The following is a 57,671-nucleotide window of genomic DNA, read 5'->3' on the forward strand; positions in this document are numbered from 1 at the left end:
GGCCATCACCATGCCCACACTCGGCCAACCGCAGACAGAGATCAACTAATGCCCGAACGATCCATGATCAACCACTAGCGAAAGACCGAGGCTAGCTTCATCGCGCGGTTGCGCATCACGTGGCGGAGATGTGTCGCGCATCAGTTGTCGGATCACACGCCGGCAGCGCGTGTCCGACTCCGCTTGATGCGTTACACGGTGGCTTCACTTGATGGGTGACACTCCGCCGAGTGCTGGTGGAGTTGAGCGTGACGGAGCAGCGTTACCGGGCAGTACTGGAAGTCGAAGCTGGCTTGTCGGTGACGGAGGTCACCGAACGGTTCGGCGTCTCGCGTCAGGCGGTGCATCGCTGGTTGGGCTGGTATCGCGATCACGGCTTGGATGGTCTGGCCGACGGATCGCACCGACCGCATGCGCACCCCGCCCAGACTCCTGATGAGGTGGAGGCGCTGATTTGCGAACTGCGACTCCACCATCCCCGCTGGGGCCAGCGGCGGTTGCACTACGAGCTGGGCCGCCGCGGTTGCCCGGGCCCGGTGCCATCGTTGAGCACCATCTACCGGGTACTGGTGCGACACGGCCTGATCGACCCGACACCTCGTCGGCGCCGGCGAGAGGACTACCGGCGGTGGGAACGCGGCAGGCCGATGGAGTTGTGGCAGCTCGACATTGTCGGCGGTATCCAGCTCGCTGACGGCGGCGAGGCAAAGGTCGTCACCGGCGTGGACGACCACTCCCGATTCTGCGTTATCGCCCAGGTGGTCCGTCGCGCCACCGGCCGGGCCGTCTGTCACGCCTTCGCCGGGGCCCTGCAACGGTTCGGGATTCCGGACGAGGTGCTGACCGACAACGGCAAGCAGTTCACTGCCCGCTTCGGCCGCGGTGGCGGCGAGGTGATGTTCGACCGGATCTGCCGAGAGAATGGCATCACCCACCGGCTGACCAAGCCCCGCTCACCCACCACCACTGGCAAGGTCGAGCGATTCCACCAGACCCTTGCAACGGGAACTCCTCGACGATGTCGAGGTCTGGGCCAACCCGCAAGCAGCCCAGGCCGCCATCGACGCCTTCCGGCACGAATACAACACCGAACGGCCCCACCAGTCCCTCGCGATGGCGTTCCCGGCGGACCGGTTCGCCGCCCAGCCGACCGAGGAGCAGCTGCCGCTGCGACTACCTCCGTTGCTGTCCAGCACCATTCCCGCACCCCGCCGACCGCTGCCGACCCCAGCACCGACGCCTCCGCCATCCGTGGGGCACACCGTCGCTCCAGCAGTGCCAGTGGCTGTCGGCGACAGCGTCCGCCTAGCCGTGGAGGTCGCCCGCGTGATTCCCGCCTCGGGCAACCTCGCCGTCTGCGGGCAGCAGTTCTGGCTCGGCCCCGCCCATGCCGGGCGCACCATCACGCTCTGGGCCGACACCACCGTCATCCACCTGCTGCTGAACGGCGCCCGCCTCAAGTCCGTCCCGTCCCGGCTCACCCTCGACCACCTGCGGCAGCTACTCGCCGAGGACGGCCAGCCTGCCGGGCCCTCACCCATCGCCGCCGGCCCGGCCGAGTCTGGCGGCCCGATCGAGGTTGACCGGATCGTTACCGCCAACGGGCTCATCGCCCTTGCCGGCAGGCAACACCCGATCGGCTACCACCTCGCCGGGCGGCGGATCACCGCCCGCCTCGATTACGGCGTCCTGCAGATTCTCGACACCGGCCGGACCCTGCTGCGCAGCCTGCCCAACCCACTCACCAAGGCCGACCTGGCCCGCCTCCGCGATGCCCGTCCCGCCGGACCACCACCAGCCCCGGCCCGCGACGCTCAACGCGTCGAGCGGCGGGTCAGCAGCCGCGGCAGCCTCGTCATCGCCGGTCAACGCATTCACCCCGGCATCGCCCACGCCGGTCGCATCGTCACTGTCGAAGCCACCGACGCCACCTTCCGCGTCTACGACGGCGACCAGCTCCTCATCGAGGTCGCCTGCACCACCACCAAGCCCATCGCCCGGTTCAAAGCCCGTAAGCCGGAACCACCACGGCAGACGACGATCGGCAAGCGAGGCGGACAATGACCCTCTACCGTCTCGGCGACCGATGCCATACTCCTCGAATGCCAGACGGAGCCACAGCGACTCGACTGGTCACAGCGGCGGCACGCCAGCATCTGCAGCCGCTTGGACTGCATCGGCGAGGCGCATCACGCGTCTGGATCGATGACCGAGGCTGGTGGCTGATCGTCGTTGAGTTCCAGCCTTCCCGCTCGGAAGGCACCTATCTCAACGTTGGCGCGATGTGGCTGTGGCACGAGCGCGACCACTGGTCATTCGACGACGGCAGCCGCATCTACTGGCGCAACGACGCCGCCTTCGTCACACAGCCGCCGGTCGGCGAGGTCGGCTGGACGAGCTTTCTCGACTTCGTCAACGCCGAACAGTTCACCCGCGACATCACCACGGTCGCCGGTGTCGCCGCACAACGGGTCGACCAGCTGCGCAGCCAGTTCCCCGACCCCGCAGCCGCCGCTCGCCAGCTGGCCTCCCGCACGACCAGGCACGGCGAGTCGCCCTGGTGGCACGCCTACCACACCGGGGGCGCAGCAGCGCTAGCTGGCGACCCCGACACCGCACGACAAGCGTTCCACCGCATCACCGTCGGCAACCTAGACCCGGACTGGGCCCACGACCTCGCCCAGCGCGCAAAACAGCTAGCCGACCTCGCCGACGACCCACCTGCTTTCCAGCAGCGCGTCATCGAAGTCATCCACGCAACCCGCCAGCGACTCAAACTACCGCCGGCCACGCCCCATCCCATGCCCACACCGCCGGCGGCCTAGCCATCGAAGCGAGAACATCAGCGGTGGAGCAAGCTCGCGGACTACCCTGACCACGAAGATCGTCTAGCCGGACGTGTCACCCGTCATTCGACACCGATCCGTAACGCATCAAGTGGAGCCCGACATCGCCAGCAGCCGGTTGTCGTGTCTCAGGACCTGGGTGACAGATCGGTATCAGGACCTGGGTAACACTCCGCCACTTGTGGCATTGGCCCGACGCCTGGCCAAGGTCGACGAGCTGATCAGAACTGGCGGCGACGGCTTGTAGGAACTGACGGCCTCTACCGTCGCCCCCACGGGCGAGGCCGTTCGACCCCTGGCCGCAGCAGCACATCCACATCCCCCAGCGCTGTCGGGTGGTACGACTGGTCAGAGCTGACAGAAGCGGCAGAAACGGGGCGAACCGATGACGAGTGGCGCAGCCCGGCTGATGCGGAGACCGGAGGAGCAGCGGACGACGTTCCTGGACCTGTTCCTCGACCTGGTGTTTGTCTTCGCGCTCTTCCGACTCTCGCTAGGGCTGCGACTGCATCTGGACTGGATCGACGCCTTCCAGACGCTGCTGCTGCTGCTCGCCATGTGGTGGGTGTGGGCCGCGACGGCGGGGGTGGTCTACAGGTTCGAGCCGCGACGGCCGGCGATACAGGTGCTGGTCATCGGGTGCATGTTCGGCAGCTTGGTGCTGTCGGCCGCAGTGCCTGAGGCGTTCGGCGGGCATGGCTTGGTCTTCGCCGGCGCGTACGTCGCCGTCCAGGTCGGTCGCAGCCTGTTTCTCGTGATCGTTACCCGTGGCGACAAGCGGCAGCGTCCCGAGATGCGGGTGCTGCTCTGGTTCGGCGTGTCGGCGGTGCCGTGGATCGCGGGCGCAATTGTGCAGGGTTGGCCGCGTGGGGTGCTGTGGGCGCTAGCGGTGGCCGTGGACTACACGGCGGCCAGTCTCGGCTGGCCCGCGCCGAGGCTGGGCCGCGGCAATGCGGCGGAGTTTGGGATCACGGGCGAGTTCCTGGCCGAGCGCTATCGGCAGTTCTTCATCATCGCGCTCGGCGAGTTGATTCTGGTGACGGGGCTGGGGCTCAGCGAGCACACCTTCGAGGCTGACCGCAGCGCGGCGGTCGTGGTGGCGTTCACGACCACGGTGCTGCTGTGGCGGATCTACATCCACCTCGCTGGGGAGGTGTTGGGCGGGGCCGTCGCCGCGGCCAATGATCCGCTCCGCGTTACCGTGTTGGCGACAAACGCTCACCTGGTCATGGTCGCCGGCATCGTCCCGATCTCTGTCGGCGTCGAGCTCATCATCGAGCACCCATCCGGGCACACACAGCCGGCGTGGATCGCCGTGATCCTCGGCGGACCCGCACTGTTCCTCGCCGGACGGGCCATCTTCGAGTACGCGGTGTTCGGCCGGGTGTCCCGAAACCGCGTGGCCGGGGTCCTCATGCTCGCCGCCATCTCGCCGGCAACGATCTTCCTGCCGCCGGTGCTCGTCGCCGGCGCCGCTGCTCTCGTCCTGGCCGGCATCGCCGTATCCGACACAGCCCGTGCCCGAGGACGTCCACCCGAGCCGCCCTCACCACCCGGCTAGCCGGAAGTGTCACCCACGTCCCGAGACTGTTCTGTCACGGACGTCCTGAGACTCGACATCGCCGGCAGCCGGTCCGGCGGGCTCCCCCTCACCTGCGGTGCGTTGAACGTCTCACGCACGGTGGAGAATGGTGGTGTGACGACGGATGCGGGAAGGGACGCCGAGTGGTGGACGACCTCGGATGTCGCCGCCTACCTCGGAGTCCAGGTCTCGACGGTCACGAACTACCGAAAGCGTGGGCACGTGCCCGAACCTGACATGACTGTTGGCCGTACACACATGTGGCGGCCGGCCCGGATCAGATCATGGCAGCAGGGTCGTCCTCGGCCTGGCGTCGGTGGTCGACGGGCAGACCAGTCCGAGTTCAAGTCCGACTAGCTGCAAGTCCCTACGCCGCGAGGGTTCGAACTTCTTCCAGGTACGACGAGACTTCCGGCTGATCCGGATAGCGCTGGGCCAGGAGGCTAGTCAGCTCACGAGAGGACATCAGCAGGGACGGCAGCGACTTCCGGTCACCTTGCAGGGCTTGGCGGCCGTGCGCGATCGCTGACTCCACGTCGCCTGTGCGAGCAGCGGTCACGCCGAGCGTTACCCGAGCTTCCGCTATCCGCATTGGCTTACGTTCCTGCCCGTTCGGGTCGGTCGATGACTTCAGGACCTCTCGGGCGTACATCTCGGCAAGCCGATCCTCGCCCGCGATGCGGTAGCAATCCATGGCGTAGAAGTCGAACTTGGCGGGGTCGACCACGAATCGGTGATCGGTGTCCTCCGGGTAAGGCAGGGATTCCAACAATCGGTGTCCACGGTCGAGAGAAGTCTCTACCTGGCGCCGGTCGCCGAGTCGCGCCCAAGCCTTCGCCTGCTGGGCGGCGAGCTGCACCGCCGCTCCATCGTTCGCTGCGGTCGCCTCAACAGCCTCGGCAGCTGCGATGACGCCTCGATAGTCTCCCTGCGTCAACGCGTACCAAGCGCGCATCGTATCTGAATGCGCAAGTGGCTGCCGCTGCTGACGGTCTGCCTGGGTACGTTCATGCTCCTGATCGACGTCACGATCGTGATCGTCGCCCTGCCCGACATGGTCGACGACCTGGACGCGTCCTTCCGGGCGTTGCAGTGGGTCATCGACGCCTACGCCCTCGCGCTGGGCGCACTGGTGCTCGGCGCCGGCTCGATCGCCGACCGGGTAGGGCACCGCCGGGCCTACGTCGTCGGGCTCGCGCTCTTCGCGGTCTCGTCGCTGCTGTGCGGTCTCGCGCCGAACCCGGGCGTGCTGATCGCCGCGCGCGCCGTACAGGGCGTCGGCGCGGCGGCCATGTTCGCGACCACGTTCGCCCTGCTCAACAGCGCCTACGCCGGCCGTGACCGGGGCAGCGCGTACGGCATCTGGGGCGCGGTGGCGGGCGCCTCCGCCGCCGTGGGCCCGATCCTCGACGGGCTGCTCACCGAGGGCGCGTCGTGGCGCTGGATCTTCCTCGTCAACCTGCCGGTCAGTGCCGTGGCGATCCTGCTGTGCGCCACGACGCTCACCGTCGCCCACGCGACCGTCCGGGGCCGGATCGACGTCGCCGGTATGGTGAGCTTCACCGCCGCCGCGGCGTGCGCGACCTACGCACTCATCCGGGCGAACGAGGACGGCTGGTCGGCAGCCGCCGTCTGGTGGCTGCTGGTGGTGGCCGCGCTCCTGCTGGCCGGGTTCGTGGCGATCGAGGCGCGCACCCGGCACGCCATGTTCGACCTCGCCCTCCTGCGCAACCGCTCGTTCGTCGCGGTCCTGCTCGCCGGGCTGCTGCTGACGTTCGCGGCCTTCACCACCCTCACCTACACCTCGATCTGGCTGCAGTCCGTGCTGGGACTGAGTCCAATTGCGGCGGGGCTCACCGGCCTGCCGATGTCCGTCACCGCGTTCGCTGTCTCGGCGGCGCTGGGCCGGGTGCTGCACGGCCGCAGACCAGACCTGGTGATCGGCGCCGGTCTGCTGTTCGTCGGCCTCGGCAGCCTGCTCACCGCGGCGCTCATGCACGGTTCGGCCAATTGGCCGGCGCTGCTGCCGGGGGTTGCCCTGATCGGCGTCGGCGTCGGCCTCGCGACGCCCATCCTCGGCTCGGTCTCCATGTCCCTGGTGCCCGCCGAGCGCGGCGGCATGGCCGCCGGAGCCGTCAACACCACCCGCCAGCTGGGCTTCGCGTTCGGCGTCGCCGCGCTGGGCAGCGTCTTCACCGCCCAGGCGCAGACCATCCTGGCCGGACGTGGCATTGCGGACCCGGCACACGTCGCGCACGCCATCGCCGGCGGGCAGACACCCGGTCTGCTGCGCGCCACGCCGGCAGCCGGGCGGCACCTGCTGGACAGCGCGGCGCATGCCGCCGGGGTGGCGGGTGTCCAGGCGACCTTCGCCGCGGCCGGAGCCGTCGGCGTCCTCGCCAGCCTGCTCGTCATCGTCCTCATGCGACCCGGCCGGCCGCGAACCGCCGCCTCGACCGCGCGTCCGCCCGTCGCGGAGGGCGCGGGACGCTGACGGCGCCCCCGAACGCGCACCTGCCGGGCCGAGCGGCGAGGCGTGGGCAGGCATGGTCGCGGCCGTAACGGGAATCCGAGGGCCGCCAGCAGCACGCACGGAGGAGGCGCAATGACGGACCCCGGGTCGAATCGTGCCCGCCTGCCGGGATCGCCGCTGCCGGACGTGGCGTCCGCGGACGGCGGCTTCGCCGTCGTGGAGATGTTCACCTCCCAGGGCTGTTCGAGCTGTCCTCCCGCCGAGGAGGTGCTGACCGAGATCGAGCGTGACGCGCGCGCCCAGGGGCAGCCGGTCTTCGCGCTCGGGTTCCACGTCGACTACTGGGATGATCTGGGCTGGCCCGACCGGTTCGCCGACGCGGCGTACACCGCGCGGCAGGAGGCGTACGCGCGGGCCTTCGGCTCCGGACGCCTGTACACCCCCCAGATGGTCGTCAACGGCACCGTCGAGTTCGTCGGCTCCGACCGTCGACGGGCGGCGACCGCGATCGCGTCCGCCCTGACGTCGGCAACCACCACACCGTTCACACTGTCGGTCCAGGACTACGCCGGAGGTGCGGGCGCCGGGCAGCGGGTCGTCCTGGGCTTCGAGACCAAGCGGCCTTCGGAGCGTGCGGTGCTGAACGTGGCGATCGTCGAACGCGGCCTGGAGAGCGAGGTCGCCCGGGGCGAGAACGCCGGGCGGACGCTGCGGCAGGACAACGTGGTGCGCGCCTTCACCTCGCTGGGTCTGGACGCCGAGCGCGGGCAGGTGGAGCTGGAGGCGCCGCCAGATCTCGATCCTCGGCAGGCCACTCTGGTGGGTTACGTGCAGAACAAAGGTGACCGGGCGATCGTCGCCGCCGCCGCGCTCGACCTGTCCGCCGTCGCGGGATGAGAGTGGGCTGATGGCGGTGCGTGAGCGGGCCTGGCGTCACCATGGCGCTCTGGCCGAGGCGGCCTCGCCAAGCTAAGGTCCGAGAGCATGTCAGGACGGTGGAGGCGGGCACTCGGAATTCTGGCGGTCGGGCTGTTCCTGCTCGGGTGCTACGGCTGCGTCACCCGGAGTTTGCCGGTCTGGCAGATCGTTGCCCTGGGCACCATCGCGGCATTCGGCGCGGTGAAGTGGACGGCGCTGACGGTGACGAAGGCGGTTCGGGACCGCGGTCCCGCCCAGGCGACCGCTGCGGCGTACCTGGACGCGCTCGTCGCGGCCGAGTTCACGGTCGCGTACGAGTTGCTCGCCGAGCAGCGTCGGCAGGCCAGCGACCTGACGACCTTTTCCGAGCTGCACTCCGGTGGCCAGCGACTCACCGGCTATTCGGTCGAGGGGACAACGATAGTCGGCCCTGGACAACCTCGTGCCGAGGTACTGACGCAGGCCCGCTTCGTCGATGGCGAGGTCGCGCCGCTAAAGCTGCTGCTGATCCGGCAGGCCGACGACCACTGGCGGGTCGCCGAATGGCACGCCGGCGAGCGGTGGTAGTTCAAATCGCGACATCAGCACGCAACCCGTGGGACACATTGACGGGAGTCATACCCCTCGATTACCGTGCCGACTGAGAGAGCGCTCTCTCGCCGCATCTTCTCCTCAATTCAGACAACGTGTCGGAGCCGGCAGGCCGGCATCCCGACACGCGATGGAGGCACCGTGAAACCTCCCGTCCCCCACCGCCGTTGGGTCCTGGCCGCCACCACCGCTCTGGCCCTGGTCGTCGGCGGCCTCACGATTTCCCTCACCCGTCCCGCCGAGGCCGCCCCCGTCGGCGCCGGCAGCTACACCACCACCCCGGTCGGCCCGCTCCCCACCGGCTGCGGCCCGATGTCGAGCAACCCCCGACAGTTCGCCACCGCCAACGCGCCAGCCGGTGCGGTACCCACCAACGACTGGTGGTCCTCACTGCTCTGGAAGCGCACCGACTGCGCCTTCAGCGAGCCCCTGCACGCCCACCCGCTCTCCTACGACACGTTCACCGACGGCCTCGGCTTCTCCGCCAACTCCACGCCCGCCATCAGCGGCACCTCGACCGGGGTCGGCGAGTACCACTACCCGTACGTCCAGGACATCCGGGTCGGCGTCGCCGGGCTCGGAGCGCCCGTGGTCAAGGTCGACGGCTGGACCGACTGGACGGTCAGCCCACACTGGAGCGACGGAGCCCGGACCATGCGCGCCACCATCGGCCACGGTCTGCCCTTCGCGTACTTCCAGACCACCGGTGGGGACGCGGTGATCAGCGCGACGGGCACCGCGGACGTCTGGTCCAACAGCGGCGCCACGGTCGGCTTCCGGGTCAACGGCCACGACTACGTCGGGTACGCCCCCAGCGGCGCCACCTGGACCGTCAGCGGCGGCCGGATCTCCTCCACCCTGGCCGGCCGGGGCTACTTCTCCGTCGCCCTCCTGCCGCCGTCGACGTCGGCGGCCGAGCGGGCCGATCTGGCCTCCACCTACGGCCGGTACGCGCACGCCCACGTCACCGGCACCCAGGTCTCGTACGCCTACAACCCGGCCACCAGCGGGCTGACCACCACGTACGCGTTAACCACGACCGCCCGGGAGGGGACCGCCACGCAGACCGTGGTCAGCCTCTACCCGCACCAGTGGAAGTCGCTGACCGGCTCCACCCCGATCACCCCGACCTACCCGTCGGCGCGTGGCCGGATGAAGGTGCTCACCGGCGTCAACCAGTTCCGTACCTCCAAGAAGTTCCAGGGGGTCCTGCCGGAACTGCCGGCCGTCGGCGACGGCAGCGGCGCCGACCTGACGACGCTCACCAACCACCTGGCCGCCGCCCGCGCGAACCCGATGGACCAGCGCGGCGGTGACACGTACTGGACCGGCAAGGGGCTCGGCCGGGCCGCCCGGCTCGCCGAGGTGGCCGACCTGGTCAACGACACCGCGACGCGGGACAGCGCGCTGAACGCGATCCGCAGCACGCTCACCGACTGGTTCACCGCGTCGAGCGGCAAGACCGGAAGGGTCTTCTACTACGACGGCAACTGGGGCACGTTGATCGGCTACCCAGCCTCGTACGGCTCGGACCAGGAACTCAACGACCACCACTTCCACTACGGCTACTACATCGCCGCCGCGGCGACGCTGGCGAAGTTCGACCCGGCGTGGGCCGCCGCGAGCCGCTACGGCGGCATGGTGGACCTGCTGATCCGGGACGCCAACAACTACCGCCGCGACGACACCCGCTTCCCCTACCTGCGCGACTTCGACATTTACGCCGGCCACGACTGGGCGTCCGGGCACGGCTCGTTCGGCTCCGGCAACAACCAGGAATCGTCGTCGGAGGGGATGAACTTCGCCAACGCCCTGATCCAGTGGGGGCAGGTGACCGGCGACACCGCCGTCCGCGACGCCGGCATCTTCCTCTACACCACCCAGGCCGCGGCCATCCAGGAGTACTGGTTCGACGGCAGCGACCAGAACTTCCCCGCCGCCTTCGGGCACTCGACGGTCGGCATGGTCTGGGGCGACGGCGGCGCGTACGCCACCTGGTTCAGCGCCGAGCCGGAGATGATCCAGGGCATCAACCTGCTGCCGGTCACCTCTACCTCGGCAACAACCCGGCGTACGTACGGACCAACTATGCCGAACTGGTGCGCAACAACGGTGGGCAGCCGACGGTGTGGCAGGACATCCTCTGGCAGTTCCAGGCCCTCGGTGACGGCGACGCGGCGCTGGCGAACCTCCGCGCGAACCCCAACTACACGGTCGAGGAGGGCGAGAGTCGGGCACACACCTTCCACTGGATCCGCAACCTCGCGGCGCTGGGCACCGTCGACACGACGGTGACCGCCGACCATCCACTGTCGGCGGTGTTCTCGGGCAACGGGGCGCGCACCTACGTGGCGTCGAACCCGACCGCGACGGCGATCACGGTGACGTTCTCCAACGGCACGACGGTCGCCGTGCCGGCCGGACGGACGGCCACCACCGGGGCGTACACCTGGAGCGGCGGCAACGCGGCGGGCGGCGTACCCCCGGGGACCCCGCCGCCCACCACACCCCCTCCGACGGATCCGCCCCCGAACCCGGGCTCTGCGACCCGGTACCTGCTGCCCGGTGGCGGGCTCGGCGCGGCCGGCGGCGCGGCCACGACCACGGTCGCGGCGGCCAATGGGAACCACGACGGTACGCCGACCAACCCGCAGGTCTTCACGGCGACCGGCCTCAACCTCGCCTACTCCGGCGGGCAGACCACCTTCGACCTGTTCCTGGACGCCGGCACGGCGGTCGGCAACGGCGTGCAGGTGCGGATCTCGTACGACCTGACGGGCAACGGCAGCTGGGAGCGGGTGGAGACGTCGCGTTACTTCGCCACCGATCCTGTCCCCGGCTACGAGCACTACACCCAGAACGCCGGCCTGGCCTCGGCCACCGGCACGTTGGGCACGCTCAGCAACGGCACGGTCCGGGTCGAGGTGTGGTCGGCGATCGGCAACAACCCGAGCACGGTGGGCATCGGCAACCAGTCGGTGCTCCGGCTTCCGTACTCCTGATCCCACCCGTCCGCGCCGCCGCCGGTTCGGTATGGCCGGCGGCGGCGCGGCGCACGGTCATCGGGGAGTCGGGCCGACCTCCACCCGGTGGCTCTCGTTGTCGGAGAGGAACGACGCCAGCTCCCGCCCCTGCTCGACGACGGCGGTGCGGTCGGCTCGGGAGAGGCGACGCAGCGGAATGACCGTCACGGCGCCGGCCTCGACGTTCCAGGTCGCGGCGACCCGACCGTCGACCAGCACCACGCGCTCGCCGGCGACCGACAGACCACGGTGCGCATCGTCGATGATCCGGCTCCGGTCCTGGTAACCGAGTATCGCGTTGTCAAAGGCCGGCAGGAACCGCACCGGGGCGGGTGTGTCGGGGTCGGGGCGCGGCGCGTCGGGAAGGTCCAGCAGCTCGCGGCCACGATCGTCGCGGAACGTGATCAACTCGCCGCGCATCGCGGCCACCGCGGCCGGCAGTCCGGCGAGGCCGCACCAGGCGCGCAGGTCGGCCGTGGCCGCGGGACCGTACGCGGCCAGGTAGCGGCGTACCAGCGCCTGGCCGACCGGATCGGTGTCCTCCAGGGCCGGCGGGTCGATCTCCCGACCGAGCCAGGAGGAGAGCAGGACGTTGCGCACTCCGGCCCTCGTGCGCCACAGTCCGCGCGGCGGCAGTTGCACCATCGGGACGAGGGCGGCGATCACCATCTCGCCCAGTGCCCGCATCCCCGGGGTCGGCCAGCGCTCGGCGAGCGCCCGCGCCAGCTCGGTCATCGAGCGCGGCTCGTCGTCGGCCATCAGGCCCGGCCGGCCGCGGCGAGTTCGTCGAGGTCCACCCCGTCCAGCTCGCGGCGGTAGGTCCCGAGCACCCGTTGGCGCAGCATCGCATCGTGTCGGGCGCGCCAGGTCAGTGCGTCGTCCGCGGTGAGGAGGTGGACGGTGCGGCGCATGAGGTGTGTCCGCACCAGGCTTCGCTGGATCAGCAGGTCCGAGAGCACCGCCGGGTCGAACGCGCGCAGCCTCGACCAGAGCCCGACGTACGGTTCCTGCGGTTCCTGCGCCTGCAGACCGCCGAGGTGGGCGACGGCGTCGGGGACCGGTACGTCCGCGCGGTCGAGCAGCAACTGCCGGGCGAGCGTCGCGCGGTTGAGCGCGCGGTTGTCGAGCACCGTCATCGGGCAACAGTCGCAGGTGAAGCGGCCAGGGTCTGGCCGCTTCTCATGGCAGTATCGGGACCCATGCTGAAGACCTCGGCGCGGCTGCTGTCGTTGCTCTCGCTGCTCCAGGCACGGCGGGACTGGCCGGGGGCGCTGCTGGCCGAACGGCTAGACATCAGTCCGCGCACCGTGCGCCGCGACGTCGACCGCCTGCGTGAGCTCGGCTATCCCATCCTGGCCACCAAGGGTCCCGACGGGGGCTACCGGCTCGACGCGGGCGCGGAACTGCCGCCTCTGCTGTTCGATGACGAGCAGGCCGTCGCCCTCGCCGTGGCACTCCAGATCGCCACCACCTCCGGCGCCGGCATCGAGGAAGCCGCGGCGCGCGCGCTGCAGACCGTCCGGCAGGTCATGCCCGCACGGCTGCGCCGTCGCATCGACACCATCCAGGTCACCGCCGTCGAGCGGCCCGCGACCCGATCGAGCCCACAGGCCGACAGCGGCGTGCTCATGGCGCTCAGTGCCGCCGTCCACGCCCGCGAGGTGCTGCGTTTCGACTACGGCCCCGCATTCCCGCCAGCGGCCGACGACGATCAGGCCGACAGTGCGCCGCGCCGGGTCCAGCCCCACCACGTCGTCACCTGGGGAGGGCGCTGGTACCTCGTCGCCTGGGATCTCGACCGGGAGGACTGGCGCACCTTCCGCGCTGACCGGATCACGCCCCGCACCCCCACGGGGCCTCGCTTCACCCCACGGCAACTACCCGGTGGAGACGTGGCGGCCTTCGTGGTCAGCAGGTTCCACGGCCCCGAAGGCTGGCCGTGCCGGGGCGAGGTGATCCTGGACCTCCCCGCCGAGGTCGCAGCCCGTTACACCAGCGACGGACTCGTCGAGGCCCTCGGCCCGGACCGCTGCCGGCTCGTCGTCGGCTCGTGGTCATGGCCGGGCCTGGCCGCCGCCATCGGTCGGTTCGACGCCGACATCGAGGTCGTCGGGCCGACCGAGCTCAGAGAGGCCTTCGCGCGGCTGGCCGACCGCTATGCCGACGCCGCGGCCGGCGCACCCCCCACACCACCTCGACCGGTCCGGACGGGCCGATAACCCGCTTGCGCCCGTCGCGGCTTGTCGACAGGGTCGGGAGCCATGAGCGACATGTGGGTGGACCCCACCGACGATCCACGGACCTACGGCAACCCGAAGGGCGAGAAGGCGACACTGCAGGAGTACCTGCGGAACTACCGGTTGACCCTGGACATGAAGTGCGCCGGTCTCGACGCCGAGCAGCTTGCCCGCCGCTCGGTGCCACCGAGCACCATGAGCCTGCTCGGCCTGATCCGGCACCTTGCCAAGGTGGAGAACCAGTGGTTCCAGCGGGTGCTGCGCGGCAGGACCGACCAGCCGCGCCTGTTCAGCCGGGACGACGACAGGGACGCGGACTTCACCGACGCGGTCGCCGACCCCGCGGTCGTCGAGGAGGCGTTCGCCACATGGAAGGCGGAGATCGCGGCGGCCGATGAGTGGCTCGACGCGCTCGACGAGGACGACCTCGGGCGGGAGGTGCCGATCGGCGACGACACGGTCAGCGTCCGCGACGTCCTCGTTCACATGATCGAGGAGTACGCCCGGCACGTCGGCCACGCCGACCTGCTGCGCGAGTGCGTCGACGGCCGCACCGGCCAGTGAGTCGGGGGAACGACCAGGGCCGCTCGAGTTGGCCGGCATCCGCGTGAGCGGGTGAGCGGCGGGGGGTGCCTCCCCCGCCGCTCACCCGATCACTCGCTGCGTGCCGTCTCCGGGCCGGTGATCCTTTCCAGCAGCGGCAGGGTGGACGCGATGATGCCGAGGCATGCGGCCAGGCCGACGATCACGATCGCGTAGAACCCGAGGCCCGGCGCGGTGAGGGTGTAGTCCAGCTGTGCCTTGAGGAACAGTTGGGCGGCCACGAAACCCATGCCGATCGCGACCACGGCGACGGCCAGCATCGGTACGGCGCTTTCCAGAGCGACCACACGGCGCAGGACCCGCACCGGCGCCCCACTGAGGCGGAGCAGGCTGAACGGGCGCCTGCGTTCACTCAGACCGCCGACCACGCTGACCGCCAGGCTGCAGCCGGCGAGGCCGAGGCTGGCGACGATGATGACGTTGGCCAGCTGCTTCCAACCACGCAGCTGATCGGTGAAGGACGACTCGAACTCACCGGGAACGGTCGGTGCCACCCAGAAATTCGGGAAGGCCAGCGAGAGGGCCGTGCGCGCCCGTTCCAGCGGGGCTGTCGAACCGTCCGTGCCGACGACGATCGACGCCACCGGCAACCGCTCGAGGTCGTCGACGGAAACCGATGCGGCTGGCCACACCCTGGAGGCGGACGCCGACTCGTCGAACGGGATGAAGTTGTGGGCCACCGCCGCCACGGTGGCGCCGTCGGCGCATCGGCCGTACGCCTCGGGGATGTCGGTGCACGCGAGCACGCCGGGATCGGCCATCCGGTCCGGGTTCCGGTGGACCACCGTCGCGCTCCGCACGCCCGGGATCGAGCGCAGCTCGACCAGCAGTGAGTCGGGCACCGAGAGCTCGTCGTCGGAGAAGCCGGTGGAGAGGGTGGCGGCATCCGTCGACTCGATCCGGGCGGGGCCACGGTTGGCGACGATCGTGGTGATCACACCGATGGCCACACTCGTGACGAAGAGCGCGAGCATGATGCCGCTGATGGCCCGGAAACCGGCCTTCGGGTTGTCGGCGAGGCGCCGCGCCGCGATGAGTGCCGCGGGCCGCCGGGCGCGGCTGGCCATGACACGGGCGCCGACCATGGTGAGCCAGGGTCCGGCGAGGACCAGACCGGTCATGATGAGCAGGAGACCAGGCAGGAACGCGGCGGTCTGGCCATCCGACGTCTCGGGCCTGCGGCCGATGAAGTAGGCCAGCTCGGCCACCCCCAGCGCGAGTGGGACCAGCCGGTAGGCGCGGGGTGGACGGGGGGTGACCTGCCGCGTGACGCCGAGCGGGGAGATCCGGACGCGTCGTAGCGACACCCAGGCCGCCAGCGCCGCTCCGGCCGGCACGCCGAGCGCGACCACCAGGATGTCCAGCGGTCTCAGGACCATGTCGTCGGGGAAGAACCGCATGCCGGTGAACGGGATGGCGGCGAGCTGGCCGCGGAACGCGAAGAACAGCGCGAAGCCGAGAGCCGTGCCCGCGAGCGCCGCCACGGCCGCTTCGGTCGCCGCGATCACCGAGATCTGCCGGGGCGTCGCGCCGACCAGCCGCATCGCCGCGAACCGCTGCTCCCGGCGGGCGGCGCTGAGCCGGGTGGCCGTGCCGATGAAGATCAGCACCGGAAACAGCAGCCCACCGGCTATGACACCGACGATGAGGTCCACGACCGTCTCCGGCAGCGCGTGGGTGTCGTCGCCGACGCTCGTGAGCTGGCGGACATTTGGCAGCGTCGTGGCCTCGTTCACGGTGTGGCCGACGATGACGAGGAGGGCGTCCGGTGACGGCAGCGCGGCCGAACCGATCGTGCCGAGGTTTCGCCCGGGGTAGCGATCGGCGAGTTCGGCGGCAGGGGTCGCTGCCAGCAGCGTGCTGAACTCCGGTGAGACGTAGTACTCCCCCGGCCCCGGGGTCTCCGGAATGCCGACCGGCGTCGGCGAGCCCGGGCCCGAGGCGGCGACGTCGATCCGTACGATCTGCTCGCCGCGGAAGTAGTCCTCCCGCGTGGACCACCACAGTGGATCGCCGCCACCGTCCGCCGACGGGCTGGGATACAGCGACGCGTACCGTGTGAGCTGCGCGTTCACGGCGTTGAGGCCCGCGAGGGTGACCAGCAGCAGACCGGCGCCGACCGCCACGGCGGTGGCGATGATGATGAGGCGGGTGAGTGCCTCCCGCCCGCCGGCCACGGCGAGGCGGAGCCCGAAGCGGATCATGATGCGATCCGGTCCGGCGCGTTCACGCGGCCGTCGCGCACGATGACCTCGCGATCGGCGTACGCGGCGACCCGTGGTTCGTGGGTGACCAGGATGACCGTCGTGCCCTGTTCACGAGCGGCGGTGACCAGCAGGTCCATGACCTGCTCGCCGGTGAGCGAGTCGAGCGCACCGGTCGGCTCGTCGGCGAAGAGCACCTCCGGCCCGGCGACCAGACCCCGGGCGAGGGCGACCCGCTGGGCCTGCCCTCCGGAAAGCTCACCCGACCGGCGCTGCTCCAGTCCTTCCAGGCCGAGCCGCTCGAACCAGCCGTACGCCTTGCGCAGCGCCTCGGCTCTGCGTGTGCCGTTCAACAGCAGCGGCAGGGCCACGTTCTCCGCGGTGGTCAACTCGGGGACGAGCTGCCCGAACTGGAACACGAACCCGAAGCGGTCCCGGCGCAGGCTGCTGCGGCGGGCCTCGGTCATGGAGTCGACCCGAGCCCCGTCGAACAGGACCTCGCCGGAATCCGGAACCAGGATGCCGGCCAGGCAGTGCAGCAACGTCGACTTACCCGACCCGCTGGCCCCCATGATCGCGACGATCTCCCCCGAGTCGACGGCGATGCTGGCGCCGCGGAGCGCAGGTGTCTGGCCGAAGGAGAATTCGACGTTCCTCGCTTCGATCGCGATGGTCATTGCCGTACCGCCTTCGTCAGGGCGTCCAACCGGGCGCCGGTCATCTCGATCCACCTGAGGTCCGCTTCCAGGTGGTACAGACCGTGGTCGGCGAGCAGCGCGTCGACGAGACTGCCGGTGCGCTTGATCTCGGTGAGCTCACGCATCCGCTGCAGGTGCGCGCTGCGCTGAGTGTCGAGGTATTCGCCGGCGGGGCGGTCCAGCATCAGCGCGAGCACGACCTTGGCGAAGAGAACGGTCTGCAGGTGCGGTTCCGGTTCGACCGGCTGGGTCAGCCACTGCTCGACCTCGGTCGCGCCCAGGTCGGTGATGATGTAGCGCTTGCGGTCGGGCCCTTCGCCGGGGCCGACCTCGCTGATCACCACCTTGCCGTCGCGCGCCAGGCGGCTGAGCGTCGAGTAGACCTGCCCAAACGGCAGCGGCTTACCGCGGCCGAAGTAGGTGTCGTACTCGCGCTTCAGGTCGTACCCGTGGCTGGGTTCCCGATCGAGCAGGCCGAGGAGGGTGAGTGGAACGCTCATGCCAGCACCATACACCGGGGGTATACACCGCGTATATACCCCCGGGTTCTACGTCCGGGGCCGCCGTGGCCTCATGCCTGTACGACGGTCCCGTGGCGTAGCGCGTCGAGCCTTCCTGTCCTGGCGACCCGAGCGAAGGCATGGGCGCTCGGTTTCGGGGTTCTGCGCAGGTCGTGGTCGTGGTCGACCGCGATCAGTCCGAACTTGGGGCGGTATCCCTCGGCCCATTCGAAGTTGTCGAAGGCGGACCAGTGCAGGTAACCGCGGACGTCGACTCCTTCCGATCGGGCCTGCGCCAGTGCGGCGAGATGCGTTTCGAGGTAGTCGACCCGCTCGTGATCGTCTTCGGTGGCGATGCCGTTCTCGGTGACGTACAGCGGGAGCCCGGCGGCGGCAGCACGGTGCAGCTGTTGGCGCAGTCCGTCCGGATGGACCTCCCAGCCCATCTGGGTCAGTCGGGCGCCGGCCGGCGGTTCGGCGAACAGTGTCGGCACGGCGGGATCGACCCATTGCCGGCGGTAGTACTGGACGCCGAGGAAGTCTCCAGGGTCGGGTCCGATGAGCCCGTCGAGGTACAGGTCGACGATCTCGGTCCGCAGAGCGCGGCAGAACGCGACGCAGCTGTCGTCGTCACGAGCCGGGGTCAGCAGCGGCAGCTGCACGGCGAGGCCCGCCCTGGACCGGGCTCCTCCATCGCGGATGGCCCGTACCGCGGCGTGGTGCGCCTCCAGGAGCACCCTGCCCACCCGTTTCCACAGGATCGGGTTGGTCATCCCCGGCGGGTGGTAGCCCTCCAGATAGCCGTGCAGGGCGATCATCTGTGGTTCGTTGATAGTGCAGACGAAGGGCATCAGGTCGCCCAGCTCCGCGACGACCCGGTTGCAGTATCGGCTGAACAGCTCGACCGCATCAGGAGCGAGCCAACCACCCCTCGCGGCGAACCAGCGCGGCAACGTGAAGTGGTGCAGGGTGACGAATCCGGTCATGCCGGCGCTGGCGAGCGCGGTCAGGACCCGGCGGTAGTGGGTGAGGGCGATGCGGCTGAACTCCCCCGGTGCGGGTTCGATACGGGACCACTCCAGCGACAGGCGGTGGGCGTTGTGGCCCAGCGACTTCAGCAGCGCGAAGTCGCCGGCATACCGGTGCAGGTGATCGATGCCGTCGTGGGACGACTGTTGCGCGGCGGTACCGGGGGCGTGTTCGAAGTCCCACCAGTCGTTGTTGACGTTGCCGCCCTCAACCTGGTGCGCGGCTGTCGCGGCACCCCAGAGGAAGTTCGCCGGAAAGTCGGATCCCAACGGAGCCGGCGCACTGCGACCGTCGGCGACGTCTCGGGTGCTGGTCACGGCTGCTCCTCATCGGTGCGCGGGGTACGGGCCCGGTCGCCACTCGTGGACTGAGCGGCGACCGGGCCCGTCGGATCAGTTACCCGTCTGCGGTGCCAGGAACGTGAACGAGCCGGAGGGAACGCTGTAGACGGCATAGTCTCCGTCGACACGCAGGAACGTGGCCCGGGCCGGAGGCGCGTCGAGCCGTCGTCCTCCCGCCGGCACCCACACCTGTGCGCTGGTGTTGGTGGGGACGTCGACCGTCAGCTTGAATCGTCGATCCGACGTGCTCCACTCGGACCGCGCAACGCCGTGTGGTGTCTGGTAGCTGCCCTTCACCGAGGTCAGGTCCCCGACCACCTTGGGCTGGATGACAAGGCGTCGGTAGGCGGTCGAGTCGTCGGCCTCGCGGATGCCGACCAGACTCCCCTGGAACCACTCCTCGATCTGGGCGAGGATCATGTGGTTCTTGGAGTCACCACGGTTCCACCGTTCGCCGATGGTGGTCATGCCGTTCGGGTTCGCGACCGTGGGTTCCATGAAGAATCCGTAGCTCGGTTGGTCGTTCTCCTGGAGCAGGTCCCACAGGACGTCGTCCCTGCCGCCGTCGGCGAGCGCCCGGACGGTCGGTGCCATCCCGATGGTGCCGCCGCTGAAGTGTGGACCGTCGCCGACCGGGTGGAACGCGTACACGAGCTCGACGAGCGCGTCGAGGACGGCGTGACGTTCGGTGTCCGGGACGAGCCCGGCGTCGAGGGCGAGTGCCTGCGCTGTCTGCGTTGCGCCCGTGGTCCCGGCGTTGCCGTCCGCGGTGTACCGGCGTAGTTGCTGGTTGTAGAAGTGCGCGTTGAACGCCTGCTTGATCTCGTCCGCGAGCGTCCGGTACCGAGCGGCGTCGTCGACGTGGCCGGTCAGCTGCGCCATCGTGGCCAACTTGCTGATCATCGTGTAGTAGCCCCAGGTACCGGTGATTCGGCCGGATGTCTGGTCGGCGGCGACCCAGTCGGCGAGGGCGGCGTCGACGATGTGCGCGTCGGCTCCGGTCCCCACCTTCTGGCGCTGGATGTAGTCGGCGAAGGCGACCATCTGGTTGTAGTACCGCGCCATCGTCGCGGTGTCGCCGTACAGCTCGTACAGCATCGACGGGACGAGGATGATGGCGTTGCCCCAGTTGATCTCGTCGCCGAAGCGTCCGCTGTAGCCCCAGTCGTAGACCGGGGTCTTCAGCGCGACGTTCCCGGCCATCGGTGTGTCAGCCAGAGACTGCCCCTCGACGAGGTGCCGCATGGTGGTCCGTAGGTAGGCGCCGAGTTCGTAGTTGCGGTGGATGGCACCCATCGGCATCGTGTAGTCGGCCGGGTACGACAGCTTCTCGCGGCCGGGGCAGTCGGTGAACACCGACATGATGTTCGCCGCGAAGGAGTACCTGGCCATCTTGTGGACGCGGTTGACGCGCGCGTTCGAGGTGGTGAAGTCGCTGGCCGACGGGGTGGCGGCCTGCAACCGGAGCCCCTTGATGAGGTCCTTCGTCGGGACGTACCCCTCGGGCAGGCCGCTGACCTGGACCCACTGCATGCCGAAGTAGTTGAAGTCGGGATGCCAGGTCTCCCCGCCGCGGAGTCCGGCGGTGGTGTAGGTGTTGAACAGGTCGCGTCCCCGGCTGCCGCCGCCGCCCATGAGCGAGGCCTGGTCCACGGTGCCGTCCGCGGCCAGCGACTCGGCGGGTGACATCCGGATGGTGACGCCGCTCGGCACGGTCCCCTTGAGGCGTAACTGGGGCCAGCCGACGATGTTCTGGCCGAAGTCGAACACCCAGGTTCCCGGTGCCGGGTTGGTCATCGAGACCGGTGTGAACGTTTCGACGACCTTCACCGGTTCGGCGGTGCGGGCGACGAGCCTGGTGGCGAGGTTCGGAGGTGGCGCGATGCCGGCGTCGAGCCAGGCCATGGCGGAGCCGTCACGTCGCTTGGCGGCGGCCGTCAGGTTGGCCCCAGCCGAGTCCCAGCCCACCTGCTCGCGGCGCGCGTCGTGGTCCGCCCCGGAGTACCACGCGTCGGTGACCAGGGCGCCGAGTGCGGTCCGCCATCCGCGGTCGGAGACGACGACGTCGGTCGAGCCGTTGGTGTAGGAGATTTCCAGCCGCGCGATCATGCGGGGGGTCACCGCGGCGCCGGCGCTCGCATCGCTGGCGGCGACGTTGTTGCCCGATCCGGTCACCGCCACGCCGGCGGTGTGCGGCTTGAACAGGCCAGGGGTGAACGAGATCCCGGTTCCGTCCGCGCCAGCGGTGCCGATCGCGGTGATCGTGCGGGATTCGAGGCTGTCGCCACCGTTGCCGGTGTCGATGTTGATCGTGCCGCCAACATGGTAGTTGGCGACGCTGTCCAGCTGCACGGTCGTGGCATCGGGTGCGGCGTCGGCGGCCAGAATGCCGTTGCCCTTGAGCTGGCTCTGCCACCACGAGTACGGCGCCGTCCGGCCGACGGCGGGGTTGGTGACGCTTCGCCGTACGTAGGCGGGGCCGTTGCCGAGCCGAACGCCGAGTGTGTTGGCTCCGGTGCGCAGGTCGCCGCTGACGTCGTACGTGCGGTACTCACTGGAGAGCTGGTAGTTGGAGTTACCGGGTGCCAGAACCTCGTCGCTGAGGGGTCGGCCGTTGAGGGACGGCAGGTGCAGCCCGACGCCGGAGAGGTAGAGGCGGGCGCCGGCCACGCGCTTGTTGCGATCGATGTCGAACTGGCGAGCGAAGATCGGCATCGGCTGGGATTCCGTGCGATCGGGGTACTCGATCCACCGGGCCGATCCCCAGTCGCTCTGCTGGAGCAGGCCCATCTCCCACGTGGATGGCTCGCTCCAGTCCGATGGCTTCCGGTCGGCGTCCCAGACCCGGACCTGCCAGAAGACCCTCTCGCGGGAGGTGAGAGTCCGACCGGCGTACCGGATGCCGGACTGGTGGTCGGACTGCACCCTGCCGGAGTCCCAGGTCAGCCTTCCGCCGGTGAGGTTCCGCGCGCTCGTCGCGGTGCGGATCTGGTAGGCGGTCTGCCTGTCGCCCGGGCAGGCCAACCGTGCGTCGGGTCGGCGGCAGGGATGGGCGGCGGCCCGTTTCGTTTCGGTGATCCGCCAGCCCAGGGATGGGTGGGTGTCGTCGATGCCGAGCGGTTCATCGTGTCGGTCGTTCACCCGAAGGTCGACGACGCTGACGGCGGCCGCCTGGCGGCTGGCGATGGACGGCGTGGCGTTGAGCGTCTGCGACGCGACGAGTGTGACCGCCACTCCCATCACCACGAGCAGGCGTGTCCGTCTCCTGAGTTTCTGCACAGGTCACTCCCTTCCTGGCCGGCGTGCTGAGCCGGCAGGTCCTGGTGTTGACGTAGGTGCTGCTGGTGCGGTGCGGAGCCTGGTCCGCGACCGCAGGGAAGATCGGTCAGGCGCCGGCTTTGTAGTCGGCGTCCATCGCCGCGAGGACCTTGTCGGGGGTGGACTGCCCGCTGAAAACCTCCTGGAGGCCGCTGAGCATGGTCTGCTGCACCTTGGCGTTCGGCCAGAGCTGATCCATGAACGGCACTGTTCGGTTGTCGTTGATGAACGTCGACAGCTCGGTCAGCGAGGGGTCGACGGCGTAACCCGTGTCGGCGAGGGCTGGCAGGCCGCCCTGCTTCTTGACGTAGAGGTTCATGCCCTCGGGGGACATCACGAAGTTGACGAACTTCAGTGCGAGTTCCTTGTTCTTGGCCTTGGCGTTGATCCCGTACCCGGCACCGGCCGCGGCGGGCATCAGGGCCGTGGCCGGCTCATCGGTGGCCGGTAGCGCCTTGAGCGTGAACGTGCCGTTCGGGTTCTTCCCCTTGAGCAGGGCGATGACCCAGTTGCCCTGCACGATGCCGAGCGTCTTCCCGGTGGCGGCGAGCTCCTGGCTGGCCTCGTAGCTGGTGCCGAGCGGGTTCTTCTGGAAACATCCGGCCTGGTTCATCTCCAGGTACTTGGCCAGGGCCGTCTTCCAGAGTGAGCCGGCGAAGGTCGCCTGGCCGGCCTGCATCTTCGTGTCGAAGTCCGGTTCCTTGGCGTAGACGGTCGGTGCGACCAGCCCGTACAGCACCAGCTGGGTCACCCAGTTGTCCTGGATGCCCAGTGCGAAGGCCGGCGTTCCCTTCGTCGCGGCGGCCCGGCAGAAGGCCAGCAGGTCGGTCCATGTGCCCGGTGGGGTCAGTGCGGCCTTGTCCATCGCTTGCTGGTTGTAGACCGCACCGATCCCGTTGAGCCCGAAGATCGCGTTGTAGGTCTTCCCCTCGTACTGGGCCACGCTCTTGACGGCGTCCGGCAGCTTGGCGGCCCACGGCTGGTCGGACAGATCGAGCAGGTACCCCGGTTTGGCCAGCACGTAGGTGGCTCCAGGGTTGCCGTTACCCGGCCAGACGGACATCACGTCGGGTGCGGTGCCTGACGAGAGCTGGGTCCGGATCTGCTGCTGGTACTGGTCGGCGCCGCTGGTGGTGAAGTTGACCTTGACGCCCGGGTTGGCGGCTTCGAACGCCTTGACGACGTCCTCCACGGAGCCCTGGTCGACCGAGGCGAGCGTGAGGGTGGTGGAGCTGGTTTCGGCGTTGGTGCCACCGCTGCAAGCGGCCAGCACGGCGAGGGCTGTCATTGAAGCCAGCAGGGTCGGCAGTCTGCGCGTGTTCATGATGTCTCCCGCTAGGACGGTGCGGTGGTCATGACTGATCGGTGGGCCCAGCACCGGGTGCGAGGGCGCTGACGGTGTAGCGGCCAGACGCCAGCCGCAGGGTTGCCCCGGCGGTCGACGGCTGGACCCCGAGTACCCCCGGCTGGCCCGCAGCGGGTGCGCCGCTCTCGCGCACGCTGCCCGGGTCACGCGTGGGGACCTCCAGTACGGCGGTGCTGCCGGGTGGCACCGTGACGGTCACGGTGATCCGGCCGTCGATGCGGGACCAGCCGCAGGCCACCCGTCCCCGGGCGGTCTCCTGCTCGGCCTTCGCCCAGGTGAGCCGACCGCCCGGTAGCGGCCGTAGCAGCAGCTCGCGGTAGGCCACCGACGTGGGCGTCTGGTCGATGCCGGCGACCCGGCCGAACAGCCAGTCACCGACGCTGCCGAGGCTGTAGTGGTTGAACGAGTTCATCGCGGCGGACTGGAACCCGCCGTGGTCGGTCCAGCCGTCCCAGCGCTCCCAGATGGTGGTGGCGCCGTGCCGGATGGAGTACCCCCAGGACGGGAACTCCTCCTGGTGCAGCAACGCGTACGCCAGGTCGGCCCGGCCATGGTCTGCCAGGACCGGGCAGAGCAACGCGACGCCAACGAACCCGGTCGTGAGTCGGTTGTTCCGCTTCTCGATGTCGGCGGCGAGGTGTTCAACCGCCGCCGGCACCAGAGCCTCGGGGACAAGGCCGAAGCCGAGGGCCAGCAGGTAGGCGGTCTGGGTGCCGCCCTCGACGGTGCCGTCGGCGCCGACGTACGAGTCGATGAACGCCCCTCGGATCGCGGCGTGCAGTTCCCGGTGCTCGTTCGCCTCCCGGTGTCGCCCCAGCACCTCGGCGGCATCCGCCACGATCTGGGCGCTACGCGCGAAGTACGCGGTCGACAACACGTCGCGTGGGGTGGTGGCCTCGACCTGCAGCCAGTCGCCGTAGGAGTTGCCGGTACGGTGCCGCCAGCGCAGGTCGGGATTGTGTCGCCGTACGTAGCGGACCCAGGCGACCATCGCGTCGAACGACCGCCGCAGCACCTCGCGGTCGCCGTACGTGCGCCACAGGTGCCACGGGATGAGCACCCCGGCATCGCCCCACGCCGGCGCCGCCGCGCGGTGCATGGTCATGACCGGGGCGACGTCGCGAAAGGCGCCCTCGGCGTCCTGTCCGTCCACCACGTCGCGCATCCAGCGGGCGAAGAACGCCGCGACGTCCGCGTTGCGGCTCGCGGTCGGGGCGAAGATCTGCGCGTCGGCCAACCAGCCGAGGCGCTCGTCCCGCTGCGGACAGTCGGTGGGGATCGCGACGAAATTCCCCCGCTGCCCCCAGGTGATGTTCGACTGCAGCTGATTCACCATCGGGTCCGAGCACTCGAAATGCCCGGTCCAGGGTGTGTCGCTGTGCACCACCCGGGCCACCACGTCGGTGGGGGCCAGCTGGCCGGGGTGGTTGTCGACCTCGAGGTACCGGAAGCCGTGCAGGGTGAACTGTGGCTCGAAGACCTCGGTGTCGTCGCCGCCGGTGGTGTAGCTGTCGGTGGCCTGGGCGCGGCGCAGGTTGTCCACGTACAGCTCGCCGTCGGCGAGGATCTCCGCGTGCCGCAGTACGATCCGCCGACCCGCGGCGGCGCCGCGGACGGTCAGTCGCACCCGGCCGACGAGGTTCTGCCCGAAGTCGACGAGGAAGCGACCAGGAGCCCGCTGGTGCACGACGATCGCGGGCACGTCGCGGGTGACCCGGACCGGGTGGTCGGGTTCGGCGACGATCGGACCCGGCTCGGTGTCGAGGACCGCGACCGGCTGGAATCCGTCATCGGACGGGCTGGGCGAGTCCCAGCCGGGCACGTGCTGGCGGGCGTCGACGTGTTGCCCCATCAGCAGGTCGGCGGCCCGGATCGCACCGGGCCGTTCGGCCCAGCTCGGATCGGTGGCGACCACCTGCCGGGAGCCGTCGGTGAAATCGACCACGAGCTGCGCGAAGAAGGCCGGGCACTCACCGTAGTGCTGCGCGGCGCGGCGGGCGTCGAACCCGACGTGCCCGCACCACCAGCCGTCGGCGACGACGGCGCCGAGCATGTTGCCGCCCTCGCGCACCAGCTCGGTGACGTCGTAGGTCTGATACTGGAGCCGGCGGTGGTATTCCGTCCAACCCGGTGCCAGCTCGGTGTCGCCCACCCGTGAGCCGTTGAGTCGGACTTCGTAGACGCCGCGCGCGGTGGCGTAAAGCCGGGCCCGCCTCGGTCGACGCCGCACCTCGAACGGCCGGCGGAGGTACAGCGGCGGCGGCTGGAGCTCGCCAGCTGAGCCAGGGTCGCGGTCCTGCGGCGGATCCACATGGGGAACGCGAAGCGGGTCGCGCCCCACCCACACCGCGGTCCAGTCGCGGCGGTGCAGAAGGCCCGTTTCGAACCAGGTCTGCGCCGGCGCGCCCGCGACGCCCGTCTGGTCCCAGACCTCGACCCGCCAGTGGTAGCGCGTGGCCGAGCGCAGGGTTGGGCCGTCCCAGGGCACGAGCAGCGCGTCGTCGGACTCCCGCCGGCCGCTGTCCCACAGCAGGCGACCGGGATCGTCGAGGTCGGCGGGCCGTTCGGCGGCGGTGATCCGGTACGCGCTCTGCGCGGCACCTCGCCGCTCACTGTCCAATTTCCACGACAGCCGGGGACACGACTCCCCCAACCCGAGCGGCTCATGGCGCTGCTCGGTCTGCAACCCGTAGGGGCGCAGCAGCCAACGATCCGAGACGTGTGTCATCCCTTGAGCCCTCCGGCGAAGCCATTGATGATGCTGCGCTGCAGCGCGAAGTACACGGCCAGGATCGGCACGATGCTCATCACCAGCGCGGCGAAGATGAGGTTCCAGTCGGCGGCGTACTGGCCGACGAAGCCGGCTATGGCGACGGGCATGGTCTGCTGGGTACTGCCGCTCAGATACAGCAGCGGCGTGAAGAAGTCGTTCCACACGGACACCGCGTTGAGCACCAGAGCCGTCACTGTGACCGGCTTGAGCATCGGGAACACGACGTACCGGAACGTCTGCAGGGGTGAGCAGCCGTCGATGAAGGCGGCATCCTCGAACTCACGCGGCAGGGCCCGCAGGAAGCCGATGTAGAGGAAGGTCGTGAACGGCACCTGAAGGCCCGAGTAGAAGAGGATCAGCGCCCACGGCGTACCGAGCAGGCCAAGATCGCGCATCGTCTGATACAGCGGCAACGCAGCCAGCTGGAAGGGCAGCATCAGACCCAACATGATCAGCAGGAACATCCCCCGCGACCAGCGTGCGGTGGCGCGCGCCAGGGGGTACGCGGCCAGCGACGAGACGGCCAGGACGATGGCGACGCTCGTCGCGGTCACGAGCACGCTGTTGACCAGCGCACCGCCGAGTCCGCCCTGCTGCCATGCCTGGGTGAAGTTGCCCAGCGTCGGCGAGGTGGTCGGGCGGATCGGTGAGGAGGTGTCCGATGGTGCCCGCAGGGCAAGGTTGATCAGGACGTACACCGGGAAGCCGACCACGACGGCGGCGGCGATCATCGCCAGTTCCACCATGAACGTGCGCCCGCGATAGCGGTTCACGAGGCGGCCCTCTCATTGCGGGACAGCACGAGGTACTGCCCGGTCGAGACAACCGCCACGATGATCGTGAGCACGACCGCGAGCGCGATGCTGTATCCGAACTCCCCCAACGTGAAGGCGTCCTTGTAGATCAGCGTCGACAGCGTGTCGGTGGCGTGTCCCGGCCCGCCGCCGGTCAACGCGTACACCTGGTCGAAAAGCTTGATCCCGCCGATGATCGACAACATCAGGTTGATGGTGATCGCGGGAGCGAGCAGCGGCCGGGTGACCGACCAGAAGCGCCGCACCGGCCCGGCGCCGTCCATGTCCGCCGCCTCATTGATCTCCTTCGGTACGGACTGCAGTCCCGCCAGGAAAATGACCATGGAGTAGCCGGCGAACTGCCACACGATCACGGCCACGATCGACCAGAGGGCCAACTGGGGGTCGCCCAGCCAGTCCTGCCGCCAGGAGTCCAGCCCGACCAGACGCAGGAGACTGTTGACCGCGCCGTCCGGGCCGAGCAGGTTGCGCCAGAGGTAAGCGGTCACGATCGGGGTGATCACGGCCGGGGCGAACAGGAACACCCGCAGCACATGCCGTGACTTGATCATGGTGTTGACCCCGAGTGCCAACAGCAGCCCGATCCCGTTCTGGATGATCGTGATCGACACGGCGATCAGCAGGGTGTGCCAGAGCGCCTGTACCGCGTCGGGATCGCGGGTCATATCCGCGAAGTTGCCCAGGCCGATGAAGGAGAGGTTCGGGTCGAGTCCGTCCCAGTCGGTGAAGGCGTAGTACAGGCCACGGGCGCTCGGCACCAGGACGATGAAGGCGAAGAGCACGATCGCCGGCAGCGTGAACCACCAGGGCGGGGTCATCCGGGCACGTCCAGGGCGGACAGTGGTCCGCTCGGGAGACTGACGGGGCGGGGCAAGGGGCGGTGGCTCGGCTGCTCTCGTCACTGGCGATGTCACTTTCCTGAAACGTTTCAATCTGCCGCCTGGGTCGGGCCTCTTCAACCCGCCCCAGGCCCGCGCCCTGCGACCCGGAGTGCTCCGGAGTCGCACCTGCGCGCCGAACGACGGTCCAGCGATCAGTGTGGGTAACGTTGCCCAAATGTTTCGCCCGACCCTAGGAGTTGACCCGATCGACGTCAATAGGTGACCACGCCTCGCCGGGCATTTCTCCTCTGCGACTACTACCGCGGGCGGTGGCGCCGAAGGCGAAGAGCCCGCCTACACTCGTGGGGAACGTTCCCCACTTGCCGGAGGCAACATGAGGTCGCGGTCGGCGCCGCCCCGACGAGTCACCATCGTTGACGTCGCGCAGCACGCCGAGGTGTCAACGACAGCCGTGTCCAAGGTGCTGCGCAACGCGTACGGGACCAGCCCAGCGATGCGGGCGAAGGTGCGCAAGGCGGTCGCCGAACTCGGCTACCGACCGTCCGCCGCAGCGAGGGGCATGCGCGGCCAGACGTACACCATCGGCGTGATGCTGCCCGACATCCGCAATCCGTTCTTCGCCGAGATCCTCGACGGGGTCACCGAGTGGCTGTCCGATACGGAGTACCAGGTCCTGCTCGGCCCCGGCTGCAACGGCGAGGCGGCGGAAGCCCGGGTCACCGAGACGATGATCGACCACAGCATGGACGGCGTCATACTGATCGCCCCCATCTCGTCGAGGTCACGCCTCCAGCATGTCGCCAGCACCGTGCCGACGGTGGTCGTCGGCCGACACTCCCACTCCACCGCGTACGACTCGGTGGCGGACGACGACATCGCGGGCGCCGCACTCGTCGTCGACCACCTCGCCGACCTCGGACACCGCCGGATCGCCCACATCGAGCACCTCGAAACCGACCCTGCCCGTATCGCGGAGATGCCCAACGCGATACGCGCAGAGGGCTACCGCCAGGCCATGCAGGCCCGTGGGCTCGCGGACGGCATCGACATCGTCTCCACCACGTACACCCAGCAGGGTGGATACCTCGGCGCACAGCAGCTGCTCGCCCGACCCCGTCGGCCCACAGCCATCTTCGCTGGCGCGGACATCGTCGCCATGGGCGTGCTCGAGGCGATCGCTCAGGCCGGTCTCACCGTTCCCGGCGACATGTCCGTCGCGGGATACGACAACACCACGTTCGCCGACTTCGAACCGATCTCGCTCACGAGCGTCGACCAAGCGGGCCGCGAGATCGGACGCAGCGCCGCCCGACTCCTGCTGGACCGGATCGCCCACCTGGACAAGCCGGCCGCCCACATCCGGCTCTCGCCGACGCTCGTAACCCGCCGCAGCACGGCAGCACCGCCCAGGTGACCCCGGCCCCTGGATCCGCCCGGGTCGCCGGACGTCAGACGCGCAGCCCCGCCGCCAGCTCGCCGACCGCCCGCGCCGCGTACCGCTGCATCCCCGGACCGAAGGTGATCCGGCTGGCGCCCAGCCGTCCGAGCTCGGCCACGGACGCCTTGTCGTCCGGCTCGGCGGCCATGTTGATCGGGCCCTCGATGCCCTCCCGCAGCAGCGGGAGCACCTCGGGCGGCGCCATGAGCGGGTATACGCAGTCGGCGCCGGCGGCCACGTACAGCCGGGCGCGGGCCACCGCGTCGGCCGGCTCACCCGTCCCTACCAGGAAGGTGTCGACGCGCGCGTTGATGAAGAGCGCGTCACCCGCCTCCGCGCGCACCTCGGCCAGCCAGTCCGCGTGCCGCTGAGGATCCTTGAGCGTGCCGTGGCCCTCGGAGTCCTCCAGATTGCAGCCGACGGCGCCCGTCTCCAGGAGCCGCCCGACCAGCTCCCGGGGGGCGAGGCCGTAACCGCCCTCGATGTCGGCGGACACGGGCACGGAGACGGCCCGGACGATCCTCGCCACCGCGGCGAACATCTCGTCGGGCGGGGTGGCGCCGTCCTCGTAGCCGAGCGATGCGGCGACCCCGGCGCTCGGTGTGGCGAGCGCGGGGAAGCCGGCGTCGGCGAGGGCCCGGGCGCTGGCCGCGTCCCACGGCCCCGGCAGGACGAGCGGGTCGCCGGCGGTGCGGCCGTGGTGCAGGGCGCGGAAGGTGGCGGCAGTCATTTGACGTCTCCCCAGGGTGCAAAGGTGTTCAGCACAGACGAGCGACAACGCTACGCGCCCGGTGGCACTGGCTTATCGTCGCTTTCCACGACGGATTCCCGAGCCAGTTCGCCAGCAGACCGGAGTTCAGGATCGAGCTGGAGCATGCGGCGGTGCAGCGTACCGCCTCCTCCGGGTCGGCGACCTGGCGCAGTGCGAGCCAGGCGGCCCCGACAGCCGGGTGGCGACGGTGACGAACGGCCATGTCATCTACTACATCGACGGCGTGCAGGTGGGCGACCACTCGGGCAAGTTCTATCCCCGGCAGACCATGACGATCAACTGGAACCTCTGGTTCATCGACACGGCAGCCCACTCGGGCGGGTTGAGCACCTACATCCAGCAGGTCGACTGGGTGCTGTTCGCGAAGAACCAGGCACTCACCCCGGCGCAGGTGACGGCGAAGACGGCGGCGTACCGCTCGGCCGGCAGCACGTTCGCCGACACGGTGGACTCGACGGGTGGCTGCTCGACCCCGACGAACCCGCCGACGACACCCCCCACGACGCCTCCCACCACCCCGCCGCCGGCCGCGAACTGTTCCACCGCACCGGAGTGGGCCTTCGGCACGGCCTACACCGGGGGCCAGACGGTGAAGCACGAGGAGAGCAGGTACGGCGACCCGAGTGGTCCAGCGTCGGGTGACGGCAAGCACCTGTGGCGGGCACGGTACTGGACACAGGGGTCCGAGCCGGGCTGGACCCAGCAGTGGGAGGATCTCGGCCGCTGCTGAGGCGGACGGCGTACAGCACGGCAAGGCACGGGCGGGCGCTCGCGAGTCACGGGCGAGCACCCGCCCGTGTTCTGACCCGGAACCGGGTCATGCCTGGAGATGAGCCCTTTCGGGTGTCCGAGCATGTCCTGTTTTGTAGGTTCGAGGCTGGCAGAAGATGTCCAGGTCGCCGGCGCCGCCGCGTCCGGTCTGGCGTCCCTAGGAGGCAGACGCCGTGACGTCGAGTCCGCTACCCCGGATTCTTCGCCGACGCGGCGAGCCCGAGTTTCCGACGTTCCTGGAACTCTTCTTCGACCTGATCTACATTTTCATGTTCTCCCGGCTCTCCGCAGGGCTGGTAAACGACCTCAGCGTCCGTAACGCGGCGCAGACCGCGGTCCTGCTGCTCGCCGCGTGGTGGGTCTGGGTGCTGACCGCGTGGCTCACCGACCTGTTCAACCCGCGGTTGCCGCTGATCCAGGCCACCGTTCTCGTGGTCATGTTCGGCACCCTGTTGATGGCCATCGCGATCCCGAGGGCATTCGGCGCGCACGGGTGGATCTTCGTGGCGGCGTACTTCGGCATCCACCTGGTCCGGGACTCGGTTCTCATTCCCGCCACCCGTGTGAACCGGCCGATCCAGGCGAGAAGCATCCGCGTCTTCTTCTGGCTCGGCGTCACCGCCGGACCATGGGTGGCCGGGGCCCTCGTGGACGGCACGGCCAGGCTGGTGCTCTGGTCCATCGCGGTGGCGGTCGACCTCGGGTCGGCCCGGATCGGCTGGCCGACACCGAGGCTCGGTCGGACCGAACTCGCCAGTCAGATCTTCACCGGCGCCCACCTGTCCGAACGGCACCGGCAGATCTTCATCATCTCCCTCGGCGAGCTGATCCTGACCGTCGGGATGGGATTGGCCGCCAGCGACTTCGAGGCCGGCCGGGTGGCGGCGTGCGCGGTCGCGTTCGTCAACGCGCTGATGCTGTTCCAGATGTACTTCCACCGGATCCGACAGCTACTGGCGCCGACCGCCGTCTCGACGGTGGAGCGGGTCCGCTCCGGCACCGCCACCTCGTACACCCACCTGGTCATGGTGGCGGGGGTGGTGGTCATCTCGGCCAGCGACACGCTCGTCATCGACCGTCCGTTCGGGGAGACGCCGTCAGGCTGGATCGTCGCCATCCTGGGTGGGCCCGCCCTGTTCCTGCTCGGCGGCTGTCTGTTCGACTTCGTGGTCACCGGTCGGATCCTCTGGCCACGGGTGCTGGGGATCATCGTGCTGGGCGCTGTCGGACCCGCGATGCCGCTGCTGCCACCGCTCGGCATCATGGTCGTGGCGAACCTGGTCCTGCTGCTCACGCTGATGGTCGAGACGGTGGCCCCCCGCTCGCGACTGACCAGCGCTCCGCTACCCACGGGGTGAGCCGAAGCACCGGTCCCGACCCGACCTGTCAGCGCAGCGCAGGTGCCGCCGTTCGGGGGTGCCTCCGGGTGCTCAGCAGGTTCACCACGGCGACCAGGGCCAGAACGATCATGGCGAGGAGTGCCACCACGAGCGGCGGCAGCAGGTACGTCGCCGGCGCCACCCCACCCAGCAGGACCAGACCAGCCAGCCGCGACCTGGACACCCGACCGAACACGGTGTAGTCGAGCAACCCACGGCCCAGCAGGAAGAGAGCCGGCCCACCGAGTATGACCGCCGCCCAGGACGGTGGGGTCTCGCCGAACGGCCGATCAACGACGAGCCTGCTGGTGACCGCCGCACCGCCGATACCGGCCACCATGATCAGGTGAGTGACCGCGGCCGACTGGCCGAGCAGGGAGGGTCTCGTCGACTTGGCGATCGCGTCGGTGAGCAGTTCCCCGGCGCGGTAGATGTAGATCCGCCACATGAGCACCACGATCAGGAAGACGACCACGAGCGCCCAGACCCGCGCGGCCGTGTAGTCGCTCTGGCTGAAGGTCTCCGCTGTCGTGAACAGCGACACGCCGAGCGCGATGATGACGAACTGGCGGTACCGCTCGGAGAGTCTCTCACCGGTCAGCCGCCACTCCTCGGAGTGCGAACGCCCCAGCCCTGGCACGGGCCAGCCGAGCGCGGCCGCGGCGTACTCGATCCCGACGGTCACCGCCCAGAGCACCAGGCGAGCCGTGTCGCCGAGCAGCGCCCCACCGATCCACCCGATTCCGGCGATGGCCTCCCAGAACAGGATCCGGCTGCTCCTGCCACGCTGGGACGGGTCCCGCAGGACCAGCAGGAAGTAGGAGCTGGAGCCGAGGTGGATCGCCAGGTACGTGATCGCGAACAGCAACCCACGGCTGCCGTACGCGTCGGGAACCGTGGCGGCCAGCAGCAGGCTTGCCGCCATCGTCCCGATGAACTGCACCCGGAGCGCTGACCGGGCCTGGTCGAGCGTGTCACCCGCCCACGCGGTCAACGCCCAGATGAACGTAAACGCGAGCAGCAGCACCAGGGTCTCGGCGGCGCCCGACCAGGTGAGCTCGGTGGCGAGCTTCTCCGCCAGGGAGATCAGCGCGAAGACGTAGACCAGGTCGAAGAACAACTCCAGGAGTGCCGGATGCGCTGGACTCTTCCGGTCGGGGTCCGTCGACCGCGCGTCGCTCTCCGCAGTCATCGATCACCCCGTCGCACCCGTCCACGGCCACCGCATGACGACACTACGGGTTACGAGTCGACGACAGAGGGCAGTTGCGCAGGCCGACGGACCGATAGATCAGCGCAGCCGCCGAGCGGTGAACCTGGTTGGCGGCTCGGCGATCGCGTCCTGGGCCGAGATCAGTTGGAGCTCCCGGGTGCCCGCCGCGAGGGTTGCCTCCAGGACGGCGAAGACGGAGGCGATGGTGCGTTCCAGCGCGGTCGCCGGCGAGCCCGTCGTGCACAGATGCGCGAGGTACAGCGCCGCGGTGATGTCGCCGCCGCCGTTCGGGTTGATCGGCAGCAGCGGCGTGGTGACCGCCCAGGCGCCTTCGTCGGAGACGGCCACCACCTCCAGTGACCCCGCCGGCACATCGCCGTGCAGGACGCTGGTGACCAGGACGTGCCGCGGCCCCGTCTCGCGTACCACGTCGACCGCCGCCAGCACCTCCGTCAGGGAGTTCGTCGTACGACCGGCGAGGAAGTCCAGCTCGAAATGGTTCGGGGTGACGATGTCGGCGCGCGGAACGACGGTGTCCCGCATGTACTCCGGGATGCCCGGCCGGACGAACATCCCGCGGCCGGTGTCGCCCATCACCGGGTCACAGCAGTACACCGCGGCCGGGTTGGCCTCCTTGACCTTGTCCACCGCGTCGAGGATCACCGCGCCCATCGCCGGGTCGCCCTGGTAGCCCGACAGCACCGCGTCGGCGCTGCCGAGGACCCCACGGTCCGCGATGCCGTTGATCACCTCGGCCACCTGGGCCGGCTCCAGCAGCGGCCCGCGCCACGCGCCGTACCCGGTGTGGTTGGAGAAGTGGACCGTCAGTACCGGCCAGACCTCGTGCCCGAGCCGCTGGAGGGGGAAGGCGGCGGCCGAGTTGCCGACGTAGCCGTAGGCGACCGAGGACTGGATGGACAGGATCTTCACCGCCCCATCATGGCGGCTCGCGCCGGTGGCACACGAAGCGCCCGCCGTTTCTGTCGGGTGGCCCACTCCGGGCGAGCCCTACCCGGGCTGGGAAATCGACGCGCGGTTGATGTAGGCGACCTGGGCGGCGAAGGCCAGCAGGGCCAACACGGCGCCGACGCCGATCGCGAACCCGGACGACAGCCCCGCCAGTCCGGTCAGCAGCGTGACCGAGAGCCCCGCCAGCAGCGCGTTCACCGCACCCACCATCGCCGCCGTGGTCAGCAACAGTTGCGCCCGCCCGGGGGCGTTGCCGACCGCCGCCCAGCTCGCCCGCATGATGCCCTCGCCCTGCACCGCATCGGCGAAGAAGTCGTGGTCGCCGGCCAGCCGGTGCTGGTAGTAGGCCCTGATGCGCTGAATCCGCGCGAGATCCAGCTCGTTCTCCACCATGTTCTGCACCAGCCGCAGGAACGTGAGGAGCCCGGTGATCATCAGCGTGGGCAGCACCGCCCCGAGGTACGGCCCGACGAACGCGGCGTTGCTGGCGACGAAACCGAGCCCGATCAGAGCGGCAGAGAGCATGGAGAGGAAGACCGTCGCCCGGCCCACCGACTCGGTGACGGTGGCGCTGCGGGAGGTCTGGAGCACGAAATGCTCGGTGGTCAGGGCGGTGAGCAACGCCTGCTCGCGTTCACCGTCGTCCATCCACCTCACCGTCCGCGCCGACCAGGGGTCATCGTCACGATACGAGGTCCGAGGGCGCGGGTCCGGAAAACCGACGGTCGCGAACGGGCTCGCTCCCGACCTGCAGTCAGGTCCCGTCCAGGCCGCGACCGTCGTGGTGACCGCGCCGGTCATCCCCGTCGCCGGGATCCCCGCCGTGCGCCCCGTCACCGCTGTCATCGCGGCGGCTGAGGCGATGGCCCCAGGTCGGTGCCGCAAGCACGAGCAGTGCGATCGCAAGTATCGGCACGAGCGCCAGCAGCGGTGCCGTTACCAAGCCGGGCGAGGATTCGTGGCCCAGCGCCACACCCGCTACCTGAATCCGGATCCCCGGTTCAAGAAACGCAGCCTGATCATTGAACGAGTGCGTCTCAGCCACGGCAACTGGCCGAAGCGGCGCCACAGCCGCCAGGTTGGCGTCGATGACGGCGGCGGTCAGCAGCAGGGCCCCAAGCATGGCCGGGACGCCGAACCGCCGCTGCCGCCCGGCGGCCACCACGAGCACCGTCAGCCCGGCGGCAACCGCCACCAGGGTCGGCAACCGGACGGCGAGCGTGACCAGCACGCGAATCGGGTCCCCTCCGCCGAGGGGGGTGAGCACGACGACGGCCAGCCCGGCGACGGCGGCCCACGCGACCCAACGGATCCACCGTGTGTCGGTCCGCGCCCGATCGGTCAACGTCACCACCGATCCGCCGCAGATCAGCGCAAGGCCCAGCAGTGCGGGCCAGTGCTGGGTGACCTGCGCCGCCAACGCCTCACCCAGCCACGCGAGATCCTCGCTGACGGACGGTGGTGGAGCGTTCAGCGGCGCATAGAACGGCGACAGGTACTTCGGCCCGTCCGAGCCCTTCGCCGCCACCACGGCGTCGATGGCGAGCACGCCGACACCAACAGCCACGGCGACGCGGCCCCGCCCGGCACCGAGCAACACGATCACCGCGAGGCCGGTCAGTGCCACCCCGGTCGCCTGCCCCGCGAGGACCGACGCGTCCGACAGCGCGCCAACCACATGCACCACCGCCGCGCCCGCTACAACGGACCAACACACCGGTTCAGGGGACAACCGCACGGCGTACATCCAACCACGGGGTCCGGTCGCCTCGTCGCCCCCGACGCCCACCACCACACGACGCAGACCGGTGATCCTTATCGTTCAGGCGACAGGCTTTCGGCGAACGCGGGAATCTCGGGGTGCCCGAACATTCCGGGAAGCCCGCCCGTGTGGATGAAGACTGTTGTCTGGCCCGGTCCGATCTCGCCTCGCCGAATCGCCGCGATGAGACCCGCCATCGCGCGCCCGGTGTACGTCGGGTCGAGGATGATCCCCTCGTGCCGGGCGACGAGTGTCAGCGCCTCCCTGACCGTCGGGGTCAGGCTTGCGTAGCCGCTGCCAACGTGATCACGGTCGACGCGCAGGTCGTCGGCGTGCACGTCCGGCGAGAGCGGGGTGACGAACGTCGCGACCCGCTGCCGGGGGTCGTCCAGCGCCCCCACATCGACACCGAGCGTGCGGTCCGGGCCGAGGCTCGCGACGAGCCCGGCCATCGTGGCGCCGGAGCCGAGCGCGACCACCGCGGTACGCAGGTCGGGCACCTGGGACAGCAACTCGTCACCGCACTGTGCGTAGCCGCGGGCCGCCAACACGGTGGACCCGCCGAACGGGATGAGGGCGGGGCGTGCGCCTTCGGAACGCAGCCGGTCGCATACCCGCGTGGCGGCGTCTGCGAGCGCCTGCTGACCCGTCACACCGGTGAAGACGACGTCGGCGCCGAGGAACGCGTCCAGAACGAGGTTGCCGGTTCGAGCCGCCACCGGTTCGCCCGGGAACACCAGCACGGCGCGCAGACCGAGGCGCGCGGCGGCCGCGGCGGTGAGCCGCGCGTGGTTGCTCTGTGGCGCTCCCGTGGTGACCAGCGTGTCGGCGTCGTTCGCGAGAGCTTCGGCGACCGTCCATTCCAACTTGCGAACCTTGTTGCCACCGCCGCCGAGGCCGGTGAGGTCGTCCCTCTTGACGAGAAGGTCGTCGCGGCCGAGCCCGAGAGCGGTCGCCAGGCGGGGCATCGGCTCCACCGGTGTGGGCCACGTGCCGAGCGTGAGCGGAACGATCGGTCCGGGCATGCTGGTGACTCCTTGCCGTCGGGTGGGCAGCGTGACGATATAGGCCTGCGACGCCCATCCGGCACCCGCCGCTCGTCACCGCCCTACGTCAGGAAATCCAGCAGTTGCCGTGTGGTCTCCTCGGGAGCCTCTTCCGGAATGAAGTGGCCAACCGGGACCGGGCCGCCACGAACGTCGTCGGACCATTGTCTCCAGATGCCGAGCGGGTCGTCATAGAGCCTCGCGACCTGACCCCGTTGACTCCAGAGAAACAGAACCGGGCAGGCGATCTTGCGGTTGCCTCGGTCCGCCTCGTCCTGCTGGTAGTCCACCGTCGCGGCGGCGCGGAACTCCTCGCAGATCGCGTGGACGGTGGCGGGATCGCTGAACTGCCTGACGTAGGCGGCTCGCACCTCGGCCGGGAACGCGTCCTTCACCTCGGGCCACGTGTCCAGCATGAAATCCACGAGGACGGCCGGCGCCGCGGCGATGAACCGCTCGGGCACCGGCGCCGGCGCCGCCAGGAAGGACCAGACCCAGTACGAGAGGCTGAACGCCATGTCGGCCCGGTCGTACACGTCGCCGACCGGGACGACGTCCAGGACGGCGAGCCGGGTGACGACGTCCGGTTCGTCGAGCGCGAGACGGTAGGCGCACCGTGCGCCGCGATCATGCCCGACGAGCCCGAACCGCTCATGGCCCAGACTGCGCATGACCTCGACCTGGTCGCGGGCGATCGCTCGCATGCTGTACGGCTCATGATCGGCGCTGCTCGGCGGTGTGCCGCTGTCGCCCCAGCCGCGCAGGTCGGTGACGACCACGGTGTGGTGCTCGGCGAGCCGCGGCGCTAAGCGATGCCACATGAGGTGCGTCTCGGGGATGCCGTGCAGGAGCAGGACCGGAGGCCCGCTTCCGCCACGGCGTCCGTGGATCGTCGCCCCCGACGTGGGGATGTCGAACTCCTCGAAGCCCTCGAACATGGCCCCGGACCCCCCGCGACTCGTGCGGACCGTCGTCGCACGGTCTGCTCAGGCGGCACCCGCGACGGTCGGCTGATGGCTCAGGCGGCGTGGACCGCCGACGGAAGCTCCCCGGGCAAAAACGACGCTAGCAGGAGAAGAGGCGACGGTCGGACGACCGGCGAAATTCCCCGTCACCCCTCGGCGGCCAGTGCGAGGACGTCTCGCGCCGTGGGCTGTGCGGCCTCGCGGTGCGCCGGAACGAGACCGATGCGGGTGCGCCGGTCGAGCAGGTCGTCGACGGTGAGGGCGAGTTCGTGCCGGGCGGCCCAGAGCAGTTCCGCACCGGTGACCGGGATGTCGGGGCCGATCGGCTGCCGGAGTTCGGTGGGCGCCTCGGCCAGGACGTCGACGGCCTCGGTGCCGTACCGGTGGACGAGCCGGCGTGGCGCGGGGACCCGGGCCAGCTGTGTTCTGCTCGCCGCGCCGGGCAGCGGGAGGCGGCGGGTGCGGCAGGGGCCGGCCGGGAGGCGGCGCTGACGGATGGCGGTGTCGACGGCGTCCTGAGCCATCCGGCGGTACGTGGTGAGCTTGCCGCCGATCACGCTGATGATCCCGTCGGGGTCGTCGATGACGGCGTGCCGGCGGGAGAGGTCGGCGGTTCGGCTGTCACCGGCGTCCAACAGAGGTCGCAGCCCGGCGTAGGCGCCCAGGACGTCGGTGGGTCGCAGCGGCTGGTCGAGGACGCTGTTGAGGACGTCGAGCAGGAACGCGATGTCGGCGTCGGTGGGTCGCGGCACGTCGGGGACCGGTCCGTTCACCGGCTCGTCGGTGAGTCCGGCGTACACCAGGCCGTCGGTCTGGGGCAGGGCGAAGACGTAGCGGGTGAACTCGCCGGGGACGGGGATGGTCAGGCCGGCCCAGAGTCCGCCCAGACGGGCGGCGGACAGGACGATGTGGGTTCCCCGTGACGGGCGCAGGCGTACGTGTGGGGTCAGGCTGCTGGCCCACACGCCCGTGGCGTTGATGACCGCGCGGGCGGCGACGTGCATGCGTGTGCCGGTGCGGGTGTCCTCGATGGTGGCGCCCTCCCGGTGCAGGCTGATCGCCCGGCAGCGGGTCAGGATGCGGGCGGAGTGCTCCGCGGCGGCGCGCGCGAGGCCGACGACGAGTCGGGCGTCGTCGCAGAGCTGGCCGTCCCAGGACAGGTGTGCTCCGCGGAGACCGGCCGGACGTAGGGCGGGTGCCATCGCGCCCGCTTCGGCCGAGCCGAGCCTGCGCGTTCCGGGAAGGGTCCGTCGGGAGGTCCCGGCGCAGGCACGCAGCAGGTCTCCGGCGTGCAGGCCGGCCGCCGCGGCGCCCGCCTGCCATCGGCTGGTGTACGCGGTCGCCGGGAGCAGCATCGGCAACGGGCGCGTCAGGTGCGGTGCGGTGCGAGTCAGCAGCAGGTGGCGCTCGGCGGCACTCTCGTAGGCGATGCCGATCTGGCCGTGCGCGAGATATCGAAGGCCGCCGTGGATCAGTTTCGAGCTCCAGCGGGAGGTGCCGTGGGCCAGGTCGTCGGCGTCGACGGCGACCACGGACAGTCCGCGGCTCGCGGCGTCGAGCGCCACTCCGGCGCCGGTGACGCCCAGCCCGACGACCAGGACGTCGACTGACGTGCCGGCGACCAGCTCGGCGAGGTCACGTTCCCGGCGGGAGACGGTCAGCGAGGTTTTCACACGCCTCCTTGCGATGCAGTGACGTTGGATGTCACTCTGTCACACATGAATATGGAAGGGGAAGCGTCGGCCGTCGGGTGGGCCCGTTGGGGCACCACGAGGAACGCGAAGGCGCTACCGGACTCCGCTTCGACGCTGCTGGCGCAGGTGCTCGAGCTGACACCCCCGCCGCCGGCCGTCCCGCTGGCCGAGGTGGCGGTGCCGGACTGCGAACTGGACGCCCGGGTCCTCGACGCGCTGCGACGGGCGTTGGGCGCCGAGCACGTGGTCACCGCCCACGACGCCCGGGCACGACACGCGTCGGGCATGTCGACACCCGACCTGCTACGCCATCGGCGGGGCCAGGTGCGGGTGGCCCCGCAGGCCGTTCTGCGTCCGGCCGACCACGCCGAGGTGGTGTCCGTCCTCGATCTCTGCTCCCGGTACCGGGTGGCCGTGGTCCCGTTCGGTGGTGGCACATCCGTCGTGGGCGGGCTCACGCCGTCCGCGGCGCGGCACGTCGCCGTCGATCTGAGCCGGCTGAACGACGTCGTCGCCATCGACCCGTTGTCGCGGACCGCCACGCTGCAGGCCGGACTGCGCGCCCCACGGGCCGCCGAGCTGCTCGCCGAGCACGGGTTCACCCTCGGCCACGTCCCGCAGTCCTACGAGTACGCCACCATCGGTGGATTCGCCGCCACCCGGTCGTCCGGCCAGGCGTCGGCCGGCTACGGCCGCTTCGACGACATGGTCATGGCGCTGACGGTCGCCACCCCGCAGGGCACCGTCCGGACGGGCCGCGCTCCCGCCTCAGCCGCCGGTCCCGATCTGCGACAGATCTTCCTCGGCAGCGAGGGGGCACTTGGCGTCATCACCGACGTGACCGTCCGGATCCGGCCCCTGCCGGCGCAGTCACACTACGAGGGCTGGCGGTTCGAGTCGTTCGCCGACGGCCTGCACGCCGTACGGCGGCTGGCGCAGGACGGGCCGCGACCCACGGTGCTGCGACTGTCCGACGAGGTCGAGACCATGATCGGGGCGACCGGATCCGGACGCGCCGACGGCGGCTGCCAGCTCATCGCCGGGTACGAGGGCGCGGACGTCCTTCCCACCGTCGACGCGGCCGCCGATGTGCTGGCTGCGCACGGCGGCGTGCCGCTGGGCGACGAGCCGGGTCAGCAGTGGGCGCGACACCGCTTCGACGCCCCGTATCTGCGGGACGCGCTGCTGGACGCCGGGGCGTTCGCGGAGACCCTGGAAACCGCGGCGTACTGGTCGGCGCTGCCGGAGGTGCACCACCGGGTCCGGCAGGCGATCCTCGAGGCGTTGCCGGACGGCGCCCTGGTGCTGGCGCACGTGTCCCATGTCTACGAGACCGGCGCGTCGCTGTACTTCACGGTGATCTGCTCTCCCGGTGCGAATCCGGTCGACCGCTGGCGGAAGGCGAAAGCGGCGGCCAGCGACGCGATCGCTGCCGCGGGTGCCACCATCAGCCACCATCACGGTGTCGGCGCGGATCATCGGGCCTGGTACGCCGCGGAGATCGGAGACGTCGCCGTGGACCTGCTGCGGGCGGTCAAACAGCAGCTGGACCCGGCCGGCATCCTCAATCCCGGCATCCTGGTGCCGTGAGGTGCGGTCCTTCGCAGTGATCCTCGGGCCCACCGCACGCCGAGGATTGTCCCGCCTGATGCCGGTGGCCCATCTGCTGCGCGCCGCCGGCGCCCGGATACGGGTCGAATACACGCAGACTGCGGAGCAGGCCGGCCGGTGCGCCACGGCGGCGCTGCAGGGCGGTGAGGTCGTCGTCGCCGCCGGGGGCGACGGCACGATCCGGCTGCTCGCCGGCGTGGTCGCCGACACCGGCGGTCTGCTCGGCGTCATACCCGCCGGTCGGGGCAACGACTTCGCCCGCCAGCTCGGGTTGCCGCACTCCCCGGACGCGATCGCGGACCTGCTGCTGCACGGACGGCCGCGGCACCTCGACGTCCTCCGCGTCGCTGGACGAACCATCGTCGGCAGCGTCTACGTCGGCGTCGACGCGGCGGCCAACGAGCTGGCGAACCGGTCGCGTCTGCCCGCGCCGCTGGTGTATCCCACCGCCGGCCTGCGGGCGCTGATGCGCTGGCCGCGCACCCGGTACACGATCACGGTGGACGGCCGGACCGAGCAGACGTACGCCTACACGGTGGTGGTCGCCAACTGCGGTTACTACGGCGGTGGCCTGCACGTCGCCCCGGCGGCGCAGCCCGACGACGGGACGATGGACGTCGTGGTGATCGGACAGGCACCGAAGGTGCTGTTCCCGATCGCGCTGCGACAGATGCGCACCGGCCGGCACGTGCGGCGCGGGCACGTCTTCTCCTACCGAGGCACGTCGGTCACCGTGTGCGCCGACCGTCCGATGACCGTGTACGGCGACGGTGATCCCGTCGGCCGGACCGACGAGCTGCACGTCGAGGTCCGCCCGCGGGCACTGCGCGTCATCGCCGGCTAGCTTGATCGCAGGTAGCCGTCGACCAGCAGCGCCAGCTCCCGGTCGAACTCGGCGACCGGCACGTCGTCGGCGACCGTGCGGACGGACAACACGAAGGACTGCGTGGTCAGAAAGACCGCGCGGGCCATGACGTCGGGTCTGCCGGGCCGGATCGAGCCGTCCTCGTGACCGTCGGCCAGCGCCGCCGCGAGGAACTGGAGCATCTCGTCCTGGCCGTTGCCCCGCCGGTCGAGCAGGTACGGGAGCAGCACCTCCGGGTCGACGTCACGGATCTTGCACAGCAGCGGATGGTCCCGTAGCTGCCCCGCCACCGCGACCACCCGCGACACCAGACGGGACCGCGCCGAACCGCCGGTCTCGACGTCCGCGGCCGCCATCAGCACCTGATGCCACTCCCGGCTCATCAGGTCGCCGATCAGGGACTGCACGTCCGGCCAGCGCCGATAGACGGTCATCCGCGAGACGCTGGCGCGTCGCGCCACGTCCGTCATCGTCGTGCGACGGACGCCGTACGCCAGCACGCAGTCCCGGGCAGCGTCGAGAACCGTGTCGTCGACGCTGCGCTCGCCGGACTGGCTCACCTCCACCACGCCGACTGTCTACCACAGGGGCGAGGTGGCAACTGGCGGTGGTCAGTAGGCGTCGACCAGCTGCGTGCGCAGCTTGGCGAGCGCGCGGGCGAGCAGGCGGGACACGTGCATCTGCGAGACACCAATCTGATCGGCGATCTCGCTCTGCGTCTGGTTGCCGTAGAAGCGCAGGGTGAGGATCTTCTGCTCCCGCTCGTCGAGCGTGGCCAGCGCCGGGCCGAGAGCCACCCGCAGCTCGGCCAGGGCAAACTCGCCGTCCTCGCCGCCCAGCATCTCGCCGAGCTCGGTGCCGCGCTCACCGTCACCGACCGGGGTGGACAGCGACACGGCGTTGTACGCCCGCGCACCCTCCAGCCCTTCCAGCACCTGCTCCTCGGTGAGCCCGAGGTGGGCGGCGATGTCGGCGACCGTTGGCGACCGACCCAACGTCTGCAGAAGGGTGCTGTTGGCGTCCGAGATCGCCAGCCGCATCTCCTGCAGCCGGCGGGGCACCCGGATGTCCCACGTGCGGTCCCGGAAGTGGCGCTTGAGTTCCCCGACGATCGTGGGGATCGCGTAACCGGCGAAGTCGACACCACGGGAGGGGTCGAACTTGTCCACCGCCTTGATCAGTCCCAGTGCCGCGGTCTGCGTCAGGTCGCCGGTTGGCTCGCCCCGCCCGCTGTAGCGCCGAGCGAGGTGGTTGGCCAGTGGCAGCCACGCCTCGATCGCCCGGTCCCGCAGCGCGGCGCGCGACGGGTGGTCGGCGGGCAACGCCGCCATCGCGAGAAGTAGCTCGGTGGCGGGTGAGTCGGCGGAGGCGTCGTGGTCGGTGCGGGTGCTCGTCGTCGCGGGCCGGTCGGTGGTCGTGATCATGCTGGCTCCTCCGCATCACACCGGCCGCACTCCGCGTGTCGGCGCCAACCGTATGAGCAGAGACTAGACCAAAGGTCAGTTGGAACCTAACCGAAAGGATGATGTGGTGCTGCCAGCCGCCCCGCTTGACGTGCCGTCACCTCAGGCGGCGGCGTCGATGGCCACCCAGCTTCCGCGATGGCGCTGTGGCTCCTCAGCGCACCGCGACGTCGGTTCGCGGGTCGGGGTTGCCGACCTCCCGCAGATGGCGCAGCCCCTCCGCCCAGGAGCGGCCCAGACTGGTTTCGTGGTAGTCGATGTCGTGCTTGGCGCAGAACCGCTGGACCAATGGCCCGGCGCGACGCAGGTTGGGGCACGGCATGTTCGGGAACAGGTGATGTTCGATCTGGTAGTTCAGGCCGCCGAACACGGTGTCCAGGAACCTTCCGCCGCGGACGTTGCGCGAGGTGACGACCTGCCGCCGCAGGTAGTCGAGGTTGTCCTCGGCGCCGAGGATCGGCATGCCCTTGTGGTTGGGGGCGAAGGAGCAGCCGAGGTAGAGGCCCAGCACGCCCTGGTTGACGAGGATGAACGCGACCGCCTGCGCGGGACTCAGGACCAGGAACACGGCGGCGAGGTAGCCGCCCAGATGCAGGACCAGCAGCCCCGCCTCTGCGGGTCGACGCGCCAGGCGGCGCGGGCCGAGGACAGCCCGCAGGCTGATGGCGTGCAGGTGCAGGCCCTCCAGCAGAAGTAGTGGAAAGAAGAGGTACGCCTGATGACGGACGAACAGTGCGCCGAGGCCGCGCCGTCGCCGGACCTGGTCGGTGGTGAATGACAGGGGCGCCACGCTGATGTCGGGGTCCATGCCTTCGGTGTTCGGGTGGGCGTGGTGCCGGTTGTGTTTGTCCACCCACCAGCCGTAGCTGATCCCGGTCAGGAGGTTGCCGTGCACGATGCCGATCAGGTCGTTCGCCCGGCGCGAGCGGCCTATCTGCCGGTGCCCGGCATCGTGGCCGATGAACCCGGCCTGGGCGATCACCACCGCGAGGGCCACCGCCACCCCAAGCTGCCACCACGACTGACCGAGTCGCCCGAACAGCGTCCACAGTCCCACGAAGGAACCGACGACAAGACTGATACGTACGGCGTAGTGGCCTCGCCGCCGCTCGAGCAGACCCGCTGCGCGGACCTGCCGGGACAGGTCGGCGTAGTCACTGCCTCGTTGGCGGTCGACGCCGAGACTGGTGTCGCTCATGATCACAGCTCCGCTGACCCCTGGTCCGCCAGGTTTCTCAGCGGCGGCCGGTCAGGCGGGCCATGAGCTGTTGAAGCTTCTGTTGCGTGCTGGGCTTGGCCGCCTGGCGGCGACCCCGCTGCATCAGGTCACGCCCGCGTGGGCTGTTGAGCAGGCTCTTGATTCGTTGGCTCATCGATCCTGATGTCACGGCGCGCTCCCCTCGGGCCGGCCCCGCCGGCTGGCTTCCCGTACTGCCAGTTTCGCCTGACGAGCCGCCGGTCGGAAGGGATTGGGCGGATTGCGCCGGAGAGGGCCGTGACGAGGTGGAAGCAACAGGTCGGAAAATCCCTTGTGCGCCAGCCGACGACGCGGTTACCTCACGCTGTGTCGATGACCGCCAGCGATCGAGTTGATTCCTACTTCATCTGCGGTACCCCGCGCACCGGCAGTTCGCTGCTCCTGGGGTTACTGGAGTCCACGGGCGTCGCCGGCCACCCGCAGGCATACTTTCGCGCTCCGGACGAGGCGTTGTGGGCTGAGCGGTGGCTGCTTCCCCGCACCGCTGACGGCGGCTTCGACTACGCCGCCTACGTACGTGCGGCACGTGACGCCGGCCGTACCGACAACGGTGTGTTCGGCGCGAAGCTGATGTGGGGCACGCTCGACGAGGTGGTCGACAAGCTCGGCATGGTCCACCCCGACCTCGCCGGCCAGGATGTCGCGTTGCTGGAGCGGGCATTCGGGCGTACCCGGTTCGTGTATCTGCGGCGTGACGACGTGCTGGCGCAGGCGGTGTCCTGGCTGCGGGCCGAGCAGACCCAGGCCTGGTACATCGGCGGCAACGGCGAGAGCAGTGGTGGCGACCGCACCGGAAAGGAGCCGACTTTCGATAGGGAAGGAATCGACGGCCTCATTCAGACGATCGACGATCACAACGCCGAATGGCAGGCGTGGTTCTCCGCGCGGCGTGCGGCCCCACGTCGTCCGCTACGAGGACCTCGATGAGGACATGGTCGCCGTCACGCGCGGGATCCTGCATTTCCTCGGTCTGGACATGCCGGCCGGTCGCGCTGTCGTGCCCCAACACCAGCGTCAGGCCGACGACCTCAACCGTGAGTGGATCCACCGATACCGGGCCGGGTCGGGTGTTGGCGGACAGCAGGATCTCCCCGATCATGGTTAGGAGTAGCACTCCGCGCCGGCAGGTTAGCTGACCAGCGTGGTTGGATGGGCCGGTGCAGTTCACCGTGACAGACGCGCCGACGCGGGAGCGATTCGAGGCGCGCGACGAGGCGGGCGTGGTCGCCGGCGTGGTCACCTACCAGCTGACCGGCACCATCATCGTCTACACCCACACCGAGGTCGATCCGGAGTTCGAGGGTAGGGGCGTCGGGTCGACCCTGGCGCGTGCGGTGATGGACGACGCGCGGGCCAAGGGCCGGACCGTCGTTCCGCTCTGCCCGTTCCTCAGCGAATGGCTGGTCAAGCACCCCGAGTACGAGGGCATCGTGGCCCGATCGACTCGGAAGGTCAAATAGCGGTTCACCAGCCTGACCGGTCGACCAGTCCGGGCGGTAGGTCGTGCCCGGGGCGTCGTCACGTCACGGGCGGGACTGTTTCGCCGTTCACCGTCGGGGTGACCGCCGGTGCCGTCATCATGACCGCGTAGCCGCTTCGGTTGCCAGGCGGGCGCCGGTGGTGGAGGGGGTGCGGCGAACGTGCGGGAGATGTCGGTAGCGCCGATGGTCACGGGGGCCGCCTCGCCGGGCCTGGCGGACATGGTGTGGGACAACGCGCGTCAGGATCCCCACGCGGTGCAGTTCCTGCGCCCGGCCCCGGTCTCCCCGGCCTGGCCGGCGGAGCCATCGGCACGCGGCGACGTGCCCGTGACGTGCGCGCAGTTCCGCGGTGACGTGCTTGCTCTCGCCCGCGGGTTCATCGACGCCGGGATCGGGCACGGTGACCGGGTGGGGTTGATGAGTCGCACCCGCTACGAGTGGACGCTCGTCGACTATGCGCTGTGGTCCATCGGGGCCGTCACCGTCCCGATCTACGACACGTCCAGCCCGGAGCAGATGGAATGGATTCTGTCCGACTCCGGCGCGGTGGGGTGTGTGGTCGAGGCCAACAGGCACGCCGCCATTCTCGCCGGCCTGCGCGACAACCTGCCCGCCGTGCGTCAGGTGTGGCGGATCGACGCCGGTGACCTGATCGCGCTGGCCGGTCAGGGTGGAACCGTCGACGACGCCCAGGTCGACGTCCGCCGTACGGCGGTCACGGGCAGCGACATGGCGACGATCGTCTACACCAGCGGCACGACCGGTCGGCCGAAGGGCTGCGTGCTGACGCACCGCAACATCTACTGCGACATCGGCAACGCCACCGCGGTGCTGCCGGAGCTGCTGCATCCGGGAGCGTCGACGGTGCTGTTCCTGCCGTTGGCGCACGCGTTCGCCCGCCTGATCCAGGTCGGCATGGTGCTGACCCGCGCCACCCTGGTGCACAGCTCCGAGATGACCGGCGTACTCGCGCAACTACAGCAGCACCGCCCCACCTTCATCCTCGCCGTGCCGAGGGTGTTCGAGAAGATGCACACCCAGACGCGGCAGAAAGCCGCTGACGCACGCCAGGAATGGCTGTTCAGCATCGCGGACGCCGTCGCGGTGCGCTACAGCCACGCCATGGACACGCCAGGGGGCCCCGGAGGACTGCTACGGCTGGCGCGCACGGTGTTCGACGTGATCGTTTATCGGAAACTGCGTGCCGCGCTGGGCGGCCGCTGCCGCACCGCGATCGTCGGCGGCGCCCCGCTCGGGGAGCGACTCGGGCACTTCTTCCGCGGCGCCGGCCTGACAGCGCTCGAAGGGTACGGGCTGACCGAGACGTCACCGGCGTTGACGCTGAACCTGCCGTCCTCGGTGCGGATCGGCACGGTCGGTCGCCCGATACCCGGCGTGGAGATCCGCATCGCCGACGACGCGGAGGTCATCACGCGCGGCGAGATGGTGTTCCCCGGCTACTGGAACAATCCCGACGCGACCCGGGCCACCTTCACCGCGGACGGGTGGCTGCGAACCGGGGACCAGGGCAGCCTCGACGACGACGGCTACCTGCGCATCACCGGCCGTACGAAAGAGATCATCGTGACGGCGGCGGGAACGAATCTCGCCCCCGCCCCGGTCGAGGAACGCATCCGCGCCCATCCCCTGGTCAGTCAGTGCGTCCTGATCGGTGATGACCGGCCGTACGTCACGGCGCTGATCACCATCGACCAACAGGAGTGGAGGCGGTGGGCAGCCGGCCACGGCCATTCCGGCGCGTCGGTAGCGGAGCTACGAGACAGCCCTGAGCTGTGCAGGGAGATCCAGGTGGCCGTCGATGAGGCCAACGGGACGGTGTCCCGGGCCGAGAGGATCAAAACGTTCCGCATCCTGCCCCGCGACCTCACCGAAGACGACGGCGAACTCACCCCCACCCTCAAGATCAAGCGTGCGGTGGTCGAGTCACACTTCGCCGCCGATGTCGACGCCCTCTACCACGGCCACTGACCCCGCGACCCGCCCCGAAGCGCCGGGGCGGCGGGCTCTCCGGCCCGCCGCGCCGGCGAGGATCAGGGTGAGTCCAGATCAATGCGTACCGTCAGCGGGCTCGCGTTCATCGCCTTCGAGGTGCGCACGCAGAGCCGGCGCACGAAGCTGCTCCTCCCGAGCATCCGCTGGCGCTCACGAGGGTCATCGTCCTCGACCATCCGCGCCGTCCCGGCCCGCCAGCGTGCGCGTGGTCCGCCGCCGACCTTCACCCGGACGCGGGGATCGGCCTCGACGTTTCGCACCCAGTCGGCACGGCGTCCCCGCTGCGAGACCAGCCAGAAGATGTCACCGTCCAGGCCATCACACACCGGGGTGTACCGCGGCCGGCCCGTACGCCGTCCGGTCGTCTCCAGCAGGGCATCGCCGGGGATCGGGAGTTTCCAGTTCCACGCGCGCCGGACGATCGGGTTGATCAGGCGCTGCTGGAGCGCGCGAGGCATCCCGGCCAGCCAGGACACGTCAGGACCCGCCCTCAGCCCTGCCGGGCCTTCTGACGCCGGTCGGCCTTGTTGATCACGAAAGTCCTGCCTCGACGGCGTACCACGATCGAGTTCATTTTGTTCTTCAACCCGCGCAGTGAGTTCCTGACCTTCATCGCAGTCACCCTCCCCTGGTCGTATCCGGGTTCCGGCCGACGATCCGGTACCAGCGGGGCGATTCACCCGAGATGCGACACTCGCCCCTTCGCGGCTTCGGTCCGCCACGGTCGTTCTGCCATCGCTCCGCTCGCGTACCCGACGGGTCGTCGCTCATTCGTCGCGTCGGTGCCGGTTCGCCTCCGGCACGTCGGCGGCCGCCAGCACCGGTGGTGGAGGCGGGTACGGCTCATGGCGTCACCGGCCGTCGGTAGACCGACACGTGGTCGCGACTGCCGTCGGTGAAGGGCCGGCCCGCCCAGTCCTCCCACCGGTGTTCCCGGGCCATGCCCGACAGTTCGGCCATCAGGTCGAGTTCGGCGGGCCAGGCGTAACGGTGGTTCGCGGGAAGCAGGTCGACCCCGGTCCCGGTGAGCCGGATCTTGGTGGTGGTCATCCGCTGCTCCGCCGGGTGCAGCAGAGCGGCCTCCAGCATGACGGTGTCCTGCGCGACCCGGACCGGCCGCAGTGCCGCGCCGGCCCGGAACGCGGCCAGGTCCGGCACCCATGCCTCGACGACGAAGCGACCGCCGGGACGCAGGTGCGCGGCGGCGTTGCGGAAGCACGCGACCTGCGCGGCCTGGTCCGGCAGCGCGAAGATCGTGTTGAACGCCAGGAGCACCAGAGCGAACTCACCCGGCGCCCGGGTTGCGGCGAAGTCGCCGATGGCCACCTCGATCCGTTCCCCACCCGGCTTCTCCCGCAGTCGAGCGGCCATCGCCGGGGACCCTTCCACACCGGCGACGGTCAGACCGCGTTCCTGCAGTGGCAGTGCCAGCCGACCGGTGCCCACCCCGAACTCGCAGACCGGACCACCGTCCGCGAGTTCCACGAGCCGCTCGACCGCCGCCGTCGGATCCAGGTGCGCGAAGGCGTCGTCGTAGACGTCGGCCGGCACGTGCCGGCCGTACTCGCTCGCGTCGAACGGCAAATCGTGCCTCCTCAATCGCGGTGGCGAGCCCGGTGGCGGGCGGGCGCCCGCAGCACGTGCCCGTGTTCCGGCCGATCAAACCGCAGCTCCGTCGACCAGGCCGACCTGACGCACGCGTCCCGGCCCGGAGCATTCTCCCTGCTCTCAGTCACCGCGCGGACACGATGCGGCGTGAATGCCATCACCGCCGAGGGTCTCCGCCCTGATGCCGCGTGGCAGCCAAAAACTTTTGGTGGTTTCCTACAAATGAGGGGCGAGTGGTTCGGTGATTGCGTCATGGCGCTGCCAGCCGTCAGACGGAAGGGTGATCACTGCGGGGGCCGTCGTCTCTCCGCGAGCAGATCATGGTCTACCAAAGGGGTCAGTCGGGTGTTCAACCGTGTCGCCATCGTCAACCGTGGTGAGGCAGCCATGCGCCTCATCCACGCGGTCCGAGAGCTGGCCGCGGAGACCGGCGTCCGGATCGAGACGGTCGCCCTGTACACCGACGTCGACCGTACCGCCACCTTCGTGCGCGAGGCGGACATCGCCTACGACCTCGGTCCGGCGTTCACCCGCCCGTACCTCAATCTCGCGGTGCTGGAGCGCGCCCTGACCGAGACCGGCGCCGACGCGGCGTGGGTCGGCTGGGGCTTCGTCGCCGAGGACCCGGCGTTCGCCGAGCTGTGCGAGAAGATCGGCGTCACGTTCGTCGGGCCGAGCGCGGAAGCCATGCGCCAGCTCGGTGACAAGATCGGCTCGAAGCTGATCGCCGAGGAGGTCGGCGTGCCGGTCGCGCCGTGGAGCCGCGGCGCCGTCGAGACGCTGGCCGCCGCCCGGGCGGCGGCGGCCGAGATCGGTTACCCGTTGATGCTGAAGGCGACCGCTGGAGGCGGCGGGCGCGGAATCCGGGTGATCACCAGCGAGGCGGAGCTCGACGACGCGTACGAGCGCACCAGCCAGGAAGCGGCGCGGGCGTTCGGCAGCGGCATCGTGTTCCTGGAGCGCCTGGTCACCGGGGCCCGGCACGTCGAGGTCCAGGTGATCGCCGACGGGCAGGGCACCGCCTGGGCGCTCGGGGTCCGCGACTGCTCGGTCCAGCGACGCAACCAGAAGGTCATCGAGGAGTCGGCGTCGCCGGTGCTCAGCCCGGCGCAGGCGGCCGAGCTCAAGGCGTCGGCCGAGCGGCTGGCCCTGGCGGTCGGCTATTGCGGCGCGGCCACCGTCGAGTTCCTGTACCACCCCGGCGATCAACTGTTCGCGTTCCTCGAGGTCAACACCCGGCTTCAGGTCGAGCACCCGATCACCGAGCTGACCACCGGGTTCGATCTGGTCAAGGCGCAGCTGCACGTCGCCTCGGGCGGCCGGCTCGACGGCGAGCCACCGGTGGAGCGCGGGCACGCCATCGAGGCCCGGCTCAACGCCGAGGACCCGGACCGCGACTTCGCGCCGTCGCCGGGCCGCATCGCCCGGCTGGACCTGCCCAGCGGCCCGGGCATCCGGGTGGACACCGGCGTCAGCGAGGGTGACACCATCCCGGCCGACTTCGACTCGATGATCGCGAAGATCATCGCGTACGGCCGCGACCGTGCCGAGGCGCTCGGCAAGCTGCGCCGGGCGATGGCGAACACCACGGTGATCATCGAGGGCGGCGCGACGAACAAGAGCTTCGTGCTCGACCTGCTCGACCAGCCCGAGGTGATCGACGCCAGCGCGGACACCGGCTGGATCGACCGTGTCCGCGGCGAGGGCCGACTCGTCGCGCACCGGCACTCCGGAGTCGCGTTGGCGGCCGCTGCCATCGAGGCGTACGAGGAGGAGGAGAGCGTCGAGCGGCAGCGCCTGCTGTCGACGGCGTCCGGTGGGCGCCCCCAGGTGCAGCACCAGAGCGGCCGGCCGCTGGACCTCAAGCTGCGCGGGGTCACCTACCGCATGCGCGTGGCGCGGGTCGGCGCGCACCGGTTCCGCGTCGGCATCGAGGTGGGCGCCGCGGTGCGCACCGCCGACGTCGAACTCGACCGGTTCGACCGGCACACCGGCCAGATCGTCGTCAACGGCGCCCGGTACCGCCTGCTGACCGGCACGCACGGGCCGACCCACCTGGTCGAGGTGGACGGCGTGACGCACCGGGTCAGCCGCGACGAGGGCGGCGTCGTCCGGTCCCCCATGCCCGCGCTGGTCGTCGCCACGCCGCTGGAGGTGGGCGCCGAGGTCGAGGCGGGCGCGCCGGTGCTGGTGCTGGAAGCCATGAAGATGGAGACGGTGCTGCGGGCGCCGTTCAAGGCGCGGCTGAAGGAGTGCGCGGTCTCCGTGGGCAGCCAGGTGGAGGCCGGCGCGCCCCTGCTGCGGCTGGAGCCCCTCGCCGACGACGCCGACGAGACCACGGACGACCCGACGGCCGGCTCCGTCGAGCTGGACCTTCCCGCCACCGCCGAGGATGTTCCGGCGCACCTGCGCAGCCGGCGCGGCCAGGAGGACCTGCGCGGCCTGCTGCTCGGCTTCGACGTCGACCCGCACGACGACCGTCGCGTGCTCGACGACTACCTCGCCGCGCGGCGGGAGGCCACCGAGGCGGGCCACCGGCCACTGGCCGAGGAACTCGACCTTGTCGACGTGTTCGCCGACCTCACCGAGCTGAGCCGCAACCGGCCGACGGGTGAGGACGGCGGCGCCCACGTCCGCAGCGCCCGTGAGTACTTGCACACCTACCTGCAGAGCCTCGACGTCGAGCGGGCCGCTCTGCCCGATTCCTTCCAGGCCAAGCTGGCGAAGGCTCTCGGGCACTACGGCGTCACCGACCTGGAGCGCTCGCCCCAGCTCGAAGCCGCCGTGTTCCGGATCTTCCTCGCCCAGCAACGCGCGACCGCCGACGCCGCGGTCGTCGCGGCGCTGCTGCGCTCCTGGCTGCGGGAGACTCCGCCGGACGAGACGCTGCGCGAGCCCGCCGGTCTCGCGCTGGAGCGGCTGGTGGCGGCGACTCAGGTCCGTTTCCCCGCGGTCGCCGACCTCGCCCGTGGCGTGGTGTTCGCCTGGTTCGCCCAGCCGCTGCTGCGCCGCAACCGCGCCCGCGTCTACGCCGAGGTCCGTGGGCACCTGAGGCATCTGGACGCGCACCCGGACGCGGCGGACCGCACCGAGCGCATCGCGGAGATGGTACGTAGCACCGAGCCCCTGGTACGGCTGCTCGGCCAGCGGCTCGTCCGTGATCACCTCGACAACGCGGTGATGCTGGAGGTGCTGACCCGCCGGTACTACGGCAACAAGGCGCTCACCAGCGTGCGCAGCAGCGACGTCGCGGGCTGCGCGTTCGTGGTCGCCGAGCGCGCGGACTCGAGCGTGGTCTCCGCCGCGGTGAGCTTCGACGCGCTCGGCAGCGCGCTGCGCGGGCTCGCCGAGCTGGCACGTGGCGAGGACGCCGTCGACGCCGACATCTACCTCGGCTGGGAGAACCAGCCGGAGGACTTCGACGCGATGGTGGAGGCGCTGCTCGAGGTCATCACCGCGCACCCGCTGCCGCCCCAGGTCCGTCGGCTCACCGCCACCGTCGCGGGTCGCGGCGGAGCGGTGATGCACCACCACTTCACCTTCCGCCCGTCCGGCCCAGGGATGACCGAGGACCGGCTGATCCGCGGCCTGCACCCGTACATCGCGCAGCGGATGCAGCTGGAGCGGCTGCACCAGTTCGACCTGACCCGGCTGCCGTCGTCGGACGAGGAGGTCTACCTCTTCCAGGCCGTGGCGCGGGAGAACCGGGCGGACGAGCGCCTCGTCGCGTTCGCGCAGGTGCGTGACCTGACCGAGCTGCGCGAGCACGACGGCCGGCTGGTCGCGCTGCCGACGACCGAGGACGCCGTGGCGGCGTGCCTCGACTCGATCCGCCGCGCCCAGTCGCGGCGACCGTCGAAGACGCGCTTCAACACCAACCGGATCGTGATCTACGTCTGGCCGCCGAGCGAGCTGACCCGCGAGGAGATGGAGATGATCGCCGGGCGCGTGCGCCCGACGACCGCGGGCGCCGGGCTGGAGGAGATCCTGTTCATCGCGCGGCAGCGCGACCGGCGTACCGGCGAGCTGACCAAGATCGCCGTGCGGATCTCCTTCGACACGGCGGGCGGCGCGGAGCTGGCCATCGGCGCGCCGCCGGTGGAGCCGGTCGAGCCGCTCGACGAGTACCGGTTGAAGGTGCTGCGCGCGAGCAGCCGCAACACGGTGTACCCGTACGAGCTGACCGGCCGGCTCGGTGACTTCGTCGAGCACGACCTCGACGACGACCACGCGCTGGTGCCGGTGGACCGGCCGAAGGGGCGCAACGGCGCCGCGATCGTCGCCGGGGTGGTCACCACGCCGACCGTGCGGCATCCGCAGGGTGTCACCCGGGTCGTGCTGCTCGGCGACCCGACGAAGTCGCTGGGCGCCCTGTCGGAGCCGGAGTGCCGGCGGGTGATCGCCGCGCTGGACCTGGCGGAGCGGATGGGGGTGCCGCTGGAGTGGTGGGCGCTGTCCGCCGGGGCCCGGATCTCCATGACCTCGGGTACGGAGAACATGGACTGGGTGGCCGCGGCGCTGAAGCGGATCGTCGAGTTCACCCAGGCCGGGGGTGAGATCAACATTGTCGTCGCGGGCATCAACGTCGGCGCGCAGCCGTACTGGAACGCCGAGGCGACGATGCTCATGCACACCAAGGGCGTCCTGGTGATGACACCGGAGTCGGCGATGGTGCTCACCGGCAAGCAGTCGCTCGACTTCTCCGGTGGCGTGTCCGCCGAGGACAACTTCGGCATCGGTGGCTACGACCGGGTGATGGGGCCGAACGGGCAGGCGCAGTACTGGGCGCCGAACCTGACCGCCGCGCGGGACGTGTTGATGTCGCACTACGACCACACGTACGTCGCGCCCGGCGAGGACGCGCCCCGGCGGGCGACCACCATCGACCCGGTGGACCGTGACATCTCCGCCTTCCCGCACGACGTGGCGGGCAGTGCGTTCAGCACTGTCGGGGAGATCTTCTCCGCCGAGTCCAACCCGGACCGCAAGAAGCCGTTCGACATCCGAACGGTGATGCGGGCGCTCTCCGACCAGGACCACCCGGTGCTGGAACGCTGGGCGGGCATGGCCGACGCGGAGACCGCGGTGGTGCAGGACGTGCACCTCGGGGGCATCCCGGTGTGCCTGCTCGGCATCGAGTCACGATCGGTGCCGCGGCGCGGCTTCCCGCCCACCGACGGCCCGGACACCTACACCGCGGGCACGCTGTTCCCGCGGTCGTCGAAGAAGGCCGCGCGGGCGATCAACGCGGCCAGCGGCAATCGGCCGCTGGTGGTGCTGGCGAACCTGTCGGGCTTCGACGGCTCGCCGGAGTCGATGCGCAAGCTGCAACTGGAGTACGGGGCCGAGATCGGCCGGGCGATCGTCAACTTCCGGGGGCCCATCGTCTTCTGCGTGATCTCGCGGTACCACGGCGGCGCGTTCGTGGTGTTCTCGAAGGCGCTGAACCCGAACATGACGGTGCTCGCGCTGGAAGGCTCGTTCGCCTCGGTGCTCGGTGGCGCTCCCGCCGCCGCCGTGGTGTTCGCCGGGGACGTCAACGCCCGCACGGCGGCCGACCCTCGCGTACGGGCCCTGGAGGCCCGGGTCGCGGCCGCGGCCGGCACCGAGCGCGCCGCGTTGACCGCGGAGCTCGACGAGCTGCGCTCCTCGGTGCGCGCGGAGAAGCTCGGCGAGGTGGCCACCGAGTTCGACCGCGTGCACAACATCCAGCGCGCCGTCGAGGTGGGCTCGGTGGACGCGGTGGTCCGCGCCGCCGAACTGCGTCCGCGCATCATCGACGCGATCGAGTCCCGTCTGCGCTAGCCGGCCGGTGCGGGCCGTCCCTTCGCGGGGGACGGCCCCACCTGCCGGGCGGGGGTCAGGGCACCATCCAGCCGAGGACCGGCGAGCCCTGGAGCGCGACCAGTACACACATGAACAACAGCAGGAGCAGGCTCCAGCCGAACACCTTGCGGAAGATCTCCCCCTCTCGGCCGGCCATGCCGACCGCGGCGGCGGCGATGGCCAGGTTCTGGGGGCTGATCATCTTGCCCAGCACCCCGCCGGAGGAGTTGGCGGCCGCCAGCAGCACCGGGTCCAGCCCGGCGCGCGCCGCGGTCTCCACCTGCAACGCCCCGAACAACGCGTTGGCCGAGGTGTCCGAGCCGGTGACCGCCACGCCGATCCAGCCGAGGATCGCCGAGAGGAAGACGAACGCCCCACCGGCGGCGGCCAGGAACGCGCCGAGCGTGTTGGTCTGCCCGGACTGGTTCATCACGTACGCCAGGGCGAGCACCGCCATGACGGTGACGATCGCGTACCGCAGCTCGACGTAGGTACGCCCGTAGGCTCGCAGCGCCTGGCCGACGGAGACCCGCAGCACCAACGCGGTGAGCACCCCGGCGAGGATCATCAGTGTGCCGGCGGCGGGCAGCCAGTTGAGGGTGTACGTGGCCGACGACAGCGGATTGCCGTTCCCGCCCAGGATGTCCAGGCCCGGCCAGGCGAACTTCACCGTCCACGGCTCCTTCGCCAGGACGTCCTTCACCGCCCCGAGGTTGGCGATGGAGAAGATCGCGATGATGATCAGGTAGGGCGCGTACGCGCGGGCCACCTCGGCGGGGGTGTCGGCGAGCCGGGGAGCGGCCGCTCGGATGTGGCCCGCCCCGGCATCGGCCGCCGTCCGATCCCGATCCTCCCCCGGCGCGTCGTCCGAGACGAACGGGTCCCCCGGCGGCGACTCGCCGCCCGGGCCGTCGAGCGACGGCGCGGCCGCGGTGGTCGTACCGGAGCGGCGGCCGGCCGTGGCGCGGACGGCGCCCGGGTCGGCAAGCTCGGCCTCGGCGGGCTCGCGGGCGGCCGGCACGCTCGCCACCTCCGGCTCGCGGCCCAGGTCGGCCGGGGTGACCGGGCGCCAGACGCGGATCAGCAGCACGACGGCGGCGGCCGAGACCAACGCCGCGACGATGTCGGTCAGCGGCACGGAGATGTAGTTCGCGGCGACGAACTGCGCCAGGCCGAAGGTCACGCCCGCGACCAACGCGGCGGGCCAGGTCTGCCGGATACCGCGCCGCCCGTCCACCAGGACCACCAGCAGCAGCGGTACGACCACCGCGAGGATCGGCGTCTGCCGGCCGACCATCGCGCCGAGGGTGTCCACGGTGAGCCGCGAGTCGTCGTTGACGCCACTGGTGACGGTGGCCAGGGTGACGACCGGGGTGGC

42 protein-coding genes and 3 pseudogenes (1 of these 45 running past the window's edge) are annotated in these 57,671 nt (G+C 70.3%); 18 read left to right on the plus strand and 27 right to left on the minus strand.

Translation table 11 applies throughout. From position 1 onward, the window contains the following. Positions 1–230 precede the first annotated feature (230 nt). The 3 genes and pseudogenes from ACWD5O_RS21535 to ACWD5O_RS21545 all read left to right on the plus strand — a co-directional run bounded on the left by ACWD5O_RS21535 (position 231) and on the right by ACWD5O_RS21545 (position 4,407). Positions 231–2,064: pseudogene (locus ACWD5O_RS21535) on the plus strand (IS481 family transposase). Positions 2,065–2,102: 38 nt separating this feature from the next. After that, entirely contained in the window at positions 2,103–2,825 is a 723-nt protein-coding gene (locus ACWD5O_RS21540) for a hypothetical protein (RefSeq protein ID WP_450086327.1), read from the plus strand. Between the two features lie 406 nt (positions 2,826–3,231). After that, entirely contained in the window at positions 3,232–4,407 is a 1,176-nt protein-coding gene (locus tag ACWD5O_RS21545) for a low temperature requirement protein A (protein ID WP_354968839.1), read from the plus strand. A 388-nt stretch (positions 4,408–4,795) separates the two neighbouring features. On the opposite strand, the gene ACWD5O_RS21550 is transcribed toward ACWD5O_RS21545, so the two are convergent. Beyond that, the gene (locus ACWD5O_RS21550) at positions 4,796–5,287 is read right to left on the minus strand and encodes a tetratricopeptide repeat protein (protein ID WP_450086328.1); all 492 of its coding nucleotides are present in this window, start codon (positions 5,285–5,287) and stop codon (positions 4,796–4,798) included. Between the two features lie 105 nt (positions 5,288–5,392). On the opposite strand from ACWD5O_RS21550, the gene ACWD5O_RS21555 reads away from it, so the two are divergent. The 4 genes from ACWD5O_RS21555 to ACWD5O_RS21570 all read left to right on the plus strand — a co-directional run bounded on the left by ACWD5O_RS21555 (position 5,393) and on the right by ACWD5O_RS21570 (position 10,705). Beyond that, positions 5,393–6,922, plus strand: coding sequence for an MFS transporter (locus ACWD5O_RS21555; RefSeq protein WP_450086329.1), 1,530 nt, complete (start codon positions 5,393–5,395; stop codon positions 6,920–6,922). 111 nt (positions 6,923–7,033) lie between these two features. Continuing rightward, a complete protein-coding gene (locus tag ACWD5O_RS21560; RefSeq protein ID WP_450086330.1) occupies positions 7,034–7,798 on the plus strand; it encodes a DUF1223 domain-containing protein in 765 nt (254 codons plus the stop codon). Between the two features lie 87 nt (positions 7,799–7,885). Next, positions 7,886–8,386 carry a hypothetical protein gene (locus ACWD5O_RS21565; RefSeq protein WP_450086331.1) on the plus strand — a complete coding sequence of 167 codons (501 nt, stop codon included), beginning with the start codon at positions 7,886–7,888 and terminating at the stop codon, positions 8,384–8,386. Positions 8,387–8,551: 165 nt separating this feature from the next. After that, on the plus strand, positions 8,552–10,705 hold the full coding sequence (locus tag ACWD5O_RS21570; protein WP_450086332.1) for a glycosyl hydrolase: 2,154 nt from the start codon (positions 8,552–8,554) through the stop codon (positions 10,703–10,705). A gap of 764 nt (positions 10,706–11,469) precedes the next feature. Here ACWD5O_RS21570 and ACWD5O_RS21575 read toward each other — a convergent pair. Beyond that, a pseudogene (locus tag ACWD5O_RS21575) lies at positions 11,470–12,569 on the minus strand (winged helix DNA-binding domain-containing protein). Positions 12,570–12,632: 63 nt separating this feature from the next. On the opposite strand from ACWD5O_RS21575, the gene ACWD5O_RS21580 reads away from it, so the two are divergent. After that, the gene (locus ACWD5O_RS21580) at positions 12,633–13,652 is read left to right on the plus strand and encodes a helix-turn-helix transcriptional regulator (RefSeq protein WP_450086333.1); all 1,020 of its coding nucleotides are present in this window, start codon (positions 12,633–12,635) and stop codon (positions 13,650–13,652) included. 42 nt (positions 13,653–13,694) lie between these two features. Continuing rightward, positions 13,695–14,234, plus strand: coding sequence for a DinB family protein (locus ACWD5O_RS21585; RefSeq protein WP_354965670.1), 540 nt, complete (start codon positions 13,695–13,697; stop codon positions 14,232–14,234). Between the two features lie 89 nt (positions 14,235–14,323). Here ACWD5O_RS21585 and ACWD5O_RS21590 read toward each other — a convergent pair whose 3' ends face one another. The 9 genes from ACWD5O_RS21590 to ACWD5O_RS21630 form a co-directional block, all read right to left on the minus strand. Further along, complete coding sequence (locus tag ACWD5O_RS21590; protein WP_450086334.1) at positions 14,324–16,477, minus strand: FtsX-like permease family protein; 2,154 nt, start codon at positions 16,475–16,477, stop codon at positions 14,324–14,326. Then, positions 16,474–17,154, minus strand: a complete 681-nt coding sequence (locus ACWD5O_RS21595) for an ABC transporter ATP-binding protein (RefSeq protein WP_354965672.1) — start codon at positions 17,152–17,154, stop codon at positions 16,474–16,476. Before ACWD5O_RS21595 ends, ACWD5O_RS21590 begins: the two co-directional genes overlap by 4 nt. Then, positions 17,151–17,675: a PadR family transcriptional regulator gene (locus ACWD5O_RS21600; protein WP_450086335.1), complete on the minus strand. Its 525-nt coding sequence runs from the start codon at positions 17,673–17,675 to the stop codon at positions 17,151–17,153. Before ACWD5O_RS21600 ends, ACWD5O_RS21595 begins: the two co-directional genes overlap by 4 nt. 71 nt (positions 17,676–17,746) lie before the next feature. Continuing rightward, positions 17,747–19,021: a glycoside hydrolase family 1 protein gene (locus ACWD5O_RS21605; RefSeq protein ID WP_450086336.1), complete on the minus strand. Its 1,275-nt coding sequence runs from the start codon at positions 19,019–19,021 to the stop codon at positions 17,747–17,749. A 75-nt stretch (positions 19,022–19,096) separates the two neighbouring features. After that, complete coding sequence (locus tag ACWD5O_RS21610) at positions 19,097–22,285, minus strand: family 78 glycoside hydrolase catalytic domain (protein WP_450086399.1); 3,189 nt, start codon at positions 22,283–22,285, stop codon at positions 19,097–19,099. A 145-nt stretch (positions 22,286–22,430) separates the two neighbouring features. Further along, the gene (locus ACWD5O_RS21615; protein WP_450086337.1) at positions 22,431–23,687 is read right to left on the minus strand and encodes an ABC transporter substrate-binding protein; all 1,257 of its coding nucleotides are present in this window, start codon (positions 23,685–23,687) and stop codon (positions 22,431–22,433) included. 28 nt (positions 23,688–23,715) lie between these two features. Beyond that, positions 23,716–26,457: a family 78 glycoside hydrolase catalytic domain gene (locus ACWD5O_RS21620; protein ID WP_450086338.1), complete on the minus strand. Its 2,742-nt coding sequence runs from the start codon at positions 26,455–26,457 to the stop codon at positions 23,716–23,718. Next, positions 26,454–27,275: a carbohydrate ABC transporter permease gene (locus tag ACWD5O_RS21625; RefSeq protein ID WP_450086339.1), complete on the minus strand. Its 822-nt coding sequence runs from the start codon at positions 27,273–27,275 to the stop codon at positions 26,454–26,456. The genes ACWD5O_RS21620 and ACWD5O_RS21625 overlap by 4 nt, the downstream gene beginning before the upstream one ends. Continuing rightward, complete coding sequence (locus ACWD5O_RS21630) at positions 27,272–28,135, minus strand: carbohydrate ABC transporter permease (RefSeq protein WP_387327386.1); 864 nt, start codon at positions 28,133–28,135, stop codon at positions 27,272–27,274. Before ACWD5O_RS21630 ends, ACWD5O_RS21625 begins: the two co-directional genes overlap by 4 nt. Positions 28,136–28,532: 397 nt before the next feature. Here ACWD5O_RS21630 and ACWD5O_RS21635 point away from each other — a divergent pair, with 397 nt between their 5' ends. Beyond that, positions 28,533–29,573, plus strand: a complete 1,041-nt coding sequence (locus ACWD5O_RS21635; protein ID WP_449935754.1) for a LacI family DNA-binding transcriptional regulator — start codon at positions 28,533–28,535, stop codon at positions 29,571–29,573. A 34-nt stretch (positions 29,574–29,607) separates the two neighbouring features. On the opposite strand, the gene ACWD5O_RS21640 is transcribed toward ACWD5O_RS21635, so the two are convergent. Further along, a complete protein-coding gene (locus ACWD5O_RS21640) occupies positions 29,608–30,327 on the minus strand; it encodes an isocitrate lyase/PEP mutase family protein (protein WP_354965681.1) in 720 nt (239 codons plus the stop codon). A 229-nt stretch (positions 30,328–30,556) separates the two neighbouring features. On the opposite strand from ACWD5O_RS21640, the gene ACWD5O_RS21645 reads away from it, so the two are divergent. Next, a complete protein-coding gene (locus tag ACWD5O_RS21645; protein WP_450086340.1) occupies positions 30,557–31,099 on the plus strand; it encodes a hypothetical protein in 543 nt (180 codons plus the stop codon). Positions 31,100–31,313: 214 nt separating this feature from the next. Next, the gene (locus ACWD5O_RS21650) at positions 31,314–32,498 is read left to right on the plus strand and encodes a low temperature requirement protein A (RefSeq protein WP_450086341.1); all 1,185 of its coding nucleotides are present in this window, start codon (positions 31,314–31,316) and stop codon (positions 32,496–32,498) included. A gap of 28 nt (positions 32,499–32,526) precedes the next feature. Here ACWD5O_RS21650 and ACWD5O_RS21655 read toward each other — a convergent pair whose 3' ends face one another. The 7 genes from ACWD5O_RS21655 to ACWD5O_RS21685 form a co-directional block, all read right to left on the minus strand. Then, entirely contained in the window at positions 32,527–33,711 is a 1,185-nt protein-coding gene (locus ACWD5O_RS21655; protein WP_450086342.1) for a low temperature requirement protein A, read from the minus strand. Between the two features lie 99 nt (positions 33,712–33,810). Then, entirely contained in the window at positions 33,811–34,662 is an 852-nt protein-coding gene (gene pdxY, locus ACWD5O_RS21660; protein ID WP_450004958.1) for a pyridoxal kinase PdxY, read from the minus strand. Between the two features lie 78 nt (positions 34,663–34,740). Next, on the minus strand, positions 34,741–35,349 hold the full coding sequence (locus ACWD5O_RS21665) for a hypothetical protein (protein WP_387327407.1): 609 nt from the start codon (positions 35,347–35,349) through the stop codon (positions 34,741–34,743). Positions 35,350–35,455: 106 nt separating this feature from the next. Further along, positions 35,456–36,388 carry a hypothetical protein gene (locus ACWD5O_RS21670; RefSeq protein WP_450086343.1) on the minus strand — a complete coding sequence of 311 codons (933 nt, stop codon included), beginning with the start codon at positions 36,386–36,388 and terminating at the stop codon, positions 35,456–35,458. 128 nt (positions 36,389–36,516) lie between these two features. Then, positions 36,517–37,488: a pyridoxal-phosphate dependent enzyme gene (locus ACWD5O_RS21675; RefSeq protein ID WP_450086344.1), complete on the minus strand. Its 972-nt coding sequence runs from the start codon at positions 37,486–37,488 to the stop codon at positions 36,517–36,519. An 83-nt stretch (positions 37,489–37,571) separates the two neighbouring features. Continuing rightward, positions 37,572–38,447, minus strand: coding sequence for an alpha/beta fold hydrolase (locus tag ACWD5O_RS21680; RefSeq protein WP_450086345.1), 876 nt, complete (start codon positions 38,445–38,447; stop codon positions 37,572–37,574). A gap of 173 nt (positions 38,448–38,620) precedes the next feature. Then, on the minus strand, positions 38,621–40,147 hold the full coding sequence (locus ACWD5O_RS21685; protein ID WP_450086346.1) for a glycerol-3-phosphate dehydrogenase/oxidase: 1,527 nt from the start codon (positions 40,145–40,147) through the stop codon (positions 38,621–38,623). Between the two features lie 45 nt (positions 40,148–40,192). Here ACWD5O_RS21685 and ACWD5O_RS21690 point away from each other — a divergent pair, with 45 nt between their 5' ends. After that, complete coding sequence (locus ACWD5O_RS21690; protein ID WP_450086347.1) at positions 40,193–41,758, plus strand: FAD-binding oxidoreductase; 1,566 nt, start codon at positions 40,193–40,195, stop codon at positions 41,756–41,758. A 1-nt stretch (position 41,759) separates the two neighbouring features. Continuing rightward, on the plus strand, positions 41,760–42,623 hold the full coding sequence (locus ACWD5O_RS21695) for a diacylglycerol/lipid kinase family protein (RefSeq protein WP_450086348.1): 864 nt from the start codon (positions 41,760–41,762) through the stop codon (positions 42,621–42,623). On the opposite strand, the gene ACWD5O_RS21700 is transcribed toward ACWD5O_RS21695, so the two are convergent. From ACWD5O_RS21700 to ACWD5O_RS21715, 4 genes are all read right to left on the minus strand, one after another. Beyond that, on the minus strand, positions 42,620–43,213 hold the full coding sequence (locus ACWD5O_RS21700) for a TetR/AcrR family transcriptional regulator (RefSeq protein ID WP_450086349.1): 594 nt from the start codon (positions 43,211–43,213) through the stop codon (positions 42,620–42,622). The two genes, ACWD5O_RS21695 and ACWD5O_RS21700, sit on opposite strands and share 4 nt — an antisense overlap. 42 nt (positions 43,214–43,255) lie before the next feature. Further along, positions 43,256–44,068, minus strand: coding sequence for an RNA polymerase sigma factor SigF (locus ACWD5O_RS21705; RefSeq protein WP_450086350.1), 813 nt, complete (start codon positions 44,066–44,068; stop codon positions 43,256–43,258). A 193-nt stretch (positions 44,069–44,261) separates the two neighbouring features. Further along, positions 44,262–45,305, minus strand: coding sequence for a fatty acid desaturase family protein (locus ACWD5O_RS21710; RefSeq protein ID WP_354965694.1), 1,044 nt, complete (start codon positions 45,303–45,305; stop codon positions 44,262–44,264). A gap of 37 nt (positions 45,306–45,342) precedes the next feature. Next, on the minus strand, positions 45,343–45,480 hold the full coding sequence (locus tag ACWD5O_RS21715; protein ID WP_450086351.1) for a hypothetical protein: 138 nt from the start codon (positions 45,478–45,480) through the stop codon (positions 45,343–45,345). A gap of 197 nt (positions 45,481–45,677) precedes the next feature. On the opposite strand from ACWD5O_RS21715, the pseudogene ACWD5O_RS21720 reads away from it, so the two are divergent. The 3 genes and pseudogenes from ACWD5O_RS21720 (at position 45,678) to ACWD5O_RS21730 (ending at position 48,835) form a co-directional block, all read left to right on the plus strand. Next, a pseudogene (locus ACWD5O_RS21720) lies at positions 45,678–46,470 on the plus strand (Stf0 family sulfotransferase). A gap of 52 nt (positions 46,471–46,522) precedes the next feature. Then, complete coding sequence (locus tag ACWD5O_RS21725; protein ID WP_354965697.1) at positions 46,523–46,825, plus strand: GNAT family N-acetyltransferase; 303 nt, start codon at positions 46,523–46,525, stop codon at positions 46,823–46,825. Between the two features lie 189 nt (positions 46,826–47,014). Further along, a complete protein-coding gene (locus ACWD5O_RS21730) occupies positions 47,015–48,835 on the plus strand; it encodes an AMP-dependent synthetase/ligase (protein ID WP_450086352.1) in 1,821 nt (606 codons plus the stop codon). Positions 48,836–48,897: 62 nt separating this feature from the next. On the opposite strand, the gene ACWD5O_RS21735 is transcribed toward ACWD5O_RS21730, so the two are convergent. The 3 genes from ACWD5O_RS21735 to ACWD5O_RS21745 form a co-directional block, all read right to left on the minus strand. Next, positions 48,898–49,317 (minus strand): nitroreductase/quinone reductase family protein, encoded by a 420-nt coding sequence (locus ACWD5O_RS21735; RefSeq protein WP_387327442.1) that lies wholly within the window; start codon positions 49,315–49,317, stop codon positions 48,898–48,900. A 32-nt stretch (positions 49,318–49,349) separates the two neighbouring features. Continuing rightward, positions 49,350–49,472, minus strand: coding sequence for a ribosomal protein bL36 (locus tag ACWD5O_RS21740; RefSeq protein WP_089020301.1), 123 nt, complete (start codon positions 49,470–49,472; stop codon positions 49,350–49,352). A gap of 230 nt (positions 49,473–49,702) precedes the next feature. After that, positions 49,703–50,443, minus strand: coding sequence for a class I SAM-dependent DNA methyltransferase (locus ACWD5O_RS21745; RefSeq protein WP_450086353.1), 741 nt, complete (start codon positions 50,441–50,443; stop codon positions 49,703–49,705). 369 nt (positions 50,444–50,812) lie between these two features. Between ACWD5O_RS21745 and ACWD5O_RS21750 the strand changes: the two genes are divergently transcribed. Further along, positions 50,813–56,272, plus strand: a complete 5,460-nt coding sequence (locus ACWD5O_RS21750) for an ATP-binding protein (protein WP_450086354.1) — start codon at positions 50,813–50,815, stop codon at positions 56,270–56,272. A 55-nt stretch (positions 56,273–56,327) separates the two neighbouring features. Here the strand turns inward: ACWD5O_RS21750 and ACWD5O_RS21755 are convergent, their stop codons facing one another. After that, positions 56,328–57,671, minus strand: the 3' portion of a protein-coding gene (locus ACWD5O_RS21755; protein ID WP_450086355.1) for an L-lactate permease. Its footprint extends 525 nt past the window's final position; only the last 1,344 of its 1,869 coding nucleotides appear in the window; its start codon lies off the right edge, out of view; the stop codon is at positions 56,328–56,330.

The sequence above is a fragment of the Micromonospora sp. NPDC005161 genome, assembly GCF_053599855.1.

Coding starts and splice junctions, on each gene's coding strand:
- ACWD5O_RS21540 (WP_450086327.1), top strand. CDS start 2,103: ATGCCAGACGGAGCCACAGCGACTCGACTGGTCACAGCGGCGGCACGC.
- ACWD5O_RS21545 (WP_354968839.1), top strand. CDS start 3,232: ATGACGAGTGGCGCAGCCCGGCTGATGCGGAGACCGGAGGAGCAGCGG.
- ACWD5O_RS21555 (WP_450086329.1), top strand. CDS start 5,393: ATGCGCAAGTGGCTGCCGCTGCTGACGGTCTGCCTGGGTACGTTCATG.
- ACWD5O_RS21560 (WP_450086330.1), top strand. CDS start 7,034: ATGACGGACCCCGGGTCGAATCGTGCCCGCCTGCCGGGATCGCCGCTG.
- ACWD5O_RS21565 (WP_450086331.1), top strand. CDS start 7,886: ATGTCAGGACGGTGGAGGCGGGCACTCGGAATTCTGGCGGTCGGGCTG.
- ACWD5O_RS21580 (WP_450086333.1), top strand. CDS start 12,633: ATGCTGAAGACCTCGGCGCGGCTGCTGTCGTTGCTCTCGCTGCTCCAG.
- ACWD5O_RS21585 (WP_354965670.1), top strand. CDS start 13,695: ATGAGCGACATGTGGGTGGACCCCACCGACGATCCACGGACCTACGGC.
- ACWD5O_RS21590 (WP_450086334.1), bottom strand. CDS start 16,477: ATGATCCGCTTCGGGCTCCGCCTCGCCGTGGCCGGCGGGCGGGAGGCA.
- ACWD5O_RS21595 (WP_354965672.1), bottom strand. CDS start 17,154: ATGACCATCGCGATCGAAGCGAGGAACGTCGAATTCTCCTTCGGCCAG.
- ACWD5O_RS21600 (WP_450086335.1), bottom strand. CDS start 17,675: ATGAGCGTTCCACTCACCCTCCTCGGCCTGCTCGATCGGGAACCCAGC.
- ACWD5O_RS21610 (WP_450086399.1), bottom strand. CDS start 22,285: ATGGGAGTGGCGGTCACACTCGTCGCGTCGCAGACGCTCAACGCCACG.
- ACWD5O_RS21615 (WP_450086337.1), bottom strand. CDS start 23,687: ATGAACACGCGCAGACTGCCGACCCTGCTGGCTTCAATGACAGCCCTC.
- ACWD5O_RS21620 (WP_450086338.1), bottom strand. CDS start 26,457: ATGACACACGTCTCGGATCGTTGGCTGCTGCGCCCCTACGGGTTGCAG.
- ACWD5O_RS21630 (WP_387327386.1), bottom strand. CDS start 28,135: ATGACCCCGCCCTGGTGGTTCACGCTGCCGGCGATCGTGCTCTTCGCC.
- ACWD5O_RS21635 (WP_449935754.1), top strand. CDS start 28,533: ATGAGGTCGCGGTCGGCGCCGCCCCGACGAGTCACCATCGTTGACGTC.
- ACWD5O_RS21640 (WP_354965681.1), bottom strand. CDS start 30,327: ATGACTGCCGCCACCTTCCGCGCCCTGCACCACGGCCGCACCGCCGGC.
- ACWD5O_RS21655 (WP_450086342.1), bottom strand. CDS start 33,711: ATGACTGCGGAGAGCGACGCGCGGTCGACGGACCCCGACCGGAAGAGT.
- ACWD5O_RS21665 (WP_387327407.1), bottom strand. CDS start 35,349: ATGGACGACGGTGAACGCGAGCAGGCGTTGCTCACCGCCCTGACCACC.
- ACWD5O_RS21675 (WP_450086344.1), bottom strand. CDS start 37,488: ATGCCCGGACCGATCGTTCCGCTCACGCTCGGCACGTGGCCCACACCG.
- ACWD5O_RS21680 (WP_450086345.1), bottom strand. CDS start 38,447: ATGTTCGAGGGCTTCGAGGAGTTCGACATCCCCACGTCGGGGGCGACG.
- ACWD5O_RS21690 (WP_450086347.1), top strand. CDS start 40,193: ATGAATATGGAAGGGGAAGCGTCGGCCGTCGGGTGGGCCCGTTGGGGC.
- ACWD5O_RS21705 (WP_450086350.1), bottom strand. CDS start 44,068: ATGATCACGACCACCGACCGGCCCGCGACGACGAGCACCCGCACCGAC.
- ACWD5O_RS21710 (WP_354965694.1), bottom strand. CDS start 45,305: ATGAGCGACACCAGTCTCGGCGTCGACCGCCAACGAGGCAGTGACTAC.
- ACWD5O_RS21715 (WP_450086351.1), bottom strand. CDS start 45,480: ATGAGCCAACGAATCAAGAGCCTGCTCAACAGCCCACGCGGGCGTGAC.
- ACWD5O_RS21730 (WP_450086352.1), top strand. CDS start 47,015: ATGTCGGTAGCGCCGATGGTCACGGGGGCCGCCTCGCCGGGCCTGGCG.
- ACWD5O_RS21735 (WP_387327442.1), bottom strand. CDS start 49,317: ATGCCTCGCGCGCTCCAGCAGCGCCTGATCAACCCGATCGTCCGGCGC.
- ACWD5O_RS21740 (WP_089020301.1), bottom strand. CDS start 49,472: ATGAAGGTCAGGAACTCACTGCGCGGGTTGAAGAACAAAATGAACTCG.